Annotated in this window: 61 protein-coding genes (1 of these 61 only partly in view); 39 read left to right on the top strand and 22 right to left on the bottom strand. The window is 53.3% G+C overall.

Annotated features, from left to right (window positions below):
• Positions 1 to 243 carry the 3' portion of a helix-turn-helix domain-containing protein gene (locus BN3659_RS07245; protein ID WP_032135162.1) on the top strand. 75 nt of this gene lie to the left of the window's left edge, so the window shows 243 of its 318 coding nt (coding positions 76-318); its start codon lies beyond the left edge, outside the window; the stop codon is at positions 241 to 243.
• Between the two features lie 98 nt (positions 244 to 341).
• On the opposite strand, the gene mobB is transcribed toward BN3659_RS07245, so the two are convergent.
• Positions 342 to 1,466 carry a conjugal transfer protein MobB gene (mobB, locus tag BN3659_RS07240; RefSeq protein ID WP_091535727.1) on the bottom strand — a complete coding sequence of 375 codons (1,125 nt, stop codon included), beginning with the start codon at positions 1,464 to 1,466 and terminating at the stop codon, positions 342 to 344.
• Positions 1,460 to 1,882 carry a conjugal transfer protein MobA gene (gene mobA, locus BN3659_RS07235; protein WP_032135164.1) on the bottom strand — a complete coding sequence of 141 codons (423 nt, stop codon included), beginning with the start codon at positions 1,880 to 1,882 and terminating at the stop codon, positions 1,460 to 1,462. The genes mobB and mobA overlap by 7 nt, the downstream gene beginning before the upstream one ends.
• Before the next feature lie 782 nt (positions 1,883 to 2,664).
• On the opposite strand from mobA, the gene BN3659_RS07230 reads away from it, so the two are divergent.
• The 28 genes from BN3659_RS07230 (at position 2,665) to BN3659_RS07090 (ending at position 29,222) form a co-directional block, all read left to right on the top strand.
• Positions 2,665 to 3,432 (top strand): ParA family protein, encoded by a 768-nt coding sequence (locus BN3659_RS07230; protein WP_091535708.1) that lies wholly within the window; start codon positions 2,665 to 2,667, stop codon positions 3,430 to 3,432.
• Positions 3,425 to 3,880: a DUF3408 domain-containing protein gene (locus tag BN3659_RS07225; protein WP_091535707.1), complete on the top strand. Its 456-nt coding sequence runs from the start codon at positions 3,425 to 3,427 to the stop codon at positions 3,878 to 3,880. Before BN3659_RS07230 ends, BN3659_RS07225 begins: the two co-directional genes overlap by 8 nt.
• A gap of 13 nt (positions 3,881 to 3,893) precedes the next feature.
• Complete coding sequence (locus BN3659_RS07220) at positions 3,894 to 4,292, top strand: DUF3408 domain-containing protein (RefSeq protein ID WP_091535705.1); 399 nt, start codon at positions 3,894 to 3,896, stop codon at positions 4,290 to 4,292.
• Positions 4,280 to 5,038 carry a hypothetical protein gene (locus BN3659_RS07215; RefSeq protein WP_091535703.1) on the top strand — a complete coding sequence of 253 codons (759 nt, stop codon included), beginning with the start codon at positions 4,280 to 4,282 and terminating at the stop codon, positions 5,036 to 5,038. Before BN3659_RS07220 ends, BN3659_RS07215 begins: the two co-directional genes overlap by 13 nt.
• A gap of 142 nt (positions 5,039 to 5,180) precedes the next feature.
• Positions 5,181 to 5,483 (top strand): DUF4134 domain-containing protein, encoded by a 303-nt coding sequence (locus BN3659_RS07210; protein ID WP_032135169.1) that lies wholly within the window; start codon positions 5,181 to 5,183, stop codon positions 5,481 to 5,483.
• A gap of 11 nt (positions 5,484 to 5,494) precedes the next feature.
• Positions 5,495 to 5,824: a DUF4133 domain-containing protein gene (locus BN3659_RS07205; RefSeq protein ID WP_091535701.1), complete on the top strand. Its 330-nt coding sequence runs from the start codon at positions 5,495 to 5,497 to the stop codon at positions 5,822 to 5,824.
• Positions 5,817 to 8,372, top strand: coding sequence for a TraG family conjugative transposon ATPase (locus tag BN3659_RS07200; protein WP_091535700.1), 2,556 nt, complete (start codon positions 5,817 to 5,819; stop codon positions 8,370 to 8,372). The genes BN3659_RS07205 and BN3659_RS07200 overlap by 8 nt, the downstream gene beginning before the upstream one ends.
• 41 nt (positions 8,373 to 8,413) lie before the next feature.
• Positions 8,414 to 8,887, top strand: coding sequence for a DUF3876 domain-containing protein (locus tag BN3659_RS07195; protein ID WP_091535698.1), 474 nt, complete (start codon positions 8,414 to 8,416; stop codon positions 8,885 to 8,887).
• A gap of 10 nt (positions 8,888 to 8,897) precedes the next feature.
• A complete protein-coding gene (locus BN3659_RS07190) occupies positions 8,898 to 9,209 on the top strand; it encodes a DUF3876 domain-containing protein (RefSeq protein WP_032135173.1) in 312 nt (103 codons plus the stop codon).
• Positions 9,210 to 9,248: 39 nt separating this feature from the next.
• Positions 9,249 to 9,869, top strand: a complete 621-nt coding sequence (locus BN3659_RS07185) for a DUF4141 domain-containing protein (protein WP_091535697.1) — start codon at positions 9,249 to 9,251, stop codon at positions 9,867 to 9,869.
• A 2-nt stretch (positions 9,870 to 9,871) separates the two neighbouring features.
• On the top strand, positions 9,872 to 10,951 hold the full coding sequence (gene traJ / locus BN3659_RS07180; RefSeq protein ID WP_032135175.1) for a conjugative transposon protein TraJ: 1,080 nt from the start codon (positions 9,872 to 9,874) through the stop codon (positions 10,949 to 10,951).
• Between the two features lie 103 nt (positions 10,952 to 11,054).
• Positions 11,055 to 11,678, top strand: coding sequence for a conjugative transposon protein TraK (gene traK / locus BN3659_RS07175; protein ID WP_091535695.1), 624 nt, complete (start codon positions 11,055 to 11,057; stop codon positions 11,676 to 11,678).
• Positions 11,679 to 11,681: 3 nt separating this feature from the next.
• The gene (locus BN3659_RS07170; protein ID WP_091535693.1) at positions 11,682 to 12,065 is read left to right on the top strand and encodes a TraL conjugative transposon family protein; all 384 of its coding nucleotides are present in this window, start codon (positions 11,682 to 11,684) and stop codon (positions 12,063 to 12,065) included.
• Positions 12,037 to 13,392, top strand: a complete 1,356-nt coding sequence (gene traM / locus BN3659_RS07165; protein WP_091535692.1) for a conjugative transposon protein TraM — start codon at positions 12,037 to 12,039, stop codon at positions 13,390 to 13,392. The genes BN3659_RS07170 and traM overlap by 29 nt, the downstream gene beginning before the upstream one ends.
• 52 nt (positions 13,393 to 13,444) lie before the next feature.
• Entirely contained in the window at positions 13,445 to 14,485 is a 1,041-nt protein-coding gene (traN, locus tag BN3659_RS07160; protein WP_091535690.1) for a conjugative transposon protein TraN, read from the top strand.
• Between the two features lies 1 nt (position 14,486).
• Complete coding sequence (locus BN3659_RS07155; RefSeq protein ID WP_091535688.1) at positions 14,487 to 15,071, top strand: conjugal transfer protein TraO; 585 nt, start codon at positions 14,487 to 14,489, stop codon at positions 15,069 to 15,071.
• 59 nt (positions 15,072 to 15,130) lie between these two features.
• On the top strand, positions 15,131 to 16,198 hold the full coding sequence (locus BN3659_RS07150; RefSeq protein WP_091535687.1) for a fimbrial protein: 1,068 nt from the start codon (positions 15,131 to 15,133) through the stop codon (positions 16,196 to 16,198).
• A gap of 62 nt (positions 16,199 to 16,260) precedes the next feature.
• On the top strand, positions 16,261 to 18,051 hold the full coding sequence (locus BN3659_RS07145; protein ID WP_091535686.1) for a DUF4906 domain-containing protein: 1,791 nt from the start codon (positions 16,261 to 16,263) through the stop codon (positions 18,049 to 18,051).
• 71 nt (positions 18,052 to 18,122) lie between these two features.
• Positions 18,123 to 18,659, top strand: a complete 537-nt coding sequence (locus BN3659_RS13160) for a DUF3575 domain-containing protein (RefSeq protein WP_171847729.1) — start codon at positions 18,123 to 18,125, stop codon at positions 18,657 to 18,659.
• A gap of 11 nt (positions 18,660 to 18,670) precedes the next feature.
• Complete coding sequence (locus BN3659_RS07135; RefSeq protein WP_091535685.1) at positions 18,671 to 20,506, top strand: DUF4906 domain-containing protein; 1,836 nt, start codon at positions 18,671 to 18,673, stop codon at positions 20,504 to 20,506.
• 46 nt (positions 20,507 to 20,552) lie between these two features.
• The gene (locus tag BN3659_RS07130) at positions 20,553 to 22,205 is read left to right on the top strand and encodes a tetratricopeptide repeat protein (protein WP_317041650.1); all 1,653 of its coding nucleotides are present in this window, start codon (positions 20,553 to 20,555) and stop codon (positions 22,203 to 22,205) included.
• A 2-nt stretch (positions 22,206 to 22,207) separates the two neighbouring features.
• Positions 22,208 to 22,390, top strand: coding sequence for a hypothetical protein (locus BN3659_RS07125; protein WP_091535683.1), 183 nt, complete (start codon positions 22,208 to 22,210; stop codon positions 22,388 to 22,390).
• Between the two features lie 12 nt (positions 22,391 to 22,402).
• Positions 22,403 to 23,377, top strand: coding sequence for a DNA-methyltransferase (locus BN3659_RS07120; protein WP_091535681.1), 975 nt, complete (start codon positions 22,403 to 22,405; stop codon positions 23,375 to 23,377).
• Between the two features lie 7 nt (positions 23,378 to 23,384).
• Complete coding sequence (locus tag BN3659_RS07115) at positions 23,385 to 24,269, top strand: radical SAM protein (RefSeq protein WP_091535680.1); 885 nt, start codon at positions 23,385 to 23,387, stop codon at positions 24,267 to 24,269.
• An 11-nt stretch (positions 24,270 to 24,280) separates the two neighbouring features.
• Positions 24,281 to 24,706 (top strand): DUF3872 domain-containing protein, encoded by a 426-nt coding sequence (locus tag BN3659_RS07110; RefSeq protein WP_171847728.1) that lies wholly within the window; start codon positions 24,281 to 24,283, stop codon positions 24,704 to 24,706.
• Positions 24,707 to 24,762: 56 nt separating this feature from the next.
• Positions 24,763 to 26,769 (top strand): DUF4116 domain-containing protein, encoded by a 2,007-nt coding sequence (locus tag BN3659_RS07100; RefSeq protein ID WP_141682529.1) that lies wholly within the window; start codon positions 24,763 to 24,765, stop codon positions 26,767 to 26,769.
• A 23-nt stretch (positions 26,770 to 26,792) separates the two neighbouring features.
• Positions 26,793 to 27,992 (top strand): DUF6047 family protein, encoded by a 1,200-nt coding sequence (locus BN3659_RS07095; RefSeq protein WP_091535674.1) that lies wholly within the window; start codon positions 26,793 to 26,795, stop codon positions 27,990 to 27,992.
• Positions 27,993 to 28,091: 99 nt separating this feature from the next.
• Complete coding sequence (locus BN3659_RS07090) at positions 28,092 to 29,222, top strand: AAA family ATPase (protein WP_032135189.1); 1,131 nt, start codon at positions 28,092 to 28,094, stop codon at positions 29,220 to 29,222.
• A gap of 95 nt (positions 29,223 to 29,317) precedes the next feature.
• Here the strand turns inward: BN3659_RS07090 and BN3659_RS07085 are convergent, their stop codons facing one another.
• The 13 genes from BN3659_RS07085 to BN3659_RS07025 all read right to left on the bottom strand — a co-directional run bounded on the left by BN3659_RS07085 (position 29,318) and on the right by BN3659_RS07025 (position 37,376).
• A complete protein-coding gene (locus tag BN3659_RS07085; protein ID WP_032135190.1) occupies positions 29,318 to 29,998 on the bottom strand; it encodes a hypothetical protein in 681 nt (226 codons plus the stop codon).
• A 2-nt stretch (positions 29,999 to 30,000) separates the two neighbouring features.
• Complete coding sequence (locus BN3659_RS07080) at positions 30,001 to 30,489, bottom strand: DUF7258 domain-containing protein (RefSeq protein ID WP_091535672.1); 489 nt, start codon at positions 30,487 to 30,489, stop codon at positions 30,001 to 30,003.
• 12 nt (positions 30,490 to 30,501) lie between these two features.
• Positions 30,502 to 30,810, bottom strand: coding sequence for a hypothetical protein (locus BN3659_RS07075; RefSeq protein ID WP_032135192.1), 309 nt, complete (start codon positions 30,808 to 30,810; stop codon positions 30,502 to 30,504).
• 40 nt (positions 30,811 to 30,850) lie between these two features.
• Positions 30,851 to 31,078, bottom strand: a complete 228-nt coding sequence (locus BN3659_RS07070) for a hypothetical protein (RefSeq protein WP_091535670.1) — start codon at positions 31,076 to 31,078, stop codon at positions 30,851 to 30,853.
• Positions 31,075 to 31,461 carry a hypothetical protein gene (locus BN3659_RS07065; RefSeq protein WP_091535668.1) on the bottom strand — a complete coding sequence of 129 codons (387 nt, stop codon included), beginning with the start codon at positions 31,459 to 31,461 and terminating at the stop codon, positions 31,075 to 31,077. The genes BN3659_RS07070 and BN3659_RS07065 overlap by 4 nt, the downstream gene beginning before the upstream one ends.
• Positions 31,462 to 31,519: 58 nt before the next feature.
• Positions 31,520 to 31,774, bottom strand: a complete 255-nt coding sequence (locus BN3659_RS07060; RefSeq protein ID WP_091535667.1) for a DUF7688 family protein — start codon at positions 31,772 to 31,774, stop codon at positions 31,520 to 31,522.
• Between the two features lie 59 nt (positions 31,775 to 31,833).
• Entirely contained in the window at positions 31,834 to 33,102 is a 1,269-nt protein-coding gene (locus tag BN3659_RS07055; protein ID WP_091535665.1) for a PcfJ domain-containing protein, read from the bottom strand.
• A 25-nt stretch (positions 33,103 to 33,127) separates the two neighbouring features.
• Positions 33,128 to 34,402 (bottom strand): PcfJ domain-containing protein, encoded by a 1,275-nt coding sequence (locus tag BN3659_RS07050; protein WP_091535664.1) that lies wholly within the window; start codon positions 34,400 to 34,402, stop codon positions 33,128 to 33,130.
• An 11-nt stretch (positions 34,403 to 34,413) separates the two neighbouring features.
• Complete coding sequence (locus BN3659_RS07045) at positions 34,414 to 34,833, bottom strand: PcfK-like family protein (protein WP_091535662.1); 420 nt, start codon at positions 34,831 to 34,833, stop codon at positions 34,414 to 34,416.
• 48 nt (positions 34,834 to 34,881) lie between these two features.
• Positions 34,882 to 35,346, bottom strand: a complete 465-nt coding sequence (locus tag BN3659_RS07040) for a hypothetical protein (RefSeq protein WP_091535660.1) — start codon at positions 35,344 to 35,346, stop codon at positions 34,882 to 34,884.
• Positions 35,347 to 35,412: 66 nt separating this feature from the next.
• On the bottom strand, positions 35,413 to 36,042 hold the full coding sequence (locus BN3659_RS07035; protein ID WP_091535658.1) for a hypothetical protein: 630 nt from the start codon (positions 36,040 to 36,042) through the stop codon (positions 35,413 to 35,415).
• A gap of 70 nt (positions 36,043 to 36,112) precedes the next feature.
• Positions 36,113 to 37,111 carry a hypothetical protein gene (locus BN3659_RS07030; protein WP_091535656.1) on the bottom strand — a complete coding sequence of 333 codons (999 nt, stop codon included), beginning with the start codon at positions 37,109 to 37,111 and terminating at the stop codon, positions 36,113 to 36,115.
• A gap of 13 nt (positions 37,112 to 37,124) precedes the next feature.
• The gene (locus BN3659_RS07025) at positions 37,125 to 37,376 is read right to left on the bottom strand and encodes a hypothetical protein (protein WP_091535654.1); all 252 of its coding nucleotides are present in this window, start codon (positions 37,374 to 37,376) and stop codon (positions 37,125 to 37,127) included.
• Positions 37,377 to 37,886: 510 nt separating this feature from the next.
• Here BN3659_RS07025 and BN3659_RS07020 point away from each other — a divergent pair.
• The 5 genes from BN3659_RS07020 to BN3659_RS07000 all read left to right on the top strand — a co-directional run bounded on the left by BN3659_RS07020 (position 37,887) and on the right by BN3659_RS07000 (position 45,655).
• Complete coding sequence (locus BN3659_RS07020; RefSeq protein ID WP_091535653.1) at positions 37,887 to 39,884, top strand: AAA family ATPase; 1,998 nt, start codon at positions 37,887 to 37,889, stop codon at positions 39,882 to 39,884.
• Positions 39,881 to 40,870: an HNH endonuclease gene (locus BN3659_RS07015; RefSeq protein ID WP_091535651.1), complete on the top strand. Its 990-nt coding sequence runs from the start codon at positions 39,881 to 39,883 to the stop codon at positions 40,868 to 40,870. The genes BN3659_RS07020 and BN3659_RS07015 overlap by 4 nt, the downstream gene beginning before the upstream one ends.
• 490 nt (positions 40,871 to 41,360) lie before the next feature.
• Positions 41,361 to 42,725 (top strand): ATP-binding protein, encoded by a 1,365-nt coding sequence (locus BN3659_RS07010; protein WP_091535649.1) that lies wholly within the window; start codon positions 41,361 to 41,363, stop codon positions 42,723 to 42,725.
• 46 nt (positions 42,726 to 42,771) lie between these two features.
• Positions 42,772 to 44,151 carry a toll/interleukin-1 receptor domain-containing protein gene (locus tag BN3659_RS07005; RefSeq protein WP_091535647.1) on the top strand — a complete coding sequence of 460 codons (1,380 nt, stop codon included), beginning with the start codon at positions 42,772 to 42,774 and terminating at the stop codon, positions 44,149 to 44,151.
• Positions 44,144 to 45,655 carry an argonaute/piwi family protein gene (locus BN3659_RS07000; protein WP_091535645.1) on the top strand — a complete coding sequence of 504 codons (1,512 nt, stop codon included), beginning with the start codon at positions 44,144 to 44,146 and terminating at the stop codon, positions 45,653 to 45,655. Before BN3659_RS07005 ends, BN3659_RS07000 begins: the two co-directional genes overlap by 8 nt.
• A gap of 50 nt (positions 45,656 to 45,705) precedes the next feature.
• Here the strand turns inward: BN3659_RS07000 and BN3659_RS06995 are convergent, their stop codons facing one another.
• From BN3659_RS06995 to BN3659_RS13320, 4 genes are all read right to left on the bottom strand, one after another.
• The gene (locus BN3659_RS06995) at positions 45,706 to 46,383 is read right to left on the bottom strand and encodes a hypothetical protein (protein ID WP_091535644.1); all 678 of its coding nucleotides are present in this window, start codon (positions 46,381 to 46,383) and stop codon (positions 45,706 to 45,708) included.
• A gap of 78 nt (positions 46,384 to 46,461) precedes the next feature.
• Positions 46,462 to 46,920: a ComF family protein gene (locus tag BN3659_RS13495; RefSeq protein WP_230319411.1), complete on the bottom strand. Its 459-nt coding sequence runs from the start codon at positions 46,918 to 46,920 to the stop codon at positions 46,462 to 46,464.
• Complete coding sequence (locus BN3659_RS13490; RefSeq protein WP_253181069.1) at positions 46,917 to 47,387, bottom strand: hypothetical protein; 471 nt, start codon at positions 47,385 to 47,387, stop codon at positions 46,917 to 46,919. Before BN3659_RS13490 ends, BN3659_RS13495 begins: the two co-directional genes overlap by 4 nt.
• A 106-nt stretch (positions 47,388 to 47,493) precedes the next feature.
• Positions 47,494 to 48,234 carry a hypothetical protein gene (locus tag BN3659_RS13320; RefSeq protein WP_216092797.1) on the bottom strand — a complete coding sequence of 247 codons (741 nt, stop codon included), beginning with the start codon at positions 48,232 to 48,234 and terminating at the stop codon, positions 47,494 to 47,496.
• Between the two features lie 212 nt (positions 48,235 to 48,446).
• Here BN3659_RS13320 and BN3659_RS06980 point away from each other — a divergent pair, with 212 nt between their 5' ends.
• Together BN3659_RS06980 and BN3659_RS06975 are read left to right on the top strand one after the other, a co-directional pair.
• Positions 48,447 to 48,719, top strand: a complete 273-nt coding sequence (locus BN3659_RS06980; protein ID WP_032135252.1) for a helix-turn-helix domain-containing protein — start codon at positions 48,447 to 48,449, stop codon at positions 48,717 to 48,719.
• 15 nt (positions 48,720 to 48,734) lie between these two features.
• Positions 48,735 to 49,043 carry a helix-turn-helix domain-containing protein gene (locus BN3659_RS06975; RefSeq protein WP_032135206.1) on the top strand — a complete coding sequence of 103 codons (309 nt, stop codon included), beginning with the start codon at positions 48,735 to 48,737 and terminating at the stop codon, positions 49,041 to 49,043.
• A gap of 128 nt (positions 49,044 to 49,171) precedes the next feature.
• On the opposite strand, the gene BN3659_RS06970 is transcribed toward BN3659_RS06975, so the two are convergent.
• Genes BN3659_RS06970 through BN3659_RS06960 form a run of 3 tightly spaced genes read right to left on the bottom strand, consistent with a single transcriptional unit; the run spans position 49,172 to position 52,148 of the window.
• Positions 49,172 to 49,540: a hypothetical protein gene (locus BN3659_RS06970; RefSeq protein ID WP_091535642.1), complete on the bottom strand. Its 369-nt coding sequence runs from the start codon at positions 49,538 to 49,540 to the stop codon at positions 49,172 to 49,174.
• Positions 49,541 to 49,588: 48 nt separating this feature from the next.
• Positions 49,589 to 50,899: a site-specific integrase gene (locus BN3659_RS06965; protein WP_091535640.1), complete on the bottom strand. Its 1,311-nt coding sequence runs from the start codon at positions 50,897 to 50,899 to the stop codon at positions 49,589 to 49,591.
• A gap of 25 nt (positions 50,900 to 50,924) precedes the next feature.
• Positions 50,925 to 52,148 (bottom strand): site-specific integrase, encoded by a 1,224-nt coding sequence (locus BN3659_RS06960; RefSeq protein WP_091535638.1) that lies wholly within the window; start codon positions 52,146 to 52,148, stop codon positions 50,925 to 50,927.
• Between the two features lie 400 nt (positions 52,149 to 52,548).
• On the opposite strand from BN3659_RS06960, the gene BN3659_RS06955 reads away from it, so the two are divergent.
• From BN3659_RS06955 to BN3659_RS06945, 3 genes are read left to right on the top strand one after another with little or no spacing between them, the layout of a single operon-like run.
• Complete coding sequence (locus tag BN3659_RS06955; protein ID WP_091535636.1) at positions 52,549 to 53,190, top strand: 3'-5' exonuclease; 642 nt, start codon at positions 52,549 to 52,551, stop codon at positions 53,188 to 53,190.
• Positions 53,159 to 54,358 carry a class I SAM-dependent rRNA methyltransferase gene (locus BN3659_RS06950; protein ID WP_091535635.1) on the top strand — a complete coding sequence of 400 codons (1,200 nt, stop codon included), beginning with the start codon at positions 53,159 to 53,161 and terminating at the stop codon, positions 54,356 to 54,358. Before BN3659_RS06955 ends, BN3659_RS06950 begins: the two co-directional genes overlap by 32 nt.
• A gap of 18 nt (positions 54,359 to 54,376) precedes the next feature.
• Entirely contained in the window at positions 54,377 to 55,315 is a 939-nt protein-coding gene (locus tag BN3659_RS06945; RefSeq protein WP_091535634.1) for a restriction endonuclease, read from the top strand.
• Positions 55,316 to 56,049 lie beyond the last annotated feature (734 nt).

The following is a 56,049-nucleotide window of genomic DNA, read 5'->3' as shown; positions in this document are numbered from 1 at the left end:
CAGAAGCCGCCCAAAGCGCAGGAGTATCCGACGCTGGAGAATGGCGAGAAACTCTTCGACAACTATGACCTGTGCCGGATGTTGCACGTAAGCAAGCGCACGCTGCAACGCTACCGCTCGAAGTGCGGCCTAAAGTACCGGATGCTGAACCAGAAGGCTTTCTACAAGGAATCGGACGTGCAGGAGTTCATCCGCGACAATTTCGCTATGTTCGCCCGGCGCCGTGAAGACCAGCGTCCGTAGCGACTGAAAACCCCCACGCCGGATGAGCCGCGCTCATCCGGAAACAAAAACCTCCTGAGGGGTCGCTGGACTTCCGGCGGCCCCTTTTCGATGCGAGGCTATTTCCGGCGCGAGGGATGTGTCTTCCGAATTTGCGGCCTGCGCCGCGACTGCCGCAGCCGTTCGGGTTCCGCGTTCCGGCCGGTGGCGAACCGTTCATGCAGCGCATTGGCCGAGAACTCCTTGCCCAGCCGCGAGCCGTTGAGTACGCAGCGGGTTTCGTGGTCGATGAAGGTGACGCCCGTGATCCGTCCCGTGTCGTTGCGCCGCAGGTAGAGGTCAATATGCCGCTCCCGAAGCCGTTCGCGCAGCTCCGTTTCGTCCGTCGCATCCAGCAGGGCTTCCCCGACGCGGTGCCGTGTCAGAGCGAGCAGTTCCTTTCCTGCGATCTGTTCCCCGGAAGAGGCCATGACACGTTCGATCTTCGCCAGCGAGGCGTCGTCACCCAGTCGGGAGGCTTTCAGCGGCGCAGCCTGCGTCCTCTCACCATTCTCGTCCAGCACCGTATAGAGCACTCCCCGGTACGACCGTCCGCCCCGCGTACCCCCGACCTCCTCCACGCCGATACGATACAGCGCGAGCAGAGCCCGCAGTTCGCCGAGGGTCTGAAAGCGGTACATCGAGAGGGCGGGCTTCACCACCGAGGCGATCTGCCGCTTCAGGTCGCCTTTTTCAGGTTCCACGGGCGCGAGCCGCCACAGTTCGCCCCGCTTCCGCCCTTTGGCGCGATGCAGGCCGTATTTACGCTCGATCCTCTCCGTTTCGGCCACGCTCCGCTCGTTGCGCCGGCTGTCGTTTATTTTGCGCCCCGTACTGTCCACCTGTACCGTGACGATATGGATGTGGGGGCGGTCGATGTCGGTATGTTTATAGACGACGTAGGGCTGGCCACCCCAGCCCATACCCTCCATATATTCGGCGGCGATGTCGGTCAGTTCATCGTCCGAAAGCCGGTCTTCGGGGTCGGGGTTGAGCGAGATATGGACGACCGGTTTCTCGGTGCGAACGTGCGAGGGCATCCAGCGGAGCAGCTCGTCGGCGAGGGCCGCGACGCCGAAGCGTCCGTCGGCAGGTTCGCGGATATTACTCGTCGCAAGCACCGCCCCTTTGCCCCGATCGACCTTACACTGATTGTAGGCGAGCGCCCCGTAGATGTCCTTTCCGGTGGTGATATTGGCTACCATCGCTGTCGAAATTCGTCGGCCAGAGCCGCTATTTTCGCTCCCACAGCGACCAGTTCGCGCGTTTCGCTCTCCAATTTATAGAGCAGAGCGAGCGCCTTTTTAGGCGAAAAATGCGCGTGCAATTCCTTTACGATCTGGTTGTAATTCACGCCTATTTTTCTGAATTGGGCGTTGAAAGCGGTCAGCCGCGCGGCGAATTCCATCGTTCCCCGGTCGGATCGTATGACCCGAAATTCGTCGCCGAAGACCCGTGCTTTGACGAAAGCGGCCTTCGAGAGCGTGCCCGACTGCTCGAACAACGCGAGGAACCGGGCATATTCCCCGTCCGTGAAGCGCACCATCACGCAATTTTTCGCCGTGTCCGTTTTGGGCGGCCTGCCGCCCCTGCCCCGGACGGGGGCTTCGGTTTTTTCCATGCCTTTCGATTTTTACCGAAGGCCGCAAGGCCCCCGGTGCGGTAAAAATTCCGTTCCGGCGCACGGCGGCGCCCCGTAAAAAGCGACGACTTCGGAGGAGCTTTCTCCCCCTTGCGGGCAAGCTGTTTTCCGTTACCGAAATCGTTTCGGGTAACGGAAAACACAGCTTGCTGTGTCCCGAACATGAAATGTTCTCCGGACACAAGGGACTGCCCTTTGCGGAGGCAGTCCCGCCACAGTCGCCGGCCAGCACGAAGAGGCGTAACCGTAAAGACCGGAATCGGTTCACGGGACAAAGATACCGGCCTATGCAATCCGTTGTATGCCAGCAGGCAGCGCAGACCTATGCCAAACCTGCGCCAAACGGTGCCACGAATGTTCGCGGCCGCACGCTCCGGGTGCCGGAGGGTGTTTCTTTGCCGTTGCGGACAATCGGCAATGATACGCTGCGACGATTCATTACCGACGTACGGAAAGCGTATCGGCGCGTATGTGCAGACACACGACACCTATGGCCGATCCATATATCCATATCGAAAGATATACGGACAATCCATAGCGGTTCATGCACGGACGTATGGACGGACGATACCGATGCAGGCATTGCCGTACGGAGATGCAGGAATGCAGACATGCAGACATGGAGGCATGAAGGTATGGTGGCATACGGCCGCATTTCCGCAAAGCGCCGTTCCCGTACAGAAACGGGGCGTCGCAGCCATAAAGGAACGAACCCGCAAGGGTTTACATACACGGTCAAACACTTTAATATTTCAATGCTTATGGAAAAAGAACCTGTTTATCTGGCCTTTTCCACCCAGAAGGGCGGAGCGGGCAAAACCACGCTCACGGTGCTGTTCGCCTCGTACCTGCACTACGTGAAGGGCTACGACGTGGCGGTCGTGGACTGCGACTACCCGCAGCACTCCATCGCAGGGATGCGGCAGCGCGACCTGAAGCTGGCTTTGGAAGACAACCATTACAAGGCGCTGGCCTACGAACAGTTCACGCGCCTCGGCAAGAAAGCCTATCCGGTCGTGGAGAGCAGCACGGAACGGGCCATAGACGATGCCGAGCGCATCACGGGGCAGGCCGCGTTCGACCTCGTATTCTTCGACCTGCCCGGCACGGTCAACAATCCGTCGGTGATCCGCGCCCTCTCCAACATGGATTACATCATCGCCCCGATCAGTGCCGACCGCGTGGTGCTGGAGAGCACGCTGCGCTACATGACGGTCGTGAACGACGTGATCCGCAAAACGGGGGTTTCGAACATCAAGGGAACCTATCTGGTGTGGAACATGGTGGACGGGCGCGAGAAGTCGGAGCTGTACGAAGTGTACGAGCAGGTGATCGCCGAGCTGGGCCTGCATGTGCTGAAGACCTTCATTCCCGACAGCAAGCGTTTCCGGCGCGAGTTGTCCGCAGGCCACCGCCCGCTGTTCCGCTCGACGCTGTTCCCGGCCGACCGTTCGCTGCTCAGAGGAAGCAACATCGAGGCGCTGACGGACGAGGTACTGACCCTGCTCAACCTCCGCGACAATGGCTAAGCGCATGAAAGCCGGGCCGCTGGACGAATCGCTCATCATCCAGTCCTTCAAGGATGCCGACCTGCTGGCCGATCCCGCAAATGCCGTGTTGCAGGAGGCCGGAGAGCGTCCGGCGGCATTCCGCAGGGACGGAGAGGAGCCTGTGGCGGACGAGGCCGCCGTACCGGCCGACGGCACCGCGAAGGGCAAGTCCCGCCGCCGCAAGGGAAGCTACGACGAGGTATATCTCAAACGCCGGGAACTCAAGACGCGGCAGCCCGTTTACATCAGTCAGGAGATACACCGCTCCGTCATCAAGCTGGTACACCTGCTGGCGCTCGCGGGCAAGGAGATCAGCGTAGGGGGATATATCGACAACGTACTGGCCGAGCATCTGCGCCAGCACAAGGACGAGATCGCCGAGCTGTACCGCAGCGGAATAGACGATATACTGCAAACCGATCATTAAAACCTTTTCAGTTATGACACACTACACGACGACGGCCTGCATCCTGCTGGCCGCAGCGGCCGCAGCCGCGGCCCTCTTTATCCGCCGTGCGGCGATTCACCGCCGGCGTTCGCACCGGGCGGGAACTGCTCCGCAGCCGCAGCCCCGCCCCGATACGGCGCAGGACGACGGCTACCGGAGACGTTATGTCCTGAACCGATGGGACGGCGCTTTCCGTTCCGGCAAGACGGTACGCATCCGTCCGGAGCATTACGAACGACTGCGGCAGATCACCTCCCGGAGCGGAGCGGTGTCGATGATAGCCTATGTGGACAACGTGCTGCATGCCCACTTCGAAGACTACGCAGAGAGCATCGACCGCTACTGCCGCAGTCGCAAACCCTCACGAGGCCGAAAGCAATGGACGCGCTGAGAACCGCCGTGCTGGTCGCCCTCGCGCTCTTCGCCGCAGGCTACGCGCTATGGGTCGCCCGCTGGTTCCTGCGCGGGCAGCGGACAGCGGGCACGAAGCAGGCGTCGCCCCCGAAAGCGGAGGCGCGGCCCGCGATCATCGGCAAAAGCCGCTTTACGATGCCACATCGAAGCCAAGCGACGCCAACCGCTGCCACAGGTTCGGGAAACGTAAAAGAGGCCGAAAAAGCCGGTATATTTGCCGGAGCAAGTGTGCATGAACACCCCCGGCAGATCCCGCCGGAGAAATTGGACGAAGTGTTCGGCGTCCCGCCCGCAGGCGAGAACAACGATCCGGAACCCTACGAGGCCCCGCTCTACGAAGAAGAACCTTTCCCGGACTTCGAAGCGGAGATAGAGAGGGAGATGGACGAGGACGAACACGACGATACGCAGCCCCCTGCGGGCCGTTCGTTAGCCAAGGGTGTACGTTTCGAGCAGATCAGCGAAGCCTACCGCACCGTAGCACACGACAATCCCCTTACAGACGAGCAGCAGCAGGAGACAGGACGAACCCTGCTGGGGCTGAAACAGACCGATATGTTCGAGGCCATCGTTTCGGCCGCTCCCGACGGGAACGACAAAGTGAGTCGTCTGATCGACGCCTACCTCACGGCATTCCAACGGAGGATCGCCGCGGAGGATGCGGGAGGCCCATCCCCGCAGGCGCCGGTTCCCGAAGGGTTCGATGTCCGCGATTTCGCATGAACCGACACCAAGACAATATGAAAGAGAGAGATTACGGATAGGTACGCCCTGTCCTCCGAGCCACTGAAACATCCATGTCGAACCCCGGCGCAGGGGCTTATCCGCCCCCTGCGCCACAAAACAAAAAAGCTATCCGAAGTCTATGAGAAACAAGAAAGTTCTGCTGTCGGCAGCCCTCGTCGTGTCTGCCGTTTCCTCGGCTCTGGCCCAAGGCAACGGCCTTGCCGGCATCAACGACGCGACCAACATGGTCACCTCCTATTTCGACCCGGGCACGAAGCTCATCTACGCCATCGGAGCCGTAGTCGGACTGATCGGTGGAATCAAGGTCTATAACAAATTTTCGTCGGGCGACCCGGACACCAGCAAGACCGCCGCGAGCTGGTTCGGGGCGTGCATCTTCCTGATCGTAAGCGCCACGGTGCTGCGTTCATTCTTCCTGTAAGCGTATCCGCCATGAAGTACACGATCAATAAGGGCATCGGGCGCAGCGTGGAGTTCAAAGGGCTCAAGGCGCAGTACCTCTTCCTCTTCGCAGGAGGACTGCTGGCCGTATTCGTGCTGCTGGTCATCTTCTACACGGCGGGCGCCGATCAGTGGGCGTGCATCGGCTTCGGCGCGGGGGCCGCCTCGGCGCTGGTGTTCTACACCTTCCGTATGAACGCCAAGTACGGCGAGCACGGACTGATGAAACTCGCCGCCGCACGCCGCCGTCCCCGCTACCTGATAAACCGTAAAGGCGCATGCCGCTTCCTAAACCGCAGGAAGGAGGTGCGTCATGCGTAACGTAATGAAAGCCTCCACCATAGAGAGTAAGTTCCCGCTGCTGGCGGTCGATGGCGGCTGTATTATCAGCAAGGACGCCGACATCACGGCAGCCTTCCGCGTCGAGCTGCCCGAACTCTTTACCGTGACGGGTGCCGAGTACGAGGCGATGCACGCGGCCTGGTGCAAGGCCGTGAAGGTGCTGCCCGAATACAGCGTAGTGCTGAAGCAGGATTGGTTCATCCGCGAGCGATACTGTCCGGAGGTGACGAACGAAGCAGAAGCAGGCGCATCCGGCTCCGTCCGGCAAGAAGGAAGAAGGAGCAGCCAAATCGGCGGCGAGCAGGCGAGCTTCCTTTCGCGCAGCTACGAGCGCCACTTCAACGAGCGCCCTTTTCTGAACCACGCATGTTTCCTCTACCTGACCAAGACGACCAAGGAGCGGGCCCGCATGCAGTCCGACTTCTCGACCCTCTGCCGGGGCAACATCATTCCCAAAGAGGTAAATCCGGACACGGCCCGCGCGTTCCTCGAATCGGTGGATCAGTTCGAGCGCATTATCAACGATTCGGGACTGGTGACCCTCACACGCCTGACGGACGAGGAGATCACCGGCACACCCGACAGTCCGGGGCTGATCGAGAAATACTTCTCCCTCTCGCTCGACGATACGACCGTGTTGCAGGATATGGAACTGAAAGCCGAAGGGTTCCGCGTGGGCAACAAGCACGTCTGCCTGCACACGCTCTCCGACACGGACGACCTGCCGGGGCGCGTGAGTACGGAGAGCCGCTACGAGCGTCTCTCGACAGACCGTTCGGACTGCCTGCTCTCGTTCGCGGCACCGGTGGGCCTGCTGCTCTCCTGCGACCACATCTACAACCAGTGGCTCTTTCTGGACGACAGCGCCGAGAACCTGCGCCGCTTCGAGAAGAGCGCCCGCAACATGCACTCGCTCGCACGCTACTCGCGCTCGAACCAGATCAACAAGGAGTGGATCGACCGATATTTGAACGAGGCGCACTCGTTCGGGCTGACCTCGATCCGGGCGCACTTCGACGTCATGGCGTGGAGCGACGACGCGGAGGAGCTGCGCCGCATCCGCAACGACGCGGGCAGCCAGCTCGCCAAGATGGAGTGCCGCCCCCGCCACAACACGGTGGACGCCGCGACGCTCTACTGGGCGGCCATGCCGGGTAACGCAGGGGATTTCCCCGCCGAGGAGTCGTTCTACACCTTTATCGAGCCGGCCCTGTGCTTCTTTACGGGCGAGACGAACTACCGCTCGTCGAGTAGCCCCTTCGGGATCAAGATGTGCGACCGCATAAGCGGCAAGCCGCTGCATCTGGACATCTCGGACGAGCCGATGCGCCGGGGCTGGATCACCAACCGCAACAAATTCGTACTGGGGCCTTCGGGGTCGGGCAAATCGTTCTTTATGAACCACCTCGTGCGCCAATACTACGAACAGGGAACGCATATCGTACTCGTGGATACGGGCAATTCGTACCAAGGTTTGTGCGAGCTGATACACAACAAGACCAAGGGCGGCGACGGGATTTACTTCACCTACACCGAGGAACATCCGATCAGCTTCAACCCTTTCTACACGGACGACTACGTGTTCGAGACGGAAAAGCTGGACAGCATCGCCACGCTGCTGCTGACACTATGGAAAAGCGCCGACGAGAAAGTGTCGAAAACCGAGCTGACGGAGATCGGCAACGCCGTGGCCGGCTACATCGGCCGCATCAGGGCCGACCGTTCGATACGCCCCTCGTTCGACACCTTCTACCAGTACCTCAAGGGGGAGTTCCGCGAAGAGCTCGAAAGCCGCGAGATCGAGGTGCGGCGCGAGGAGTTCGACATCCGCAACCTGCTGACCACGCTGCGGCCCTACTACCGGGGCGGGCGCTACGACTTCCTGCTGAACTCGCCCAGCGAGATCGACCTGCTCTCCAAACGTTTCATCGTCTTCGAGATCGACGCCATCAAGGACAACAAGGAGCTGTTCCCGATCGTGACGATCGTTCTGATGGAGGTCTTCATCAACAAGATGCGGCGACTCAAAGGCATCCGCAAGATGCTGATTATCGAGGAGGCATGGAAGGCGCTGGCATCCAACAATATGGCTTCATACGTCCAATATTTGTACAAGACCGTCCGCAAGCACTTCGGCGAGGTGGTGACGGTCACGCAGGAGGTGCAGGACATCATCTCGTCGCCCATCGTGAAGGAGGCGATCATCAACAACAGCGATTGCAAAATCCTGCTCGACCAGCGCAAATTCATGAACCGCTTCGACGCCATCCAAACCCTGTTGGGTCTTACGGACAAGGAGAAGGCGCAGATACTTTCGATCAATATGTCGAATCATCCGGGCCGCAAGTACAAGGAGGTCTGGATCGGGCTGGGCGGCGTGCAGAGCGCCGTCTATGCCACCGAGGTCAGTAAACAGGAATATCTCGCCTACACGACCGAGGAGAGCGAGAAGATCGAGGTGCAGCGCCGGGCCGAATCTCTGGGCGGCGATATAGAGCTGGCGATCAAACAGCTCGCCGAAAAATAGTCATCAACCGGGGCCGACGCCCCGCAAACACCGAAAACATCATGTCGAAAATCATAAGTTGCGAACAACTCCGCCGTCTGGCCCGTCACCACGCGGGTATCGGCGAGATACGCGAACTCTGCGACCCTCCGGCCTGCGGACTTTCCGCCTACGGACACGAGGCATCCGACCCCGCACCGGCTCCTTTCGGGGAACCCATCGTAACGTCCGGCTGGCGCGAAGAGGAACTCCGGCGCAGGGAACGGGAGATGGGCCGCCTGTGCGGCAGGTGGATGTCCACGCCGAACCGCTGCGGCATCGAGATCGTCCGCGCGGGGGAGCACTTCGTCCTCAGATACCTTAAACGCAACGGCCGTCCGACCGGCGAGCGTTATGTGCTGGTCTGGCTCGACGGGGATATTCTCTATTACGGCTCCGACGACCGGATTACGATTTTGGCGCTCGACACGCAGACCGATACGCTGATGGTATCGCCGGGAGAGGATTACACCCGCCAGCGGGAAAACGAAAGATAGGGAGGCGGCCATGTGCAGGAGAAATAACGAATACCCCATACCGGCCTCGCACCTCTACTTCAGGATGTCGGAGATCGCGGGCCGCTGGTGCAGCCGCGAAGGGTCGCCGGAGGTACGGATATACCACAACGAAGCACGCCGGGCCGGCGGCTACCACGTGGCCTTCGCCTACGATGCGAAGACCGTGCTGCGGCGTCCGCTGCGGCAGATGTGGGGCCTCTGTTACTTCGACCTGTGGGGCCGCATCGGTCTTTCCTACGACCACGAACGCGACGTACTGACCCTCGCGGGCTACGGCGACTACTACCGCGCGGAGGAATAAAATCCCGCGAATGTAAAACCCATAAAACAACGAAAGAAAATGAAACGATGGATATGGCTCATGTGCCTCGTTCTGGCCTGCTTCACCCAGCGGGCCGCGGCGCAGTGGACGGTCATCGACCCGTCCAACCTCGTACAGAACATCAAGAGTGCCGTGCAGAGTTCCACGACGGCATCCAACATGATTAAGTCTCTGCAAGAGAGCGTAAAGATTTATAACCAAAGCAAGGCGTATTACGACGCCCTGAAATCGGTGCACAACATCATCAAGGACGCCCGCAAGGTGAAGCTCACGATCGAGATGGTCAGCGAGATCACGGATATTTACATGTCGGGATTCAACCGTATGGTCACAGACCGCAACTTCACCCCCGGCGAGCTGGCGGCAATCTCGGCCGGTTACGCCCGGCTGCTGGAGGAAGGCGGGGCGCTGGTCACGGAGCTGAAGAACATCGTGACCTCCGGCAACGGCCTCTCGCTCTCGGACAAGGAGCGCATGGACGTAGTGGATCAGATCTATACCCGGATGCTGCGCTACCGTAACCTCACGCGCTATTATACCGACAAGGCGATCTCCGTTTCGTTCCTGCGCAGCCAGTCCAAAGGCGATGCCGCCCGCGTGCAGGCGCTCTACGGCAAACCCTCCGAAAGATATTGGTAGCCATGACACCGCTCGCAACAAATTTCGACAACCTGCACCAAGTGCTGCGCAATCTCTATCAGGAGATGCTGCCCCTGTGCGGGGATATGGTCGGCATCGCCAAAGGCGTGGCCGGTCTGGGAGCGCTTTTTTACGTGGCCTATCGGGTATGGAAGGCGCTGGCCTCGGCCGAGCCTATCGACGTATTTCCGCTGCTGCGCCCCTTCGCCATCGGGCTGTGTATCATTATGTTTCCGACCGTCGTGCTGGGGACGGTGAACGCCGTGCTTTCGCCCGTGGTGCAGGGCACGCACGCCATCCTCGAAGGGCAGACGACGGACATCGCCGCCTACCAGAAGCAGCGGGACGATCTCGAATACGAGGCCCGCGTGCGCGAAGGCAAGGCGTGGCTGGTGGACGACGAGGTGTACGACCAACAGCTCGCCGAACTGGGCATTACGGATCTGGGCGAAATAATCAGTATGTGGTGGGAGCGGACGTGGCACGGAATCAAGATGTGGTTCCGAGAGCTGGTGCGCGACTTCTTCGAGCTGCTGTTCAACGCCGCAGGACTCACGGTGGACACGCTGCGGACGTTCTTTCTGGTCGTGCTCTCCATTCTCGGCCCGCTGTCGTTCGCTCTTTCCGTTTACGACGGTTTTCAGGGAACGCTCACGCACTGGCTCTCCAAATACATCTGCGTCTATCTGTGGCTGCCCGTAGCCGATCTCTTCTCGGCCGTGCTGGCCAAGATACAGGTGTTGATGCTTCAGGCCGACATTGCGGCGCTGCAAGACCCAAGCTACATCCCGGACGGTTCGAACGGCGTCTATATCATCTTCCTGATTATCGGGATCATCGGCTATTTCACAGTGCCGACCGTAGCCGAGTGGATCGTGCAGGCGGGCGGCGGTTCGGGGCTGGGCGGCGTCAACCGCGCTTCGTCGTTCGCTGCCGGTGTCGCGGGCGGCGTGACCGGAGCTTTGATCGGCAAAGCCTTTGGGCGCGGCGGCAAATCGAAATACGGCGAGAGCGACGACAGCGGCCCCCAAGGCGATAACCTCGCCACGAAGGATGGCGGAGGGTCGTCCGGCGGCCATTGATGGAATGCAGCCGATCGCTTTTGTAGCGGTTAAGCTGCATGTCAGCCGCACCTTTTCCTGTGCGGCTCAATAGAAGAGACAAACCCGATAAAACGACAAAAAAATGGAATTCAAATCGTTGAAAAACATCGAAACGAGCTTCCGGCAGATACGGCTCTTCACGCTCGTCTTCCTCGGACTGTGCGCCGTGGTGGCCGTGTTCAGCGTCGTGAAGAGCTACCAGTTCGCCCAGCGCCAACGCGAGAAGATCTATGTGCTCGATCAGGGCAAGTCGCTGATGCTGGCCCTCTCGCAAGACCTCAGCCAGAACCGGCCCGTCGAGGCGCGGGAGCACGTCCGCCGCTTCCACGAGCTCTTCTTCACGCTGGCGCCCGACCGGGCGGCCATCGAGAGCAACATCAACCGCGCCCTGTTCCTATGCGACAAGAGCGCCTACCACTACTCGCAGGATCTTCAGGAGAAGGGTTACTACAACCGCGTGGTGGCGGGCAACATCAATCAGCAGGTGCAGGTCGATTCGGTGGTCTGCGACTTCGACACCTATCCGTACCGCGTGACGACCTACGCCCGGCAGATGATCATACGCGAGAGCAACGTCACCGAACGCTCGCTCATCACGCGCTGCAACCTCATCAACTCGGTGCGCTCGGACAACAACCCGCAGGGCTTCACGATGGAGCGCTTCGAGATCGTCGAAAACCGCGATCTGCGGGTCATAGCACGATAAATTATGATACGGAAATGGATAAAACGCGCCGGAGAGCGGATCGAGGATCGGCTGCGGCACCTGTGCGGGGCCCTCAGCCCCGACATGCGAGTCTATGCGATCGTCACGCTCTTCGTGCTTTTCGCCGCACTGTCGCTGTATAGCACCGTTTCGGCGATCTACTCTCTGGGGCGCAACGACGGGGAGAGGATACGGATCGAACACCTGCGACGGCTTGCACCGCAGCCGGAGCAAAGGCACAAGCCGGAATCCTTCGGAAATTCAGATGCAAAGCTGCAGCAGGAAGCAGCCTTTCCCGCTGAAACAGAACGAACACAGTCCGGGGCGGACAGCTCCGAACGATTAAACACGACCGATTATGAAAGAGAACGAGAAACACGGCAGTAACGAACAGCCTGCGCCGGAGAAGCCCGCGAAGGAGCTTACCGAGCAGCAAATACAGCAGCGGCGCAAGATGATCGTCTTCCCGCTGATGCTGCTGGTCTTCGCCGCGATCATGTGGCTCATTTTCGCCCCTTCGGGCGGTGAGGAAGCCACCGAACAGGCGGGGCTCAATACCAGTCTGCCCACGCCGGAGCAGAGCGGCATTGTCGCCGACAAACGCGACGCCTATGTGCAGCAGGAGATGAAGGCCAAACAGGAGGCCAAGATGCGCTCGCTGGAAGATTTCGCCTTCTCGCTGGGCGAGGAACCCGAGAGCGAGGAGGAACGGGCCGCACGCGAGGAAAGGGAGCTGCGCATGGCCCCCAAACCCGTAGAATATTACGAGGCACCCTCGCGCTTCGAGAGCGGAACCCTGCACTCATCGGTGGGTGCGTACCACGACCTGAACCGTCAGATAGGCAGCTTCTATGAAGAGACGCAGAACGAGGCCGAAAGCGACAGAGAGAAGGAGTTGCAGGAACGCATCGACCGGCTCGAAGCGCAGTTGGAGGACGAACAGGCCCGGCAGAGCGCCGAGGAGCAACAACTGGCACTGATCGAAAAGTCCTACCAACTGGCCTCGAAATACATGAACGGAGGGCAAAATGCGGGCGGTGCGGCGGAAGCCGTCCAGACCACCCCGACGGGCGGTGCATCCCGCAGCGGCAGGAGCACCGTGCAACCCGTCGCCCAAGTGCGCCGAGAGGTCGTTTCGTACCTCGCGGCCCCGATGCCCGACTCGGTATTCGTCGCGGAGTTCACGAAGCCCCGCAACTGGGGATTCAATACTGCGGCGGGTAACGAGAACCCCGTACAGAAAAACAGCATCGGAGCCTGCATTTATCGCACGACGACCGTGACGGACGGCAAGGAGGTGCCCCTGCGCCTTACCGAACCGATGAGAGCCGGCGGCGTGCTGATCCCCGCGAACACCGTACTTACGGGCACGGCCCGCATCGACGGGGAACGCATGATGATCACGGTCAATGCCGTGCAATACCGGGGCAGCGTGATACCGGTCGAGTTGCTGGTTTATGACATGGACGGAGGCGAGGGCATCAGCGTCCCCTCATCCGACGAGATCAGCGCCGTGAAGGAGATCGCCGCCAATGCGGGTTCAGGATTGGGAAGCAGCATCACCATTACGGACGATGCGGGAACGCAACTGCTCTCCGATCTGGGGCGCAGCGTCATACAAGGCACGGCGCAGTACGTCGGGCAGAAGATGCGGCAGGTCAAGGTGACGCTCAAAGCAGGGTACCGTGTCTTGCTGCTGCCCCCGCTGGAATAACACGCAAGCCACTGAATATCCATAAACCGAACACATTAAAGAAAGACGAGTTATGAACCGAAAGAAAATCGAGAGTACAGTCCGCTCGCAAAACCTTTGCTCGCCGGCAGCGAAGGAAAACAAGCCGGGCGCAGTTAAAAAAATCCTTTTATCGTTCGCACTTTTAGGATGCGTAACGGGCGCCTCGGCGCAGGAGATAGCCGAAACCGCAGCGCCGGACATACCGGCTGCCGCGACACCCTCGACGGGCGACTACTTCGGCGGACTGACCCGTCCGCTGACCTTCGACCGCATGATCCCGCCTTACGCGCTGGAGGTGACCTTCAACAAGACCACGCACGTTATTTTCCCCGCGGCCATCCGCTACGTCGATCTGGGGTCGGCAGACCTTTTGGCCGCCAAAGCCGACGGCACGGAGAACGTTTTGCGTGTCAAGGCGGCCCTGCGCGACTTCTCACGCGAGAGCAACCTCTCGGTGATAACGGAAGACGGCGCCTATTACACCTTCAACGTCAAGTATGCCGACGAACCGGTGAAGCTGTCGGTCGAGATGACCGACTTCCTGCACGACGGCGAGGCGGTGAACCGTCCCAACAACGCGCTGGAGATCTACATGGAGGAGCTGGGGAGCGAATCGCCGCTGCTGGTGAAGCTCATTATGAAGTCGATCTACAAGAACGACCGCCGCGAGGTAAAGCATATCGGCTGCAAGCGTTTCGGTATCCAGTACCTACTGAAAGGCATCTATTCGCACAACGGGCTGCTCTATTTCCACCTGCAACTGAAGAACTCCTCGAACGTGCCTTTCGAGGTCGATCACCTCACCTTCAAGATCGCGGATAAGAAGGTCGCCAAGCGCACGGCCATTCAGGAGCAGGTCATCCGGCCCCTGCGTGCCCACAACAACGTGCAGGTGATTCGGGGCAAGAGCAGCGAGCGCATGGTCTTCACGCTTCCGAAGTTCACCATTCCCGACGACAAGCACCTCGTGGTGGAACTCTACGAGAAAGAAGGCGGACGCCACCAGACCTTTACGGTCGAAAACGCCGATCTGGTGCGTGCCGAGGTCATCAACGAATTAAAGGTCAAATAGCATGAAACGGTTGGCATTGCTGCTATCGCTGGCCCTCGGTCTGGCTTTGGCTCCGGAGGCCCATGCCCAGCGTACCCTGCCCGGAATGCGGGGGCTGGAGGTACGCGCGGGCATGGCGGACGGCTGGTACTCCGCCTCCGGGCGCAGCACCACGGGATACTATTTCGGAGCGGCCATGAGCCGTTATGCGGGCCGTGCGAACAAATGGGTCTTCGGGGCGGAGTACCTCTGCCGCAATTACCCCTACAAAGCAGGGAGTATCCCCGTGGCGCAGTTCACGGGCGAAGGGGGCTACTACTATAAGTTTCTCGCGGACGGCTCCAAGACCTTCTTCCTCTACATCGGCGGATCGGCCCTGTTGGGGTACGAGACGGTGAACTGGGGAGATAAAATGCTGTACGACGGGTCCACGATCCGAAGCCGCGAGGGATTCCTCTACGGAGGCGCGGTGACGCTGGAGGCCGAAGCCTATATCTCCGACCGCATCGTGCTCTGCATATCGGGCCGCGAGCGTGTGCTTTGGGGCACGACGACAGGACATTTCCACACGCAGTTCGGAATAGGCGTAAAATTCATCATCGACTGACATTCATCCACCACTTTTTATTAACCGCCGCACGAAACGGCATAAAATCAATTAAATCTATGAAAAAGATGATTTTGGCAGCCACGGCTGCCCTGGCCATGCTGGCCTCCTGCAACAAGCACACCGACGAGATCGCAGACTCGGCGACGGGCAGCGTAGTGAAAATCACCCTGACGGACAAGACGCCCGAAACCCGCGCCTTCTTCGACCAGACGGCCGCGGCCGAGAGCTGGGAGAAGAAGATAGGCACGCTCACGCTGTTCGTATTCGACGGCAACGGGGACGCCGTACTGCAACGCAACTTCACCGCTGCGGAGATTTCGGGACAGACGGCGACCATTCCCGTACCGGACGCCGCACCGGGGCAAACGTACAGTTTCTATGCCATCGCCAACGGCAGCGCCCTTTCCGGGATCGGCACACTGGACGACCTGCGAAGCCAGGCCGAGAGCGAGATCGCGGACTATAACGGTACGTTCGACGAGGTGACGACGAAGGCCAAACGCTCCGCAGGGTTCACTATGACCGGCTCGGCCACGAAGGCCATCGCTGCGGCCGGGCAGACGACCACCGTGCAGATCGCGCTCGAAAGGCTCGTGTCGAAAGTAGCCGTACAGGCCACGACCGACAGTAAGTTCGCCGCGACTTATCCGGGTCGCGTGCGGATCGCTTCGGCGACCGTTTCCCGTGCGGCATCCTCGGTCTCCTATTTCGACGTCGGCACGTCGCATTCCGGAGGAACCCAGAACCGCGAACATTCCGGGGGAACCATGCCTCTGTTCGCAGCACAGACTTTCAGCCATACGCAGGCAGCGAAAGAGCAGAGCGGGAAATATGCCAATTTGTTCTATATCTACGGCAATGAGGACAACATGGCTGCCGAGAGCGTACTGCTGACCCTCGAAGGCATTTACGATCATGACGGGGATTTCGGAACGACGGACGATCAGATGCCCGTAAGTTACGAGATCGAACTTGCCGGGGATTCGGGTAAGGCTATCAACCGCAATACCTACCGCCGCGTAACGGTGAACATCAGCGGCCTGACGGGAGCCGACGTGGCCGTGACGATCACCCCCGCAGACTGGGAAGGGCCGTTCAATCAGGATGTTAATATCGGTATGTAGCATCAGAAGGGAAGGGACAGGGTGCAATTGTCCCTGTCTTTCCCCTTTTTCCATTTTTCATTATGAGAAACCTACTGATTTTAATTATGCCGCTGCTCGCTTTGGCGGTCGGTTGTTCCAAAGAAGACATTGTTCCGGCTGCGGAGTCTGTGACCCGCTTTACGCTGCGGGTGTGTCCGGAAGAAACGCAGGCGGTTACCCGGGCCGCGGACGAACGGGCCGTCAAGGACATGAACGTTTTCCTCTTCGATCCGCAGGGCATACGCCCGTCGCAGCACTTTTACGTGCAGGGCGGCGTATTGGAGCGTTCCATTCCCGCCGGCCGGTACGATGTGTATGCCGTAGCCAATCTGCACGAAGACATGGGCCCGATGAGCCGGGAGGCGTTGTCGGACTATGAGTTCCGCGTACCCCGAAGTTACACGTCGCTGCCCATGTCCGGATATGCGGAATGTACGGTCGGGAAAGGGACGCCGGAGGCTACGGTCACCGTCCGGCGCAACGTGGCCAAAATCGTCTGCAACATCTCCTTCTACGGGGTGGACTACGACCTGAAGCTCCAATCCGTGCAGGTGGTGGATATGGCAAGTGTCACCACGCTGTTTGCGGAGGATCAGCAGGCCCGTGAGCTCACCTCTTCCGAGCTTTCGGCGATCGCATCGTATGAGAACCGCAAGGCATCGCGCACGTTCTTCTTGGCGGAGAACTGTCGGGGCGAAGTGCCGGGAATAACCTCTCAGGAGCAGAAATGTGCCGGCAACGCACCCGAAGGAGCGACTTTCCTGCGGATCAAAGCGCAGCGTGAAGGCAAACTGCTGACGTACGACGTATATCTGGGAGAGAACAATACGACCAACTTCGACGTGCGCCGCAATACGGTATATACGCTCAATATCGTCATCAAGGACGAAAACGCGGTCGATACCCGTGTAGATGCGTTCGAGGTCGGGATTTCGGACAACTTCCCTTACGAGGGCTATCGGTTCGAGGGCTATTGTCTGTACGACCCCGGCCGGCAGCTTACGATCACCGTGGACGATCCGCAAAAGGCCGGCGACCTTTCGGCGACGGTTCGCTTCGTCGCAGGAAAGAACGGGGCCTTCTTCTTCAACGGGCAGCCGCTCACCTCGTCCGTCACCTTCCCGCTCGACGACCCTTCGGGCGTTTACAATTTCTCCGTGGACTACTTCCCCGGCGATTGCTATACCGCCGACAATCATTGCCTCGTCTATGAGGTGGCTGTAAGCAACACGGACGGGTACAGCTATACGAAAACGTTTACGCACGACTTTTATAATCTCCTGACGATATATACCTACTGGAAGCGTGGGACTACCCACCGCGGTCGGGGAAGCGTCGACAAAGAGAATATGACGGTCGTAAAATGGAGTTCCTCCTATACGTCCGAAGACAATCGCATGATGATATTGTCGTTGGACGACGGGCCGCTCGTGCCTCTCAAACCGGTGGACGGATCGAAAGTCGGAGGTTGGTATGCGGATCGCGGCCTCACGCAGTTCGTCTCAGCGGAAAACCCTTACCGCCATCCCATGAAAATTTTTCGGGATACGCTCTACGTGGACTTCGTGCAGGAAGCCGTCTATATCTATACCCATGTCGATCTGGTCGAGATAAGTTGCGACGGCGCGTACCGGATCGATCAGGAAAAACAGGCGTTCGTAGTTCCGATAGGAAGCCGCTGCACGTTCAAGGGGATCGGAGGGAAAACGGTCGCCGTCTGGTGGAGCAACTTCATCGGCCACTATCCCCGCAAGGAGCTGTCGCGGAAGCCGGAGTATTCCTTTACCGCATGGGAAAACTGCAATGTCGTTCCCGAATTTCAGACCTATTAACCTCTCTCAACGCTCCGCCGATACCTTTTGCCGGATGCGGCGGTTACTCATTCCAACAAAATAAAAACGCAATGAAAAGATTATTTGTACTGCTGCTGTTCGTCCTCGCGGCGAACGCGGCTTCGGCTCAATATACGGCCGTGCGCGTCAATGCGCTGGGACTGGCAACGGGAACCGTCCATGCCGGCGTAGATGTGGCCGTATCGGAAAAATGGTCTGTCGAAGCGTCGGCATACTGGAACCCGATCTCGACCGAAAGTCTGCGAACCAAAGTGCTGGGAGCCGTCGTGGGTGTGCGCCGCTGGCGCTTCGAGCCGCACGTCGGCTTCTTTTGGGGCGTGCACTCCGCCCTCGCACAGTATCGCGTCGGGAACCGGAACAAACGCTACAACGGCTGGACTGTCGGCGTAGGTGCCAGCGCGGGCTACTCGTGGATGCTGCATAGGCGGTGGAATTTCTCGCTCGAAGGCGGCATCGGCCTGTATTACATGAACGATACGCGCTGGAATCCCGCGCCGCCGCCCGGCGAAGATGTCTTTCTGCGGCATTACCGCCGTATCGCACTGGCTCCGGCGAAGCTGGAAGCCTCTTTCTCTTATATGTTTTAGAATACCGAGATATGAAAAAGCTCTTGTTTTTAGGATTATTGCCGCTTCTGTTCGCATCCTGCACGAAGGATAGCGGCAGCTATCCGCCCGATGGGCCGCAGTCCCCCGAAGCTGTCGCTTCGCAGGTGGAAATATCTTTTACGGCTGCGGACAACGGATTTTCGACACGAAGTTCGGAGGATGAAAATGCCATTGCAGACGTGAACCTTTACCTGCATAACGTGCAGACGGGTTCGCTGGAACATCACTATCTGACCGCGGGGAACGCTTCGCGGACGATAACGATAGCCCACGGCCGTTACGAAGCGTATGCCATCGCCAATACGAGGGAAGATATGGGGCCGATGACGCTCCTGCGATTGCAGGAAGCGATGTACGTTCTCGATGTATCGGGAGATACCGATGAAAGGTTTGCGATGAGCGGCCGGCAGTCTTTCACCGTATCGGGGGCTACCGATGTAACGATACTCCTCCGGCGATGTGTGGCAAAACTGACTCTGAACATCACGACGGCCGGCGCCTTTACGGATTTCGAACTCCGATCCTGTCAGGTAACGGGCGTACCGTCCTGCGTGCCGTTCTTCGCTGGAAGCAAACCCACAACGGACAGCGAAGTGACATCCTTTCCGAAGAGCGTCCTTTCCGGACGCAGCTACTCCGTTGTTCTTTACCTTCCCGAAAACGCTCAGGGCGAAGTGCCGGGTATCACCGACCCGCGGCAGCGCAGCCGCGAAAACGCCCCGCAATACGCCACCTGTATCCATCTTGAAGGCGAGGCATCAGGCCGTAAGGTCGATTATTACATCTATCCCGGCAGCAACGTCACGACCTCTTTCGACATCCTGCGTAACTGTCATTATAACCTCGATGTGATGATTTCGGGGGCCAATGCGACGGATATGCGTCTTTCGACGCTCGGAGCGACCTTCACGGAACTACCTCGGACGTGCTGCGTGGGCGACGATATTTTTACCGAGATGAGGGTCGAGAGCACCGATCCCGACGGTCGCTACACGCTGACCGTCGAACAGGAGAAGGGCGAAGGTACGATAACATTCGACGGTGCAGCCATGACGACCGGAATTCCCGTCGCATTACCCGGCGGAGCCGGAATTAAAACAGCACGGATCGGATACTGCCCGACAGTTGCAGGCGAAGCCGTACTGACATTCGTCCTGCGGGATGCCTATGACTATGAAATTCGCCGTACGCTGACGACAGAGGCGGTCGAAAAACCCTCTCTCGATGTTACGCTGACACCGCCTTCGGCAATCGTCGTCGGCAATCCCGCCACTTTTACGTTGGAAATCAGTGGAAGCGATGACGCCGCAATCTCTACCTTCACTTGTTCCGATCCGCAGGCCGTTTTCGTATTTCCCGCAGGGACAGGGCTCGGCGGCAACGAAGCCATGTTAGGCAATGGAACCCACAGTTTCTTGCTCGACACCCGTGTCACCGGCGACCTGACGGTTACGGTGCGGGTAAGCGACGGCAGCGGCCATAGCGTACAGCGGCAATGCACGGTAACGTCCCGTTATCCGAAATTCTCCGCAATGGTACAAACTATGTCCTCGGCGGCTCTCTATTCGGACAGTCCGATGACGCTGATCATCCGTTCGACCGAATACGCGGGCGACTATACCGTAAGTTATACGACGACCTCGACGAATTGCAGGGTTTCGTATGGCGGTTCCATGTTACGCCCCGACAGCCCTGTAACCCTCGAAGCCGGACAACATATTTTTACCGCCAACTCTTCCTATGCCGAGCGAACGGAATTCGTCTTTACGATTACGGACATCTACGGGCAAAGTCAACAAGCACAAGCGTCGATTACATGGAGGTAGTCGGGCCCGTCTTCTCGGCTTATGATAAGAAAAAAGTTATAAAACAATGAAGAAGATGTTATTGCACAGCCTCGTCGTGTGCCTGCTGCTGGGCGGTTGTACCGTTACGGGCAGGCTTCAGCGCCGGGGCTTGGGCGCACGGGCGAACTATGCGCCCAAAGAACAAAAGCAGGAGCCGAAAAAGGAGTCCGCACCGCAATATGTCGAATACAAGCACCGCGACAGCCTGAGACCCATCTATTTCCTGCCTACGACTACGCTCGAAAACGGCGAGCGCGTCATGTCGTTCGAACTCGACGAGGTGGTCGTGGTGGCCAAATCGCGCACCGTCGCCGAGCGTATGGGCAAGGTCCGCATCGACTTCGTGATCGAGCTGCCGCGCCAGTTGCAGGGCAACTGCCGGAGCGTGGCCGTAACACCCATGCTCCATAAGACGGACAGTCTCGTGCCACTTCAGCAGATCAGTATCCGGGGCGGGCTGTTCAGCCGCGTGCAGGATCGCAACTATTGGCAGTTCGACCAATACGTGCGGATCTTCAAGCCCGATGCGGCTGCCGAACAGCGTGCTTTCGAGCGCTTCGTCAAGCACCCCTATCCGGAGGGCGTGCGGCTGGATTCCATCGTCGAAGGCCGTGAGAAGATCAGCTATTACTACACGCAGGAAGTACCGACCAAAGGCGAAGGCAAGACGATGCACGTCACACTTGAGGGAGCGGTCGTAGGGCTGGACGGCAGCCGTTACGATATGCCGCCGCTCGATACGCTGGAATACAACATATCCTCGATGCTGACCTTCGCGGACACCACGAAGCGCTACCTGATCAAAGTGATCGAGAAGTATGCCGTGGTCAAAGACCGCAACTACCTTGCCTTCAAAGTCGGCAAATCGGACATTATCGACACGCTGGAAACCAACGCCGTCCAGCTCGCCCGCATCGAATCCCTGATGGACGGACTGATAAACCAGCGGGAGTTTTATGTGGACAGCATCGTGCTGACCGCTTCGGCATCACCGGAAGGAGCGCTCGCGCTCAACGAGCGTCTGGCGCGCGAGCGTGCCCTGTCGCTCAAACGGCGTCTGGGCGAGCGTTTCGGGCGGCAGGTCGATACGCTGATCGCCGTGCGCTCCGTAGGCGAGAACTGGACGGAGCTGGGGCGCTTGATCGCCGCCTCGGACAGTCTGCCGCACCGCGAGGCGATCCTTGCGCTGCTCGGTGCGGAGAAGAATCCCGACCGGCGCGAAGCGACCCTGCGAGGCAGGTATCCGCAGGAGTATAAATATATCCGGGAGCGGCTCTATCCGCTGCTGCGCTCGGTCGATTTCAAATACGACCTGCGGCGCGTGGGCATGGTGAAGGATACGATCCATACGACCGTACTCGATACGCTCTACGCGCGGGGCGTGAAGCTGCTCGACGAAAGGCGCTACGACGAAGCCCTCACGATATTGGCTCCTTACCATGACCGAAATACGGCTATCGCGCTGCTCTCGCTCGGCCATGACGACCGCGCTTACGAAGTGCTCTCCGCGCTGCCCGAATCGGCCGAGGCGTGCTACCTGAAAGCCATCGCCTGCTCGCGGCTGGGCCGCAGGGAGGAAGGGCGCAAATGGTTCGAGCGGGCGTGCGAGCTGAAAGAGACATTCGAATACCGGGGCAGGCTTGACCCGGAAATATCCAACCTTTTAACCGATGACTGACGATGAGAAAAAGAGCGATCGCGGCCACGATGCTGCTGACAGCGGCTATGGCCTTTACCTCGTGCGCCAAACTGTATGAGGAAGAAACAACGGAAACCCTGAAACGCCCACAGACGGACATCGAGATTCCGGAGGACAACCCTTGGGACGAAGTGCCGGACAGCAATACGGGAACTGGACATTAAAGAGCGAATGCAATGCGAACGGATGTAATTTTTAATACGGATGCGGCCTCCGGCCTCGGCCGGCTGCCCGACAACTCCATCGACTGTATCGTAACCTCGCCCCCGTACTGGCAGCTCAGGGATTACGGACTCTCTCCGATACTGTTCGGCGGGCAGCAGGATTGTGAACACGATTTCGACGATTACGCCATCTGCCGCAGTTGCGGCGGATGGCTGGGGCAGTTGGGGCAAGAACCCTCCCGCGAGATGTTCTTGGAGCATCTCGTGGGCATCTTCGACGAGTGCCGCCGCGTATTGAAAAACACGGGAACGCTTTGGGTGAACCTCGGCGATTCGTACAGCAAACTCAATAAATACAACCGCCCAGACGATTGGCCGCCGGGTAAAAACGCCCATTGTCTGAAAACACTGCGCGTCGATCTGTCGATGCACCGGGTTCCGCACAAATCGCTGTGCAATATTCCGGGGCTGTTCGCCGAGATGATGATCCTGCGGGGGTGGATACTGCGCAACGAGATAATATGGTACAAGCCCTCGGCTGTGCCTACCCCTGTCAAAGACCGTTTTACGGTGGATTTCGAGAAGGTGTTTTTCTTCGCCAAATCCCCGAAATACGACTTCCGGCAACAGTTCGAACCTTATGCCGGGAATGAGACGAACAGAATATCCAGACAGCCGGAACAACCGACAGGTTCGAAATCCAGAAATGACCTTCAAGGCAGGAACAAACGGACGGTTTGGCGGATTACGACCGAAATCAGCCACGAGAAGCACTACGCCCCCTATCCGCAGAAATTGATCGAGACACCCATCGAGGCGGGGTGTTCGCCGGGCGGCGTAGTTCTCGATCCGTTTCTGGGAAGCGGAACGACGGCCCTCGTCGCCCGCAGGCTGGGACGCCACTACATCGGCATCGAGCCGAATCCGGAATACGTCGCCATAGCCCGTTCTCGGCTGGAACGGGAATCCGAACCCTCAAAACAGTAAGGAGGCCATGCGAATCGGATTGGTGGATGTGGACGGGCACAACTTCCCGAACCTCGCGCTGATGAAACTTTCGGCGTGGCATAAGCTCCAGGGCGATACGGTGGAATTTGCCGATCCCATGGCGGGGCGTTACGACAAAGTGTATTTATCGAAGGTCTTTACCCATACGCCCGATTGCCGGGATGAATACCGCTGCGAGGTGATACGCGGCGGAACGGGCTACCGCGATTATACGACGACACTGCCGGAGGCGGTCGAACATACATGTCCGGATTACTCGCTCTACGGCGTGGGCGAAGCCTACGGCTTTCTCACGCGCGGATGCCCGAACCGCTGCCCGTGGTGCGTGGTGCCGCACAAAGAGGGCGCTATCCGGCCCCATGCCGACATCGAAGAGTTCCTTGCAGGACGCAAACGGGCCGTGCTGCTCGACAACAACGTGCTGGCCTCCGCATGGGGCCTCGCGCAGATCGAAAAGATCGTCCGCTTGGGCGTGCGGGTGGACTTCAATCAGGGGCTCGACGTGCGGCGTATCGCCCGCAACCCGGAACTCGCAGAGCTGCTCGCACGGGTCAGGTGGCTGCGCTTCCTGCGGATGGCCTACGACAGCTGTGCCGTGCAGGAGGATGTACATAACGTCGTAAAACTGCTCGTCAAATGTGGCTTGTCGCCCCGCAAACTGTTCTTCTACGTGCTGGTGCGCGACGACATCGGCGATGCGCTGGAACGTATTCGGGAGCTGAAGGCGTTGGGCTGCGTGCCCTTCGCACAGCCGTACCGGGATTTTTCGGGCGACGCCAAACCCTCGCGGGAGGCGTGGCGGCTGGCCTACTGGTGCAACAACAAACGATTGTTCAACGCGATGGACTTCGCGGATTACAAATGCAAATAAACCGAAAAGTGATGAAAAAGTTATTTTTTGCGGTGATGGCCGCACTCGGACTGCTCGCATCCTGCGACAAAGATCTGGACATTCAGCAGGCGTACAGTTTCTCGTTGGAAACGATGCCCGTACCCAAGCGTATCGGCGTAGGCGAAACCGCCGAGATACGCTGTACGCTGGTTCGTGAGGGGGAGTATGCCGACGCCCGCTACACGATCCGCTATTTCCAACCCGACGGCAAGGGAGAACTGCGGATGGACGACGGGACGGTGTTCCTGCCCAACGACCGCTATCCGCTGGAACGCTTCTCGTTCCGTCTTTATTACACCTCCCGCAGCGACGACCAGCAGACCATCGACGTCTATATCGAGGACAATATGGGACAGGTGGTGCAAAAGAGCTTCACGTTCCAGAACGACAGCGATACGGGCGGCGAAGAGCAATAGTCTCAAACGAACATCATTGCCCGGCCAAAGTCGGGCATTTTTAATTTGAAAACCTTATGACAGAACAGGAAAAACGGGATATTGCCCTGATCGAACGAGGCGGCCGGAAACATAATATGTTGATGACCCTTCCTTTGGAGCGGCGTACCGAGGCGGTATGCCGCCGCGCCGTCGAGATCGACGGAGAGAATATCCGATACGTTCCCCGCGATATGCGCACCGAAAAGCTGTGTTATACGGCCGTGCAAAGCTGGGATTTTGCGCTCGACTATGTGCCGGAGGAACTGAAAACGCCCTCGATGTGCAAGGCCGCCGTAGAACGTTACGGGCCGGCGCTGCTGTTCGTGCCGCAGGAGCGCCGAACAGAGGCCCTGTGCGAAGCGGCGGTGCAAAACAATGTATGGGCCCTGCCTTATGTGCCCGACCGGATCAAGACCCGGAAGATGTGCATGGATGCAGTAGCGAAAGATGGTTGGGTGTTGGAGTTCGTGCCCCAAGCGATAAAAACCCCGCAGATGTGCCGGCTGGCCCTTAACGCCCCGCTGGCCAAACTCCGCGAAAACCGGAGCGTCCTTCAATTCATTTTCTATGCCGACGTGTGTCTGGAAGGCATAAAAAAATACCGGCAGGAAGGCGCCGATATGGTAGGTTTGTTGGCAGACATCGAACCGGAGGTGATGGATGAACACATTGCCCTGTACGGGGTTCGTACCGACCCGTCGTGTCTGACGGCCCTGCCGGGGAGGTGGAAAACAAGGATGGTATGCACGGCGGCGGTACAGAGCGACGGGATCATGCTGCACGACGTACCGGAACATTTGCGCACGAAGCGTATGTGCGAGGCGGCCGTATCGTCCAGCATCCATGCACTTCCTTATGTGCCGGAGGCATTACATACCCCCGACCTGTACCGGAAAGCGATGGTGAACGACCCTGCCGCCATTCAGTATTTCAAGCCGGAACTGCTGACACGGGAGATGTGCCATGAGGCATTGTATTCGAGCTATGACCTGCGGGTACTTCGGTACATTCCCTACAAAGAGATCCACGAGCAGTTGTTGGAGCGTTGCGAGGGATACTCTCGAACCAAATATTTTCTGGACAGTATGAATCCGGACTATATGACCCCGAAGCTGGCGGAGATGATCTTCACCAAAGAACCCGAACTGTTCTACAATATTCCCGAAAAATTCAAGGATAAGGAGCTGTGCGAAACGGCGGTACGGTACGACGGAAGCTATCTCAAAATGGTTCCGGAAGCCCTTAAAACACCGGAGTTGTGCATGGAAGCCATACGTCGCAGTCCGTATGCCATAGAGTTTATCCCGGAAACGATGAAAAGCCCGGAGTTCTATACGGATTTGGTCAGGAAGAATCCGTTGAACCTGCGGGGAATACCCGAAGATGACCGGACTTATGAGATGTGCAAAGAGGCTTTCGACAATACTTACGGAAAGGATAAGACCGATTACAGCATCGCCGGTGCGTTGACAGAGCCGTCGATAGCTCTGCAAATGGTTCGGGAGCAGGATAATCCTAAAACAATCGACTTTTTGATGACCGTAATGCGTCCCAAAGCCATTTCGGAAGAAGTAGCGTTGGAAGCCGCACGTAAAAACGGGCATATCTTGCGCTTCGTACCGAAAGAGGTCATCACGCAGCAGGTTGGCGAAGCCGCCGTCAAAAATCATCCGCAGGCGATTCAATGGGTTCCCCACGACATACGCACGGCGGATATGTGCCTGTATGCCTTTAAGAGCGATTCCGAACTGGATATTTACACTCCGGATCGGATCAGGTGCGAAGACAATGTTTATATATTCGCCCGAAAGATGGACGAGCTACTCCGCCAACCGATTTCCTATGACGACAGCAAACGGCTCTACGGGGGCGAAACGATCCGTTTACGGAACGTGGAAACGGATACCAAAATCTTCGAGAATTGCGAAGTTCGCTACGACCGTAAGAAAGAATCGCTGACCCTGCGGAACGTTACGCCCCAACAGAAGCGGGTGCAGCCCATAAAACTGCAGCGCAAATCCTCCATGAAACCGAAATTCTAAAACTACAATTGAAACCAATAGCGATGAAAACGACAGAAGAAAACAGAACGATGAACTCCGGCGACCGTCGGGAGCCGGGCGACGTTTATATGATGCTTTCACCGGAAGGAAAAACACAGGCTGTATCGGCAAACGGGAGATATTATAAAAACTTCGGTCATTTTATCAATCATTGCACGGAAATAATACTCAAAGATTGGCTGACGCCTTACCCGAACAGTTTTTTCGTACATTACCGCTTTGCCGACCCCGACCGGGTATGGAAACCTTACGAGAATATCCCGATGTTTCCGCGCAAACTGTCGGATGCCATCAAGGAGCAGGGCTTGAAACCGCTGAACACCTGCCGGCTCTATCCGGCCATATACTGCTATCAGAACGGCCTCGATCCGTTGCTGCCGGAAAATTCCGAGCAGGAATTGAAAAAAAATTCGGACTATCGGCGGGCCGTATCCCGGTATTCCGATCGAGAGCAGCTTCTCGGAATCAATACCTATACGGGCATCGAGACCGACCGGGGCGTACTGCTGTTCGATAATACGCCGGAAGGACGGAAATTGCAAAAGAGGTATAAGGATTTCCTTGCAGACAAATTTTTCGATCCCCGGCTTGACATCACGTTTTTCAGAACGATAGACGTAATACCCGATGAAGTGCAACGGGCAAGGATCAACCCCGTTATTGATCTCGACAGGCTATACAGCAGCGAGCCGGAGCCGTTCGGAGTGCTTTCGGCCGACTGTTATACGGATATGACGGAAATCGGTATCCATACCGAACGCGAACGTTACGATATGTCGGCGACAAGAGAAAATTTCGTTCGCTTCGCCAGGATGGATAAAGGATCGGATATTTTTTTGTCCGAACATACCTATAACATTGCCTGCCTGTTGCACCTTGCTTCGCCAGAGTGCACAGACCCTATGATACGGGATAAGTTCCCCAATTTCTTCTCCTATCGGGACTGGTTCGACAACTTGGCCGAACGCTTTACCAAAGCCACGACAGAGACGGAAAAACAACAGGCTATGGCTCTGATCCGGCAACGGGCCGACCATATTCTGCGGCATGACTATCCCAACCTTCGCCGACCGCCGGTTCCGGCCCCGAAAGAACAGACCGAAACCGTCGTAACATCCGTTGAAAAGCCGGCAAGGCAGTTGCCCGACGTGGCGAAAAAGCTGGCCGCACATTCTAAAAAGAAAACCGGGCTGAAACCGTAGATTATCATGCGGTTCGGCAGATATGCAACATGGTGAAGGTAGATTTAGATTTGATTATTATTTAATAATAATTATCTTTGCGTAATAATAAACGATTGTATGAAACCACTGAAAAATCCCTTTATAACCAGCGGCTACGAATCCGCCGAGTATTTCTGCGACCGCGAACAAGAGAGCGAAAACCTTATTCGGGAGGTGATCAACGGCAATAATCTGGCGCTGATCTCCACGCGCCGTATGGGTAAGACAGGGCTTATACAGCACTGTTTTAACAGTCCGGAGATCAAAGATAACTATTATACGTTTTTCGTCGATATTTATGCGACCAAATCGTTGCGCGACCTGGTATTTTCCTTGAGCCGGGTCATCGTCGATGGTCTGAAGCCTTTCGGCAAAAAAGCCATCGAAAGTTTCTGGAACAGCGTCAAATCCCTGCAAGGCGGCATTACGTTCGACCCGGCGGGTAATCCCAGCTTCAACCTGCAACTGGGCGACATCCGCTCTACGGAAGCGACGCTCGACGAGATATTCCGCTATCTGGAGAAAGCCTCCCGTCCGATAATCGTCGCCATCGACGAATTTCAGCAGGTGGCCTATTACACGGAAAAGAATGTGGAAGCGTTGCTGCGCACCCACATACAACATTGTCGCAACGCCCGTTTTATCTTCGCGGGCAGCCAGCGGCACGTCATGGGCAATATGTTCGCCAACGCCTCGCGCCCCTTTTACCAAAGCGTGTCGATGATGTATCTGGAGTGTATCGGGTTGTCGGAGTACGAAAACTTCGCCCGCAGGCATTTTGAAAATAGCGGCCGAAAAATCGGGCAAGGTGTCGTCGCCGACATTTACGACCGTTTCGACGGGGTGACATGGTATGTGCAGAAGATGCTCAACATGCTGTACGGTATCACACCGGAAAGAGGAGAATGCAGGGCGGAGATGCTCCCCGAAGCGTTGGGCAATATTCTCGATTCTTACAAATACACCTATCAGGAGATATTGTTCCGCCTGCCCGAAAGACAGAAAGAGCTGCTTATCGCCATAAGCAAGGAAGGCGCTGCCCGTGCCGTTACCTCCGGGGAGTTCGTTCAGAAATACAGTCTGCCTTCTCCGAGTTCGGTGCAGGCGGCGCTCAAAGGATTGCTCGAAAAGGATTTCGTTACGCACGAGCAGGGCGTTTACCGCATTTACGACAAGTTTTTCGGGATATGGCTCAATAAGAATTACTGACCGATATGCCGATACTCCTGCCGGGGCGGCGTTCCGCAAACGAAAAATCGACGGTTTCAAACCGTCGATTTTTCGTTTGCGCCGAATTTCAAGATTTAATTTCCGGCTTCTCCGATACGTTTCGACTGGTACCAACTATCCCGAAAACAGTCGCCGATAAGGTTGAAAGTCCCTGTTTCGCCGCTTTCTTCGGCGAATTTGCGGGCTTGCGGGATGTCCGTAAATTCACCCAGCTTGCGAAAACCGATGAACAGTTTGTAGATACCGGGATTGGCCCGGTGTTTGGCGACCTCGCTTTGGAGCAGGGCGCACAGTTCGGCAAACTTGGCCCTTTTCTGCGCCAATTTCTTTTTGGCGCAGCGCAATTTTTCGTCTGTCGTCGGGTCGAAAAACAGATCGTTACCGCTCATGTAACTAACGTATTCCTCCATTTTACGCCCGATTTTCGTAATCTGCGCTTTCGCCGCTGCCACGCACGAGAGCAGGGAGCCGAACCCGGTTTGCAGTCCCGTCCGCTTGTCGTAGTAACAATAATAAACCTGCACGCCCTTACGAGGGTATTGGCAGACGTATTTTGCCCTGCGCCACTCGACGAGCCACCGCCAGCGGTCGAGCATCCTGCGGGGCATGTCTATTTTATGCAGGACGACCCGCGAACGGTCGTCCTCGCGGTACTCGAACGTGATATATACCCAATGTTCTATTTGCAGTTCCCGTTCGGCACGGGCGAGGTCTTTGGCCATCTGCATCCAGTCGTCGATTCTCTCCCGTGCCATCGTTACGCCGTTTTGCAGGTTTCGATTTCGGTATGCCGGGCGAGCCATTCGCGCACGCTCATCATGTTGTATTCGGAGGTTACGACCGCCGTGCGGTCGCTGATTTGCGTAAAGCGGGTGCTTTCGTAGCCGTCGATCCACTCCTTCAGGGTCGATACGCCCCACGCCTGCGGATCGTCGAAGATACGGCGCTCCAGCGTGCGGATAGGCTCGGCAAAAGTTACGATAAGTGTTTCATAGTCCGGTCGGACAGGTTCGGGGAGCAGGTGCAGGTACTTCAAAGAGCCGGATTCGTCGTCCTTGTCCCCATGCGCCCAACCGCTGTGCAAAATTTCGTTACCCCAGCGCTGGGGCTCGTCGTAACGCACTTTTACCTCCGCCGTATATTTCGTAACGGTTATGTCCTCGATTGCTCCCGTAACCATTGTGCCGAAGCTGATGCACTCGCACCTTCTGCCTATCAATTCCTTGTTTACCTCTGTCGTTTTCAGTGTTGTTCTCCATTAAATAAGTTCTACTTCCGCGTTGTCGTTATTTCCCCGAAATGCTCCGGCCGCATAGTAAGCGTATCGGTTGTGCCAATTACTCCGGCGTTTGATATAAGCCATAGCCGGGGGACGTATCTCGACGGATGTTGTGTAGATATTATATCCGATGGTTATGACTAATTCACAGTTGCGCCATATCTCGAAAGGCGTTCTGAATCCGTGCTTGCCCTCGACGAGTTCCAATGCTGTGGCGACTGCGCTACGGACTTCTCCGGTAGATTCTGCGAGGGTCTTGCGGGTTCCCTCTTTGTAGATGATTTTCATAGTGGTCGGTGTTATGGGGCGGCTGTCGCCGCCCCGATTGTTATTTATATTCTCCGAAATTGGTGATGATCCCGAACCGTCCCGTGTTGTTATACATTCCAGAACAATGCAACCTCCGGCATAGGGCGGAGAGTTGTTTTTCGGTAATGCCCGATACGACTATCGCCGTGTGGTCGTGCTCGCAAATTCTTACCCGGTATTGGGTTTCGAGTTGGGCAAGGACGGCATACGCTCTTACCGTTTTTTCGTCGTGTTTTTGATTTTTCATAGTTTTGTCGATTTATTTTTCTTACTTGCAAGGGCGATCAGGTTATCGAAACTCTCGTTCAATAAGACAGCCCTTTCTCTCCGGTAATCCTCTGCCGGATCGCACTCGCCGACGGTAAACTCCCAAACCTCCATGTATTTGGCTTTCCATTTCCGAACCACCTCTGCATCCGGTAATGATGTGTGCAGGTCGTGTCGGCTGCAAATGGCGTTCAACAGGTCGATGTAGCACATGAACAGGTCGCTTTGGGGCATCCCTGCGTGCAACAGCGTATAATCCCACTTTACAATGTCCCGGACGGCGTTCGATATGTTGTCGATGATCCCGTCTATATAATCCCGCGTAGAATCGTTTTCGTAGATTCCTGATCCCCATGTTCCCATAGTTTTGTCTGTTTTTGGTTGATAAAAGGTTTGAACGGCGGCTTTTGCCGCCCCGATTTTATTTCTTCGTGATATATCCTTTGGCCACGACCTCTCCGTTTTTGACAAGTTCTATTTCCCCGTAGGTAAAGCCCATTTCTTTGATAGCGATAAATCGGATATAATCGTGATATTCCGATTTCTTTGCAAAATTTCGCCCCGTAAGGTTGTTGAAAATCATCGGAAGCGAAAACTCGCAATCCGACCGGAGTACGGCTTTTCCGTTCTGCCGGATTTCGTAGGTCGGGTTCTGGTTATTCGTGTCTGTTTTCATGGTTTGGGTGTTATGGGCGGCTTTCGCCGCCCCGATTCTAATTATTGAAAGATTTAGGATTATGCTGTCAGTCGATTTTCTATAAGGTGCATATTGTGCTGAACGAGTTTTATAATCTGCTTGTGGTACGGACTGTCCTTGTTGCATACGCCCCGGCTCTGCGCCACCTCCAATCGGGATAGCGAAACCTCGACCGTTTCGAGCCGTTGGCCGTCTATCGAGGCCGAGAGGATCAGCGAATCGTCCCGGCGGTAATATTCGTTGGTAAAGACGCAATGGTGCATGGCTTCGCCTTCCTGCCGGAACTGCTCGATGCTCTCCAAGACCCGGACGTGGATTTTGCCGTCCGTGAGGTCGAGGCCGAAAAAATGTCCTTTTGCGTTCCGGTATTCCTGCTCATGGCGCATCGCTTCCCGTATGCGTTCCTGCTCTTTCTGCTTGCGTAAGTATTCCATTTTCCGCCTTACATATTGGTCGTGCTCCGCTTTGAGGTCTGCGGGGCACACATATTTGGCGTTTCGTAAATCCTTATTAAAAAAACGCAATAAGTCTATATAGTCGCACCACATTCCCGCATCGGTAATTGCGTACCCGCTGCGGGTAACGATACGGATACTCGGCCAGTAGTCGTCCAATGTGCAGGGATTCTCGGCAAAGTGTTTCAAGAGTGTAACCTGTCCGGCTTTGAGCAGGGTTTCGGCGCGGCTGTCGCGCAGCAGGGCGCAGAACATCTCCGGCGGGGATATGTGGTAAAACTGTCCGTTGTAACCGCTTCTTCGCAGTTCGGGCAGGAGTTGCGGCTGGGGATGAACACAACGGGGATGGATATTATACAGCGGCTTATGGGGGCGCAGTTCCAACGAGGTGGTATAATTCCACGTTTTGTAGAAAGGCCGGTTCGTTATGAGTCTTGCACGGGTGGCGCATCGCCCGTCCGGGGCGATCCACCGCTGCACGACTTCGGAATGAACGTATTTCGCCCTTTCTCCGATACGGACATAGTAGGTCAGATGTACGAAGCGTAATACCTGCATCCCGCCCCGGACGGTCATAAACAGGGCGTAGTCCGCCGTGTCGTAAATCCGGCGCAGGTGGTTGTCGTCTATGGTCAGCCGGGTATGGCACGCGGGGCAGATACAATGCGTCCGCGCCGTCTTGTCCGTCCATGCGTGTCCGCACTCGGTGCAAGTTATCACGCCTTTTGTCGTCCTGCGTCCGTAGCGGACGAAGCATCGGTCGAACGCCCACCGTATCTGCCGGGCGGAGATGGGACGGAGTGTGCGCCCTGCCTCTTCTATTTGCTGTTCAAAACTATTTCTCGGTTGCATAATCTTGATAGTTCGGGTGGATGAATTAGGCGGCAATGCGCTTTTGGATAAGGGGCATATTGTCGTTTACGAGCCGCACGATTTTGTCGTGGTACTCCGTTTGTTTGTTACATACGCCCCGGCTTTGAATAACTTTGAGTTGGGAGAGGGACACCTCTACGGTTTCGATGCGTTTGCCGTCTATGGTGGCCGAAAGGATGAGCGAATCGGCTTTTTTATAGTATCCGTTCGTGCCGACGCAATGGTGCATGGCCTTACCCTCCATGATGATTTCTTTCACACTCTCCAACACCCGGACAGCGATTTGCCCGTCAGTGAACATAAGGCTGAAGAATTTGGATTTGGCTCTATGGTAGGCGCACTCTTTCTGAAGATATGCGGAGAGGTTTTCGGCTATTTCCCGTTCGGCTTCCCTGCGGGCGATTTTGGCTATACAGCGGTCATGTTCCCGTTTAAGATCGGCGGGACATACGTATTTGGGGCTGTGCAGGTCTTTACCTAATGTCCGCAAAGCGTCTATATAGTCGCACCATGTCGTTGCATCCGTGATTTTATAGTCGTTGCGGACGGCGATACGGATACTCGGCCAATACTTGTCGAATCTGCGACCTCTATCTTCCAAATACAGTTGTAATAGGCTGTCCTGTCCCATTTTGAGCAGGGATTCCGCCCGGTTATCCGAGAGCAGGACACAAAGTAAGGTCGTAGGGGTCTGACCGTACAATCCGCCCTTATATCCCGTTCGTTTCAGTTCGGGGATAAGTTTCATACGGGGGTAAATGTCATTCGTACCGATCTGATTATATACCCACGATTCTCCATGTAGTTCCAAATCAGAAAAATAAATCCATTGGTCGTAATACATCGTTCCCCATACCCGGCGCCGGGCGAGGGTGCAGTATTTGCCGTCGGGGGCTATCCAACGTTGCATGACTTCGTGGCAAAAGCGGTTCAGCGGTCGTCCGACTTTGGCATAGTAGTTTACCATAAACACCCGGATAACCTGCATCCCGTCGCAGGCGGTTATATAGGTGGCGTATTCCCTTTGCTGGAATTTCTGCTTGCGGGTGTCCTCTATCCGCAGTCGTGTGCGGCAGGCGGGGCAGGTGCAATATTTCCGTTTGGTGTCGTTGTGGAACACCTCGCCACAGTCGAGGCAGGTAACGACACCTTTTCTCGTGCGCCGACCTACCGATTCGATAACTTTGGTGTAGGCCCAGCGTTCCTGTGCCGGGGTCAGCGGTGGCAGTTTCTTGCTTGCTTCGACTGCTTTCTGCTGGAATTTATTTCTCGGTTTCATGGTGTATCGAATTAAAATAGTGATGATTGGGTGGCTGTTTCGGGTTTCTTGGTCTTGTTCTTACCCTGCGTAATTTTCCGGTAGGCTTCATCGGTGGCCCGCTGCATGGCTTTTGCATGGGCTTCGGCCTTTTCTTCCTCGGTCAGTACAATCGTATGATTTACCACGACTTTGCAGTTGGTAAGGGGCTTGCCGATGTCGATGTCGTCCTCGTCGTAGTAGTGCATGGCGAGCGAGTAGATTTCATCGTCCGCGAAGCCGTTGCACCCGCTTTGCTTCACATAATTGAGGATGAATGTTATACAGTCGTCGATGTTTTTCTTGGGGTTGGCGTACCGGAGTGCGAACAATTCGTCCTCCTGCGCCCGGCGCTGTAAATAGCTTTGGATCGTCTGTTTGAAATAATCGGTCGCTTTATTCTCTTGTGCCATGATGGTTTGTTTTTATGGGGGACGGGGTTACCGTCCCCGGGTGAATGTTCAAAAGAGCCAAAAATCAATGTCTTCGTCCGTGAGGGCATAAGTGTTCCTTATGCTGTTGAGATATTCGGCGTATGCTGTTCTAAACCGGGCATTACATTCCTGTAAATCGCCCCGGACGGGATGCGCTTCGCACCATTGTTTGAGAAAAACTTCGTTTGCCTTTAAGAACCGGAGAAATTGGGTGAGTTCGGGCGGCTCCGGGGCATCGTCGGGCAGGAAAAACATGCTTCCGCGCAGTTCGCCCGTTTGGGGATGTCGTGTAAACAACTGCCGGGCGGTTCCGATTCGGATATAATTGTCTTTAATGCCGTAGTGTTTGGCAATAGCCGGAATATCGACGGCCGTATGAACCGAAAAGGGGGCTACTTTGATTGCATCACGCTGGATATATTCGCCCTCTTGGAGTATGACTTTTGCATTAGCCTGCGGTTCGCTTTGGGTGATATATTCGTTGAGTGTCATATCTGTTGTTTTTTTGCAGGGGATCGGGGCCACCGCCCCCCCGGATTGGATTACTGTCTTTGCGGATTACTTGATAAGCGTGTCGGTTAGATAGAATTTGCGGTGGCAATCCTTTTTCTTGAGTGCTTCCCCGATGAGCCACGCGAACCGTTCGCGTCTGAACTCCTCGGATTTATCCTTGTGGCACGTCCAACTCTGCTCCTTTTCGTATTGCTTGGCCTGTTCTTCCAATATGGGCAGGTATTCCGCCGTTGCGCCGTCCATTCGGAGGTAGTCTTTCGTACCCTTGTGCCGGAAAGAGACGAGGCAGTAATTTTCGGGGTACAGGCGTATCGTTTCAGTGGATTTCTCATAGAAACAGACCGCCAAATATTTGTCTGCCAATCCTTTGTAGGAGGGACTGTTATGGCAGTATTTTTCTATCGTGTCGGAAATGGTCGCATCTTCGGATAATTCCTCCCGCAGTTCTTTTTCCACCCGTCTGAAGGCGTCGGACAATGAGGGATAAACGGCGGTTATTTCTATCCGTTTGTTTTTGGTATCGTCGTCCTGCTTACGGGTCGATACGATGATAATGTTGTAGCGGTTGTCGCTCCACGCTTTGACCTCGATGTAATACCCTAAATCCGTGTTGATTGCATTGAGGGTGTTAAACGTGTCGGTCGAGCCTTGTCTTTGCAGATAAATGGTTTTCATATTTTCGGATTTTTATGATTCGTTGGTTTATGTGGGGACGGGGCTACCGCCCCCGGATTGGACTTCGGGATTATTCGGCCATGCCGATTAACTCGCGCACCTGCATTTCTTTCGCTTTGGGAAAGATCCACCCGGCGCATTTCTCTCCGCGGTAGGTCAGTCGCCCGTTGAACCGTCCGCCGAGGTCGGATAATGCGTCCTTTATGGGCTTCGTATCTCCGAACAGGGCTATCGCTTTCTCGGAGTAGTTCACGAGGATAAAATCGCCTTGAACAGTGGTTTGCCCTTGTTCTTGTTCCGGTGTGCGCTCCGGCTTGGGGCTACTGAGCCGGATATTATTCTCATCTCCGGCGATATAGGCCAGAGCGTCGATAAATCCCTCGCGGGTGTAGTGGGTCATTTTGTGGATGCTCCAACCATAAGAGGGGCTCTTGCCGAGCGTGAAACCGGAGTAACGGAGTTCATAATCTTTGTTATATTCGGCCAAATACGCCGTTTCGGGCAGGTTGGCGGCGGCTTTCCGCAGTTCCCCGAAGCCGTTGCGGGAGGTGGTCGAGAAGCCGAGTATTACGGTGCGGACGCTCCGGGTTTCCCGGCACTCGTAGGAGGGGTCTGTGTATTCCGTTTCGTTGAGTTCGGCCACGATGACCCCCTGCACGTTATCGGGCATAATCCGGCGCAGTCGTTCCGCACCGATTGCCGCGATCCGGTCGTGTTCGGCCTTTGCACGGGCTTTCGCGTCGGCTTCGTCCTTTGCTTTTTGCTCCGCTTCGGCAACAAGGGCGGCAACCTCGAAAGCGTCCATAAATTCCGCGGGCGCGTCGGTGTAGTACATGCCGATACCGAATTTCCGCGAGTATGGCCGGAGGATGTCGGTACGCCGGATCGCTTTCGTTTCGAGGTTTACCAAATGATACATATATCCGTTGGCATCGTGTTCGACCTTGTAAATTACAAGTCGGTCGCGCATTGCGCCGGGGCCTTCAGAAATGACGATTTGGTTTTCCTTTGCGACTTGAATTTCGGTGTCGGTGGTCGTACCGCCGAATAATGAATAATATTTTGCCATGACTTTCAATGATTTAGAAGATTTGGGAAAAGAGAAAGGAGAAAAAGCCGATTAGAACGACGAGAGATAAAAGACAGGAAAGGATACCCCGCAGGAGGTCATAGCAGAACAGAAAGGCCAAAACGACCCAAACAAAGCCGCTCCCGAAGAGATAAAAACCCAGCGCGACAGCCCCGATTTTCAGCCCTGCCCGCAAACCCGCACCCATGCAGAGTGGAAGGTTGGAGGTTTTCGGTTTCCTGTTCTTATTTTCTGTGCTTTTCATAACCTTTCGACTTTTTTTTTTATGCCGTAGCGGAGCCGGTGTGGATGGTATCTGGTTTCAGGAGCATGAAAAAGAAGGGCTTAGCCCATGTCAAGATTTTTGCGGGAAATACGCTCGCCCGAAGGGAAAGAGGAAGATTTTTCGCAAAACCGCCCCGGCGGCTTGATCTTGCAGGGGCGTGCAGCCCGTAAATACCTTCGCTTCTGAAACCGGATACCATCCGCACCGGGTTCGTGAAGGCGGCTTATAAATGAGGAGAAAGGTTATGAAAAGTGCAGAAAATAACTGTGGCGAAGGGCGTAACGAATCAGCCCTTCGCCCGCACACCAGACACAAAAAAGTCTCGATATGAAAAAGTTATTTGAATTTTAACCTTCAATGTGGTGATATATTATTAAATTCAAGTCGGTTAGGACTGGAAGATTTCCACATAAGGTCTGCCAAATCTTTGTTTCAAATTTATGATTCTTGTCAAGAATTTATTATCTTTATAAGATAAAACTCCCCGTTATGGAATCGTTTTCTATTGTTGCACTTCAACTTTTACCGGATTGTTCCAAGCATATCCGAAAGGTTCTTCAAGAAGATTGGTATTTCTTTACTCAGAAATACCATTTAGATCCCGACACAAAGTATCCGATTCGCAACCCGGATTATAAACTTCCCGATGATTTTTTCGATCCCAAGATCAGCATTAGCGCCATTGTCGGTAAAAATGGCTGCGGTAAGAGCACCATCGTAGAGATTATGCTGCGCGTAATAAATAATTTTGCCGTCAATATTACTGCCAAGGCACATAAAGACTGCCAGTTATACCCCGTTTCAGACGTAAACGCGGCTCTTTATTTTGAGATTGATGGCAAACTGAATTTTATCGAAACATCGAAAGCAGGTATTCTTTGGGGGATAATTGGCACCTTCGGGAAACGAGTTCATCCAAATAAGATTGAGAAGACAACACCGTTGGAGAAGGCTTTACAGCAGTTACGCCAATTTTTCTTTACCATTGTCAATAATTATTCATTCCACTCCTACAATGTGGATGATTATGGGGAGGAAAGTGTTGGAAAGGATAAGATTTGGATCAACTCACTGTTCCATAAAAACGATGGGTATCTTACTCCTGTCGTACTCAATCCTTTTCGTCGGGAAGGCCGTCTGGATATTCGAAAAGAGACTTTGTTGACCAACAGCCGTCTGGCTTATCTGTTCTATTATTTCAACACGAAACAGTTCGGTGATTTTATCGACGATTATCAGTATCGTTCTTTATCGTTTAGTTATAATCAATCCCGTGTTGAAGAAAAGTATACATACAACCTTGTTCGGAACAAGAAGACATATGATACGAAGTTGGTCAAGCGAGTTTCCGTTAAAAAGAAGGGGCGTGATTACTTCAATATTACTCTCAAAGCCTATCTCGGTGAAAATATCCGGTCCGGAATACCATCTCTGAATGGGGCATACAAATATCTGGTTGCAAAAACATATCATATCGTAGCGACATATCCCAATTATACCGGGCAGAAATATGTTGCTGTTAAGGATCTTTCGGAATATTGCTCCCAAGAGGAGGAATCTCGGATCAAAGATCTCGTTCGTAAGCTTTTAAACGATTTTTCTCATGTGACATTTAAGATAAGACAGACTCTCAAATATATAGATTATGTCACGCATAATGTAAACGCAACTGACGGGCGGGATTTTCAGAACCTCACTGAAGATTATATTAGGTACGAGCCCAAAAACTTGCAGATATTGGAAGGATTGAATACTATACACAAGGAGCAAGTTTCCATGCCTCCGTCGTTTTTCGATATTCGGATCGAGTTGTCCAAAAGCGACGGAGCAGTAATCTATTTCGATAAAATGAGTTCCGGGGAACGGCAATTCCTATTTTACATGAGCACGATTCTCTATCATGTCCGTAATCTGGACTCAGTTGTCGATGACGTGGAGAGTGTCCATTATAACTATGTCAATATCGTTTTGGAAGAGGTCGAATTGTATTTTCACCCCGAATACCAAAGACAATTCATCGACAAACTAATCAACTATTTGAAAAAAAGTCAATTTAACAGAATCAAGCATTTTAATATCATAGTTGTAACACATTCCCCATTTATTCTTTCGGATATCCCCCAGGATAATGTCTTGTTTCTTAAAGATGGTAAGAATGATAATGAAGTATGCGATTTCAAGACTTTCGGTGCCAATATCCATGATTTGTTACGCACCAGTTTCTTTTTGGAAAATGGATTAGTCGGTGAATTTGCAAATAATAAAATAGAAGAGCTTCTCACCTTATTGCAAGGGGATAACAATAGCAAGAAGCAATGGTCTACCGCTGACGTTCAATATATTATCAATACAATTGGAGAAGATTTGATCCGTGAAGCATTACAAGAATTATACGATATCCGATACCAAGACCGGGTTACACGACGCAATGAACTTGAGCGTCAGATGAAAGAAATTGAGAGACAATTAAGTTTACTGGATCTATGAAACGAATCTACATCGACGATAAATTATATCACATAGCAAAAGATTATGCAAAAGATCCTTTTGCCCGACGGCGAAAAGATTTTAAGCGCCCACCTGTATTACTTCAGGAACTATATGCCGCTTTACCGGAAGAAGACGCCAGCTATCGAGAGTATGTTCAGAAAATAATCGACGAATATGAAGATTTGAACTGCCTAAAACCTTCTGAGGTAGCACGTACAAAACGGAAGTTCGATCGTATTTTACCAGAAGCGGATCTCGGTAAAATGTTTACTATAGAAGGTGAGTCGGCGAAGTTTTACGACCTTATTATTAAGGCGCTAAGGTATGATGATTTGCGCAAATCCGATTATATACATAATAGCGGATATTTGGGATTATCAATTAAAACCTGCGTCTATTGCAATGCGCAACTTGCTGTTGTTTTGGAGAAAACAGCAGGAGGAACACAAGCAAAATTTCAACTGGATCATATCCGTCCCAAGTCCAAATATCCATTTCTTGCAATTTCGTTTTTCAATCTGTGCCCGTCATGCAGAAACTGTAATTCTGTAAAGAACGATAATTCTGTAAAATTCGATCTTTATACCGAGGATTCTAAGGATGACCTGAATCCGTTTCTCTTTTACGTAACCAAAGATTCGATCGTCAAATACATGAAATCTTATGATGAAGAATGCCTGAAAGTTGGTTTTCTTTCAACGGATGGATACCAGGCGTTGTCTAAAGACCATGACAAAAACTTTAGCATCACGGGAATTTATAATACGCAGAAAGATATTGTGGCAGAACTAATTCAGAAAAAAGAGATTTATACTGAAAGCTATAAGCAACATTTAGCAAAACAGTTCAAGGATCTTTTCAAAGATGAATCTATAATCAATCGGCTAATCATCGGCAATTACGATACTGTTGAAGATATCCATAAGCGACCAATGGCTAAATTTACACAGGATATAGCGCGACAATTGAATTTGATTAAATAGACCTCTTATTTTTTATAAGTATATATTCATGATGTAATCGCTTCTCGATAAACAATAAGTAAAGTACAGAATAAGGTCTATCCGGCTAAGGCTTTCGAGCAGCCTCTCCAAGGTGGTCGTCGAACGACCGCACGAGAAGCAGTGCGCCATAAAAGGTTTCTTGCGGACGTCTTTTTGCCGATATAGACTCCGAACTTCCCATCCTTACTGCAGAACGGACACCGCGCGATGAGGTTCTTCCCGCCGCCGTTTGTTCGTGCCCCGAGTTCCGTCCGACGCTCGGCCACAAGCAAGTCATACATATAAAGAAATAGCCGCAGTAGCGGCAATGGGATGGTAAAAACCATTTTTATTTCTCTTTTGGATGGAATTTTTCATTTTTCGACAAATTATTGCTGAAACATTTTATGTTTTCCGGCAAAATAGAACGAAAACATTTCCTTATTTTCGTCAAAACATTTATCTTTGCAGTAAATGAAAAATTTCAGTCATGCTCGAAAAAATATTCAAGCGTAAGATCTACGAAAGAATGCTCCGATGGAAGCAAGAAAGCGATGGACATACGGCACTTTTGATAAAAGGTGCGCGTCGAATCGGAAAATCGACCATTGCCGAGGAATTTGCTCGTAAAGAGTATGCATCCTATATCATCATCGATTTTTCGATAGCAGACGATGCGGTCAAAGAGTTGTTTTCACATATTTCGGATCTGAATTACTTCTTTTTACGGATTCAGTCGCTATTCAATGTGTCATTGCATAAACGGAAATCGGTTATCGTTTTCGATGAAGTACAACTATGTCCTCCGGCACGACAAGCAATCAAGCATCTTGTAAAGGATCACCGATATGACTATATTGAAACGGGGGCACTCCTTTCCATCAAAAAAAATGTGAAAGGAATCGTGATACCGAGCGAAGAAACACGTATCGCAATGTATCCGCTGGACTACGAAGAGTTCCTATGGGCTATCGATAAACTCCAGACTTATGAGTTGCTCAGATACTCGTATCAAAATTTTAAGTCTTTGGGTGATGCCGTCAATCGTGATCTTATGCGCAATTTCCGTCTGTACATGCTCATCGGCGGTATGCCGCAGGCTGTAAATGCATATCTTGAATCGAATGATTTTTCAGCCATAGATGCGGTAAAACGAAATATCCTCGAACTGTATATCGATGATTTCCGTAAAATCGATCCGACAGGACGTGCTTCGCGTTTGTTTACCTCAATTCCGGCAGAACTCTCCCGCAATACGACACGTTATAAGGTAGGAAGCGTGATTGAGAATGCGACAGCCGCCCGGCTCAGTGAGTTGTTGATGGATATGGCAGATTCCATGACGGTAAACTTTGCCTATCATGCGAATGATCCCAGTGTAGGATTCTCTCTTCATGCTGATTACGACTATTTCAAGATGTTTCTTGCTGATACGGGATTGTTCGTTACGCTCGCTTTTATGGATCGCGACTATACGGAAAATGTGATATACCGGAAGCTCCTTTCCGATAAACTCAGTACAGATTTGGGGTATGTATACGAGAATGCAATCGCCCAAATGTTGAAGAGTGCAGGCAATGAACTTTTCTACTATACATTTAAGGAGGAGACAGTGAAAGACGAAGAAGAGAATAAAACTGTCCGCAGTTATGAAATAGATTTCCTGCTTTCGCGTAAAGACAAGATATGCCCTATCGAAGTTAAATCTTCCGGATATAACTCACACAAATCCCTCGATAAATTCCAGCAAAAGTTTTCGGCGAGAATCCTTCACAGGTATCTTCTCTATACCAAAGATCTAAAGAAAGACAAGGATATTTTTTGCTTGCCCGTATATATGACGGAATTATTATAAAGAATTATCAAAGCAAGGCAGTAAAGAAACAGGAGAAAGATAGGTTATGAGAGATACGATATTTATAAGTCATGCAACCCCGGCAGATAACGATTTTTCCATCTGGATTGCTTCCCGATTGGAGATGTTAGGATATAAGGTTTGGATAGATAAAGAAGGGTTACTGGGTGGAGAGCGTTTTTGGGCGACCATTCAAAAAGCCCTGGATCGTTCGATAAAAGTTTTGTTCGTTTATTCAAAAAATATTGTAACGACAGAAGGTATACTTCGGCAAGGAATTGAAAATGAGTTGGAATACGCAAAGAGTATTGCTGCACAAGATGGATTGCAGGATTTTATCATACCATTACATATCGACAATTCCAGCTATCATTTAGTAATAGGACAACCTAATATTAACCATATTCCATTTAATAATAATTGGGCTGATGGATTAAAGCAACTGCTAAAAAAACTGGAGAAAGACAATGTCCCTTCTAATTTCGGCAATCAGAAGTCTTCATTTTCAGAATGGTATGAAAATGAGTATATTTCTAACTGCTCAATTATACCCCACGAAGAGCGATATTATACTTCATGGTGGTCGATAGCTGAAATGCCGAATAGGTTCTATATGTATCAATTTGCCAATACCGCTCAAGCTAAAGCCATCAGAGACCTGAATAAAGAAATTCCGATTAGTTTATTATCCAATTGTATTTCTTCGTTTGATGGAAATTTGAATTTTTCCGTTCAAAGAGATAATGAAATGATTGAAGTTAGGCCAGAACACACGTTTGCATTTTCTCTAACAGATATTTTAGATGGGTTCATGTCTGAGAAGTTTCCTCAACATAGAGATGTCGAGAATCATTTCAAGAGGCTGATGTATTGTGTAATTGCCAATCTATTCAGACGTGCTGGCTTATGGAAGCATGAAATGTCGAATAAGAGATTAGCTTATTTTCTCCCGAAATATGATAAAATTACGAAAGTAAAATTTATCTATCCTGAAAGTACAAGGAAAAAGGCAAAAGCTCTATTAGGAGAAATGCGAGGAGTGGGATTTTGGCATTATGGAGTCTCTATTCAACCGACACTATTCCCGTTTATTGGGTTTTCTCTTAAATCACATATTCTGTTTACATCGGACGGCGCTCAATTGATAGATGATGAAAAAAAGCAGCACTCTTTCAGAAGGAAAAAAGGAAAGTACCTTTTTAATAAAGAATGGAGAGATTTATTGCTCGCATTTATTCAGCGTCTAAAAAATAAAGAGGGAGAAATAAGCATTCAGGTAACGACGCCGGGAAAGCAAGTCAAGCTGAAAGAATGGCCGGAAATGCTTATAAGTGAAATAGGATACATAGATCCAGACACCGAAATGAGCATTGATAAAATAGAAGATTATTACGAAGATTTAACGGCAGAGGAAACAAATGATTGAACCTACTCTCAAATACATCAGTGAGCCATCATTGACATTCGGTAGTGGCCAAACAGCAATTGACCCCCGGGATGGTTTAATGCTTTTTGGTCCCTTTGATCATAAAAGGATTAAAGGTGTTAGAAATATCGGTATCATCGGTTCGGCTAACTTAAGGAGAAAAATGATTGATTATCTGAAAAGGATACATGGTCCTATTGTTAATGGGGATTTATCCATTGCCCGACCAAATTTCCCGGGATTAGAATCTACCTTCGGCATATCGATCAATTTTGATAACATTATTCAACTTGATATTAAGCAAAAGGACATTGATGAATACCTAAAATACACGGATTCTCATCAACGAGTTCATAATTTAGTGAATCTATATGTCCAGCCGTTAATACGGTATACCGAGCATGAAGAGATGCCTGTGGATGTTTGGTTTGTCGTAATACCAGAGGATATTTATAAATTCGGCAGACCAAATTCGAAAATTCCGAAATCGGAAGATAATATTAACATTGGGCTTAAGAAAAATGAACGGAATTCGACCCAATTGGATATGTTTTTCCAAGAGGAAAAAGATACCCTTCGAGAAGCGTATGAGTTTGAAGTCAATTTTCACAATCAGCTAAAAGCCAAAATATTATCTGCAAAAATCGTCACTCAGATAATTCGGGAAAGTAAAATAGCCTATGAGAATCTGTTAACCGATAAGCAAATTGAGGAAGAAAAAAAATTTGATACAGCTAAAGCATGGAACATATCTAATACCCTCTATTATAAATTAGGAGGTCTTCCGTGGAAACTTGGAGAGATTAGAGATGGAGTTTGTTATTTGGGATTAGTATATAAGAAAACAGAAAGCGATACAAAGAACAAAAATGCTTGTTGTGCAGCTCAGATGTTTCTTGATTCAGGCGATGGGATGGTTTTCAGGGGAAATGTTGGTCCTTGGTGGAATCCTACTACCGGCGAATTTCATCTTTCACAGCAAGATGCTTTTGAGGTCGTGTCTCAATCTTTAGAAGCATACTATAATCGCTTTGAATGTTATCCCAATGAAATTTTTATCCATGCAAAAACATTTTTCGATGATCCGGAGTGGGCTGGATTTGAAGACGCAGTTGCGGGCAAGTCAAAAATTATCGGAGTAAGAATAAAGGAAAATAGTACATTTAAGTTATATCGGCAATATTCGTATTGCGTTCCCAGAGGAATGATGTTACAGTATGATGATAGAAAAGCGTTCCTTTGGACAAAAGGATTTATCCCCAGATTCAAAACTCAGATTGGTTTAGAGACGCCGAATCCAATTGACATAGCCGTAACCAGAGGAGAAGCAGATATTGAAGTGGTTTGTAAGGATATATTGGGTTTGACGAAGTTAAATTACAATGCTTGTATATATGGTGACGGTATTCCCGTCACATTGAAATTCGCTGATTCCATCGGGGAAATCCTCACTGCGGGGAAAGATATCAAAACAGGTGTACTGCCTTTCAAACATTATATTTAGTATTACTTTTTTGCTCAAACCGGATGATGAACAACAAAAAACGCATAATATTATATAGCATTCCTAATGCCATTTTCTTTTACATATCTCACAACCATATGATTGAGAAGCGTTCGGTGTACTTCGCTGATAAGATGATTAAAGCGATTGAATAAATCCGTTAATTGTACAGTTTCCATGGCGATTTTACTCTCATTTATCTCTTCGTGACGCAGTTTATAAAGTTTAGTTGCATTGATGTGCACTTCGGCATCTCTTTCGTCTTTCCACCAAGAATTTTTTGAAATCTGCTCCAAGTCCGACAATAATTCATCAAACTCGCTTTTGAATCCGGGAAACATCGTTATGATGGTTTCCAACTGCGCGCAATGGGAATCTTTATATCCCTTCTTGCTAAACCCATATAGCTTTTTGAAACTTTCATTAAGTTGGACTTTCAGTTTGCCCCGAAGAAAGCTTTTTTCATACGGATTCGTCGCCCTGACAAATAATTTTGTCAATACGATGCAATCACAAAAGGAGTAACCTGTAAAAGTACTGGTAAGGATTAGCGTATTGGTAATTTTATCATAATCGGAATTTTCAGACTCCTGAATCTTGGTTGCGAGTTGGCATATTTCCTCAATGCACTCGGAAAACATGTTTATATATTCATCCGATTTTTCACAGAACTCTACCCGTTCTTGCTCAGACAGTATTCTGTTATTATAGGTTAGCTCACGAATCATACAAACTCTATGTTAATTTACCCGTTTTCCGTTTTACATCTTAATGGCTTGGTCAGAATTGCTCTCGAACGAACAAACTCATTTCGTGCCGACGGTTTTAACTAGGAATATGCCGGTTACGGAATTGGCACCCGATTTTTCAAGTTCACGTTTTATGAGCGTAAAACTCATGCCGGTAGTCAGAATATCGTCGATTAGCAAAACGTCGCGCCCCTCGATATAATCCGGGTCGAAGACTATGCCGGACATATCCCTTTGTTGCGTACCTTTTTGTTGTTCCCTGTCGTACTCGATCCGGACGGTAGGAAAACCGTCGTCTATTATCAGCCGGCGGGAAAGTTCCCCGCAAAAGGACTCGAAACGCTGCCGGTGCCTCTCTTTCGTGGAAGCCGGAAGAGGTATCAGGATAGGCTCTTCCAGATTGTCGAAATATCTCATGCGTGATATAGCCAAAGAGAAGAGTTTGGCGGCCAGCAACGCACTGGCACCCTCTTTGAAGCGAAATACGAGGTTAGTGACTTTTTTCTGTTCGCTCATGAGTTTAATTTATGCGACACGGGATAATAGTCGTGGATATAGAAACATAACGCCCCGTCCACGCGTTTACCCCGGAACCGGTTGGTCATGGGATAATAGCTGCGGATGAAATCGCCCTTAAAGGTGAATTTCAGAATGTCGTGCCACAGCCGAAGGGTCTGCTCGTCCTCGATCCGGAACATCTCGCTGCCGTAAGCATCCTCTCCGGCCAGCCCCATGCCGATCCGCAAACGGTCGTTGAAACGGCCGGACGATACGATATACCAATCATAAGCACGGCATAATAGTTCGATGTCGCAGTCGTCGGTGCAGAGAAAATAAAAGTTGCTGTCCTCGTCTCTCACCAACAAGAACTCGCCGCCGACCTGCGTCATATCCTTTTCGATGTCGAAATAGTTCCCGAGCGGCATCGGGTAATCGGCATCTGCTATCTCGCCGGGTACTCCGAAGCTGAAATTGGTAATCATAGAGCGCTGTTTATGTTGTCATTGTTAAAGTTTTCAACGGTTTGCATCATCAAATTAACAAGCTAAGATTTGGCACTGAATTGTTAGTATTCCTAAATAAAAGCAGTTAAGGTTCAATTCGCAGGGTGATAGTCCCGTTTTTAGCTTCACTCAGGAATGTATCGTATAATTGCCGCCATTGCATACAATGTTCTTGAAAGATAGCATTACGCTGGCTTTCAGTCATACCGGATTCGTTCATAAACGTAGTGTAGCACACATATACGGTATCTACTTTATCCTTATGCCTGTCACCGTCCTCACTTATCATACCCTCTGCTTTCATGTAGGTAAAACAGATCCCGTCCCTGATACGAAAGGCATACTTTCCATATTCTCCGTATTTTTCATGGTTGCGGTTGATGCCCTCATTTTGCTGGAGGGGCATGACGGTAGTATTCCGGGAAAAATATCTTGCAGCTACATCATTAGCACTCAGCGATTCGTCTTTTAAGAAACGCTCCCTGTATCGTTGAAAAAAATGGGATGTATAGGCACTGATTTGCCTGACGCCTACCATTTTGCTATCCGGGGTGTGCTTATACCCGCTTGCACCCCATTGAACGACAAACCGATGTTTGTCTGCATAAACAATACAGAAAGAGCCGACTTCGGGATATTCTGCACGGGTCCTGGTTTCTGCATAAAAATAAATGATATACTGATTGTTGGTTGCCGGAATCTTATATTCATAAAGTTCCCACGCAGGAAAACGGCTTGTTTTACGAAATGCTTTAATCGCTTTGGGCCGTAGGTATTCTTGCTTGATGTCTACTTTGTATTTGTCAGCGGCGAGATGGTCGTACATCTCCCTATATGTCATCGAAGTCAGAAGCATAATCAAATATAACTGTTTCAGCCATTCAAATTTCGCATATTTTCCTCGCTTTTACAAATTCAAAGCGGCGACGCCAACCGTGGCATATAGCGACGTCAACCCTTACATCTGCGTCGGCAAAAGGCTCGGACGTGTATTCCATAAAGTATTTTTGGGTTCCGGGAAAGCTAAACATTGTAATTATGGAGATGATAATGATCGAAAAACGGGTCTATGACTCTATGGTGGCCAAACTCGAAACGCTGGCCGGAAGGATCGAGGCCCTGAATGCAAAACAGCAAAAACGCCTGGGACGTTGGCTCGACAATGAGGAGGTCTGCGAGATGCTGTGCATCGCCAAAAGGACGCTTCAGGCATATCGTGAAAAACGGCTCATTCCCTACACGCAAGTCGGACATAAAATCTACTATAAGCCGCAAGACGTAGAGGCATTGTTGAAACAATCGAAAAAGTAAACGGAGGAACAAGCTATGAGAAATAATATTGTGCAGGGCTCGGACAGTAGCGAGACCGAAGTATTCGACCTGATAAAGCGTATCGAAAAGGGCCTGGAAAAATTCGGTACGAACCATCGCCTGATTCTGGGCGGCGAGTCGTACCTGACGGACAAGGAAATTTCGGAGCGGCTGAAAGTCCACCGCCGGACGTTGCAGGAATACCGCAGCTCGGGGAAACTCCCTTATTACATGATATGCGGGAAAGTGCTGTACAGGGAATCGGAGATCGAAAAGTTACTCCGGGATTCGTATAACGGAACGGATGATAAGGCGTTGCTGTAACACCGGAACGAGGAGACGGTCTGTCTGACAAATTCCCGAGATTGAAAATCGCCCCTGTCAGGATGAATTCCGACAGGGGCGAAAACATTAGAATCAAGGTGGTTAGACGGATTTTTTTCTTTCCGAGGTCAGTTCACTACCGTCCGTTCCTCCTGCGAGACCTTCAGCACGACCATCCGGGAATGGGGGCGGCGGATCAGCCACCGCCGGAACGCTGCGCTCTGGGGCGTGTCCACCCGAAAGGCCAACGCCGAGATCATTTCCAGATTATACAGTTCAGCATGTGCCGTCGGAAGATTCGAGGTTTCCGACATACGCAGTGCACCGTGTTTGTAAATCGCCCGTATATTGCTCGTAATCGTCGGGACGAACACCTCGAACATCCGGGCAATCTCGGACGGGGTCAGCCACACATCGCCGTCGGCACCGGGGGTTACGGTTACGGTATTGTACTCGATCGTTATCGTTCCTGTCGCTCTTTCTCCTGTCGTTGCCATATTGTTTGGATATTAGTTTCTTAATTATACGAATATTTTTGCTTTCCGTCAAGCGAACGCCGCTTTTCCTTTGTCGGACCGAGCCCGTTTCTTTTTCATAACGCTCACATTCTCTTCGCATAAGACTATTTTCCGGCCTTTCGTTCTCGTTTTAAGTCCTTTCATATCTTCACCCACCTTTTTATCGGTCACTTTGGCGTAAATCTGAGTCGTGGTGATGCTCTTGTGTCCCATCATACGGCTCACGGTTTCGATAGGCACGCCCATCGAGAGGGTAATATGCGTCCCGAAATTATGCCGGGCCTTATGGAAAGTCATATCGAAACCATATGCTTGTCCCAGTTTTCGCGTAAGTATGATAAGATGCTTCCGGCTGTAAAGGTTGAAAATCTTGTCGCTCCGACGTTCAGACCGGTATTTCTCGATGATCCGCAACGGAACCTCCAGCAACCGGACTGCCGAGGGCGTATCTGTTTTTTTGCGCCGTATATGAAGCCACCACGTTCCGTCAGCGGCCTGCGTGATGTCCTTATCCGAGAGCCGTTTCAGGTCGGAGTAGGACAGACCCGTGAAGGTGGAGAAGAGGAACCAGTCCCGAACCCGCTGAAGATTGGGTTTGTCGATGGGCGTTTCCATCAGCTTTTTGAGGTCTTCGAGTTTGAGGTGGCGGCTCTTGCGTTCGGGCAGCTCCGGGTGCAGCCTGCCGTAAGGATCGCGGCGGAGCGTACCCTGGCTGACAGCCCGTTTGGTCATTTTCTTCAGACGGTACAGGTGTTCGTGCACCGTTTTTTGCATCATATCGCACTCCGTTCGCAGAAAGAGGTCGAAGTCGTCGTAGAACGTTTTGTCGAGACTTCGGAGCGTGACGTCTTCCTGCCCGCATTTCTGTTGTACGAACGCAGCCAAGTGGTTGTAGGAGTTCTCGTAGCTGGCATAGGTCTCTTTCGTCCGATCTACGCCGACCCGTTTGTAAAACTCTGCATTGTGTTCCCGGAACAGGGCCAGCAGCGTGAGCGGCTTCTGTCCGACGCCTTTTACGGCGTTCTTCACCAGTTCCGCCGTGACGAAGCCGAGGTCGTTGCGAATCCTCCGATAGTGGGCCTCGATCTGTTCGGTCAGCAGGTCGATGGCCCGGTTTACCTTGCGGGCATTGGCACTCCGGCCGTCCGCGCGTCCTGTTTCCGGATTCCACAGCGACGGTTCGATGGCGGTTTTGATACCTATATGAGCCGATTCGGCGTCGATGCTGACTTTGCACAAGAGCTGGCAGGTGCCGTCCTTGCGGACTTTAGTTCGATTGATATAGAACAGTACGGCAAACGTACTGCGGCGTTTTATCTCCTTATTGTTCGTTTCCATGATGATTCGGATTTGAAAAAGGTGATTACAGAGCTATCGAAAACCGCTCGGCGAGCTTCTTGTCGAGGTTTTGCGTATCCGCGCCGATTTTGTCATCGGTTACTTTGGCATAAATCTGTGTCGTGTCGATACGTGTGTGGCCCAGCATCTTACTGACCGTTTCCAGCGGAACGCCCTGCGAAAGCGTGATTTCGGTGGCGTAGGTATGCCGTCCGCAGTGGAAAACGAGCCGCTTTTCGATACCGCAGATCGAGGCGATACGTTTCAGAGCCCGGTTGAGTGTAGTGTTGCCGTACATAGGAAGTAATTTCCCTTCCGGCGCGATACCCCTGTATTTGTCGAGAATACGGAGGGGAATATCGAGCAGCGGCAGTTCGTAGTCGATCTTCGTCTTCTTGCGCGTGGTTTTGATCCACACCTCGCCGTCCTCGGCAATTTCCAGATCGTCTTCGCTCAGGCGGCACATATCCCCGTAAGGAATGCCCGTATAACACGAGAATAGGAACAGGTCGCGGGTTTGGTAGAGCGTCGGGTGATGGAGCGGCGTGGTCATCAGCCGGTGCAATTCGTCGGCAGTGAGGTATTTCTGCACCCTTTCGGGGCGCTTCGGTTCGTACCCGGCGAACGGGTCGGCCGTGATGATACCCTCCGCCACCGCTTCGCCGACGATCGTGTTCAGCCTTGTGGTCAGCAAGACGATAGTTCCCGGCGCGATGCGGCGTTCCGTCCGCAGGTAAAGGTCGTACCTGTCGATGAACGACCGGTCGAGGGCGGTAAAGGGAATATCCGAGAGTTTATACTGTGTTTGCAGGAAAGCGGAGACGCAATTACGGGCATAGCGATAGGATCTGAGCGTGTCTTTCTCGCGGTTTACACCCACGCGCTTCTCGAAATGTTCGATAAACGTTTGAAAATAACCAAGCAGGGTTGTTTGTCCGGAAGCCTTGCCCAGCAACAGATCCCGTACCTCTTCGGCGGTCACGACCTCCCGTATCGCAGACTGTTCCTTGTAGATGGCCAGTGCCGAGGCACGCAGTTCGTCCAATTTCCGGTTGATCTCCCGCGTAGCGGCGCTCTTTCCCGTGGCGCGGCCCGATGCCCACGACGATACGGGAACCGACATCTTGGCACTGAAAGCCGCCTCGGAATGGTTGCCGACGGTCAACCGTGCCATGACAGGACAACAACCATCGGCATTCGTTTCGCTCTTTTTAAGGTAGAACGCGACCCTTACATCCATTTGTTCCATAACTCTATTTATCTAATTGCAAAATTAGCTGATATAGAGCTATTTGAAGCCATGAAAAATATAGCAGAACAGCGAAACAGAACCCCGGATCGAATAAACGCGGCTGTATTTTCCCGATAATCGAAAAAAACGGTTATCTTTACAGTGCGAATACCGAAAATACAAGCGTTCTTTGCGGTAGCAAACGGTTCGACAGGGTGTTTTTCTGCGAATTTTTCCGGGCCGAAAAAAGGCAACGGATAAGTAGCAATCGCCCTTCTTAACCTCTCATAATCCTACTTTTTGATGAGTCGGACAGACAGAGAGATAGACCGCTTGACTTTCTTTAGTGTCAGTCACTTATCTTAATCTATCCGATTCTTTCGTTTTTACGCGAGTTCTTCGTATCTTTGTCCCTCGCATGAACCACAGAAAAAACAAATTCGCCGCAAAGATCGGCAACGACGAGACGGCCGCCCTGCCCGCCATCGAGTTCGGGGGCGAGATCCGCGTCGTCGAAGAGGAACGCGACGTCGCCGCCGCGTGCAGCTACCTCATGCGACAACCGCTGCTGGGCTTCGACACCGAGACGCGCCCCTCGTTCCGTCCGGGCGTGATGTTCCGCGTATCGCTCCTGCAACTCTCCACGCCGGAGGTATGCTACCTGTTCAGGCTCAACAAAATACGCTTCGACAAAGCCATCGTGCGGCTGCTCGAATCGAAAGACATACTCAAAATCGGCGCCGACGTGGGCGGCGACCTGCGCTCCCTGCGTCAGATCAAACCTTTCCGCGACGGCGGCTTCGTCGACCTGCAAACCTTGGCGCCCGAGTGGGGCATCGAGGAGAAGAGCCTCAAGAAACTCTCGGCCATCGTGCTGGGCCAGCGGGTTTCGAAAGCGCAGCGCCTGAGCAACTGGGAAGCCGCGACGCTCACGGAAAAACAACAGAGATACGCCGCTACGGACGCTTGGGTCTGCACCCGCATCTACGACGTCCTGCAACACACCGCCAAATCCAAACGCACACGCCATGACACCGCAAATACATCTGCGCAAAGGTAAGGAAGAGTCGCTCCTGCGCCGCCATCCGTGGATCTTCTCGGGGGCCGTCGACTACATCGCCGCCGAGGACGAATCGGAGATCCGCGAAGGTGCCGTGGTCGACGTCTACACCCACTCGGGCGACTTCATCGCCCGCGGGCACTATCAGATCGGCTCGATCGCCGTGCGTGTGCTGACCTTCCGCGACGAGCCCATAGAGGCGGCTTGGTGGGAGCGCCGCATCGCCGCCGCATGGGACGTGCGGCGCACGCTCGGCCTCTCGGACGACGGCGACACCACCTGCTTCCGGCTCGTGCACGGCGAGGGCGACTCGCTGCCGGGGCTCGTCATCGACCTCTACGGCCGCACGGCCGTGGTGCAGTGCCACTCGGCGGGCATGTACCGCGCCCGTCTCGACGTCGCCGCCGCCCTGCACGCGGTACTGGGCGACCGGCTCGAAGCGGTCTACGACAAGAGTTCGCAGACCGTGCCGTTCAACGCCCGGCTGGGGGCCGTCGACGGCTATCTGAGGGGTGCCTCGGAGCACAAAACCCACACCGTACGCGAACACGGCCTGCAATTCCTCGTCAACTGGGAAGAGGGTCAGAAAACGGGCTTCTTCCTCGACCAGCGCGAAAACCGCGAGCTGGTGCGCCGCTATGCCGCGGGCCGCACCGTGCTCAACACCTTTTGCTACACGGGCGGATTCTCGGTCTACGCACTTGCGGGCGGCGCCCGCGAAGTCTGTTCGGTCGATTCGTCGGAACGCGCCGTGCGGCTGGCCGGGGAGAACGTGCGGCTCAACTTCGGCGACGCAGCGCCCCACACGGCGCTCGCGGCCGATGCCGTGGAATACCTGAAGGACATAGGCGACCGCTACGACCTCATCATCCTCGATCCGCCGGCCTTCGCCAAGCACCACAAAGTGCTGGGCAACGCCGTGCAGGGCTACAAGCGCCTCAACGCCCGCGCACTGTCGCAGATCAAGAGCGGCGGCATCCTCTTCACGTTCTCCTGCTCGCAGGCCGTCTCGAAGGAGCTCTTCCGCACGACGGTCTTCTCGGCCGCGGCCATCGCGGGCCGCAAAGTGCGCATTCTGCATCAGCTCACCCAGCCGGCCGATCATCCGATCGACATCTACCATCCCGAGGGCGAATACCTCAAGGGACTGGTGCTCTACGTCGAATAACCCGAAACACGCATCGTCATGATACCTCGCTTCGACACGATCCGCATTCAGGCACTCCTCCTGCTCCAAGACAGCGCGCCGCTGCGCACCCGAGATTTCAGGGCGCCGCTGGCCCGGCATTTCGAACTCACGGACGAGGAAATAAACGCCGAATACCCCTCCGGCAACGGAAATATCTTTTCGGACCGAATCTCGTGGGCCTTGAGCTATCTGTTCATCGCGGGGCTGGTCGAGAAACCCCAAAGGGGCGTCTACCGCATCACGCAGAAAGGCCGGGAAATGTTGAAAAGCTCCACTGCCGAACAGATCAATCAATACATTTCGGACATCGTGCAGGCGCGTTCGGTCGACCGCCCCGCGACGACCGCAGGCAAAAAGAAGTCCGCCGACGAGGAAACCACCGTCCCGCCCGCACAGACCCCGCAGGAGCTTCTGGAAAACTCCTACGAGAAGATCAAACGCTCGGTGTACGCCGAAATTCTGACCACCATCCTCGGCAAAAAACCGGCCGAGTTCGAAAAGCTGGTCGTCAAACTGCTGCAAGCCAAGGGTTACGGCGGCGAAGTGAAGGACTCGGGAACCGTAACCCGACAGACGAACGACGGGGGCATCGACGGAATGATCCGCGAAGACGTGCTGGGGTTCAACCGCATCTCCATTCAAGCCAAACGTTATGCACCGCAACACAACGTCGGACGCGAAGAGGTGCAGCGATTCGTCGGAGCCGTCGCGGCCACACCCTCGAAAAAAGGCGTATTCATCACGACCTCGGGCTATTCGCGCGGAGCGGCCGATTATGTGCGCAATCTGAACGGAAATCCGACCATCATTCTGATAGACGGTGCGCAGATGGCTCAATACATCTACGATTACGGGCTGGGCATGCAGACGGAAAAACTACTGGAAATAAAGAAGATGGACATGGATTTCTGGGACCAGATGGAGGACGGCGACTAAGTGGCTCGCGATAGCCCGGGATTTCCGCGGGGCATTGCTACCGGAGCGCACCGGCAAAAAAAGCCCCCTACGGTATCGCAAGGGTTCCGTCGGCGGCAGCGGTTCCCCGCCGTTCGAATAAGCAACCGTTCCGAGTCTGGCAACCGTGAACAACGGCAAGGAGCTGCCGACGACATCCGGCTCCGGCCTTTCTCCCGGCCGGCCCCGCCGCGCACAACGACCGATCGTATATTTCGCGCCGCACCGTCCCGGTATCAAGCCGCCCCGCCGCCTGCGGTTCCGGGCCTCCGCACCTCCGGGTCTACGCGCTCCACGGTAAATCCGGCCTCCGCGTATCGACCGGAATCGGCTGCATCCTCCCCCCCCCGCCTCCCCGAAAAGAGCCCGCGGCGGCGCCCCGATTTTATCGACCGGAATAGGGCCGTACCCGAGCAACCTGCCAACCTCCGCGACAGGAGCGGATCGAACGTCCGCACCTCGTCGGACCATTTCGTCAAACCGCGCCGCAGAACCGAACGAAATCCGCGCTCCGCCGAAGCGGGGGAAACGACAGCCCGCAAGCGCACCATTTCAGCCGAGTGAGAGGCAAACACAGGTCCGGACACCGCCGAGGCGGGAAATGGAAGAAAGAGCTTCGACCGACGTCGTCATACCCGAGCCGAATCCGATAGCCCCGTCGCCGCAAACCGGGCATCCGCCCGGAAATACGATCCGGTTCCCTCCCCCCCCCGCAC

The sequence above is a fragment of the Alistipes sp. CHKCI003 genome (assembly GCF_900021155.1).
GTDB classification, from domain to species: Bacteria; Bacteroidota; Bacteroidia; order Bacteroidales; family Rikenellaceae; genus Alistipes; species Alistipes excrementavium.
Note: the sequence above shows the minus strand (reverse complement) of the source record. Positions and strands in the feature narration are given on the sequence as shown.

Excerpts from the sequence above, each read along its gene's own strand:
- BN3659_RS07210 (WP_032135169.1), top strand. The coding sequence starts at position 5,181 with ATGAGAAACAAGAAAGTTCTGCTGTCGGCAGCCCTCGTCGTGTCTGCC.
- BN3659_RS07135 (WP_091535685.1), top strand. The coding sequence starts at position 18,671 with ATGAAAAAGCTCTTGTTTTTAGGATTATTGCCGCTTCTGTTCGCATCC.
- BN3659_RS07060 (WP_091535667.1), bottom strand. The coding sequence starts at position 31,774 with ATGAAAACAGACACGAATAACCAGAACCCGACCTACGAAATCCGGCAG.
- traJ (WP_032135175.1), top strand. The coding sequence starts at position 9,872 with ATGACACCGCTCGCAACAAATTTCGACAACCTGCACCAAGTGCTGCGC.
- BN3659_RS07195 (WP_091535698.1), top strand. The coding sequence starts at position 8,414 with ATGTCGAAAATCATAAGTTGCGAACAACTCCGCCGTCTGGCCCGTCAC.
- BN3659_RS07000 (WP_091535645.1), top strand. The coding sequence starts at position 44,144 with ATGATTGAACCTACTCTCAAATACATCAGTGAGCCATCATTGACATTC.
- BN3659_RS06950 (WP_091535635.1), top strand. The coding sequence starts at position 53,159 with ATGACACCGCAAATACATCTGCGCAAAGGTAAGGAAGAGTCGCTCCTG.
- BN3659_RS07085 (WP_032135190.1), bottom strand. The coding sequence starts at position 29,998 with ATGGCACGGGAGAGAATCGACGACTGGATGCAGATGGCCAAAGACCTC.
- BN3659_RS13490 (WP_253181069.1), bottom strand. The coding sequence starts at position 47,387 with ATGATTACCAATTTCAGCTTCGGAGTACCCGGCGAGATAGCAGATGCC.
- BN3659_RS07120 (WP_091535681.1), top strand. The coding sequence starts at position 22,403 with ATGCGAACGGATGTAATTTTTAATACGGATGCGGCCTCCGGCCTCGGC.
- BN3659_RS06975 (WP_032135206.1), top strand. The coding sequence starts at position 48,735 with ATGAGAAATAATATTGTGCAGGGCTCGGACAGTAGCGAGACCGAAGTA.
- mobB (WP_091535727.1), bottom strand. The coding sequence starts at position 1,466 with ATGGTAGCCAATATCACCACCGGAAAGGACATCTACGGGGCGCTCGCC.
- BN3659_RS07145 (WP_091535686.1), top strand. The coding sequence starts at position 16,261 with ATGAGAAACCTACTGATTTTAATTATGCCGCTGCTCGCTTTGGCGGTC.
- traM (WP_091535692.1), top strand. The coding sequence starts at position 12,037 with ATGAAAGAGAACGAGAAACACGGCAGTAACGAACAGCCTGCGCCGGAG.
- BN3659_RS07215 (WP_091535703.1), top strand. The coding sequence starts at position 4,280 with ATGGACGCGCTGAGAACCGCCGTGCTGGTCGCCCTCGCGCTCTTCGCC.
- traK (WP_091535695.1), top strand. The coding sequence starts at position 11,055 with ATGGAATTCAAATCGTTGAAAAACATCGAAACGAGCTTCCGGCAGATA.
- BN3659_RS13320 (WP_216092797.1), bottom strand. The coding sequence starts at position 48,234 with ATGTACGACCATCTCGCCGCTGACAAATACAAAGTAGACATCAAGCAA.
- BN3659_RS07055 (WP_091535665.1), bottom strand. The coding sequence starts at position 33,102 with ATGCAACCGAGAAATAGTTTTGAACAGCAAATAGAAGAGGCAGGGCGC.
- BN3659_RS06945 (WP_091535634.1), top strand. The coding sequence starts at position 54,377 with ATGATACCTCGCTTCGACACGATCCGCATTCAGGCACTCCTCCTGCTC.
- BN3659_RS07005 (WP_091535647.1), top strand. The coding sequence starts at position 42,772 with ATGAGAGATACGATATTTATAAGTCATGCAACCCCGGCAGATAACGAT.
- BN3659_RS07090 (WP_032135189.1), top strand. The coding sequence starts at position 28,092 with ATGAAACCACTGAAAAATCCCTTTATAACCAGCGGCTACGAATCCGCC.
- BN3659_RS13495 (WP_230319411.1), bottom strand. The coding sequence starts at position 46,920 with ATGAGCGAACAGAAAAAAGTCACTAACCTCGTATTTCGCTTCAAAGAG.
- BN3659_RS13160 (WP_171847729.1), top strand. The coding sequence starts at position 18,123 with ATGAAAAGATTATTTGTACTGCTGCTGTTCGTCCTCGCGGCGAACGCG.
- BN3659_RS07030 (WP_091535656.1), bottom strand. The coding sequence starts at position 37,111 with ATGGCAAAATATTATTCATTATTCGGCGGTACGACCACCGACACCGAA.
- BN3659_RS07185 (WP_091535697.1), top strand. The coding sequence starts at position 9,249 with ATGAAACGATGGATATGGCTCATGTGCCTCGTTCTGGCCTGCTTCACC.
- BN3659_RS07010 (WP_091535649.1), top strand. The coding sequence starts at position 41,361 with ATGCTCGAAAAAATATTCAAGCGTAAGATCTACGAAAGAATGCTCCGA.
- BN3659_RS07155 (WP_091535688.1), top strand. The coding sequence starts at position 14,487 with ATGAAACGGTTGGCATTGCTGCTATCGCTGGCCCTCGGTCTGGCTTTG.
- BN3659_RS07220 (WP_091535705.1), top strand. The coding sequence starts at position 3,894 with ATGACACACTACACGACGACGGCCTGCATCCTGCTGGCCGCAGCGGCC.
- BN3659_RS07100 (WP_141682529.1), top strand. The coding sequence starts at position 24,763 with ATGACAGAACAGGAAAAACGGGATATTGCCCTGATCGAACGAGGCGGC.
- BN3659_RS07035 (WP_091535658.1), bottom strand. The coding sequence starts at position 36,042 with ATGAAAACCATTTATCTGCAAAGACAAGGCTCGACCGACACGTTTAAC.
- BN3659_RS07025 (WP_091535654.1), bottom strand. The coding sequence starts at position 37,376 with ATGAAAAGCACAGAAAATAAGAACAGGAAACCGAAAACCTCCAACCTT.
- BN3659_RS07130 (WP_317041650.1), top strand. The coding sequence starts at position 20,553 with ATGAAGAAGATGTTATTGCACAGCCTCGTCGTGTGCCTGCTGCTGGGC.
- BN3659_RS07020 (WP_091535653.1), top strand. The coding sequence starts at position 37,887 with ATGGAATCGTTTTCTATTGTTGCACTTCAACTTTTACCGGATTGTTCC.
- BN3659_RS07115 (WP_091535680.1), top strand. The coding sequence starts at position 23,385 with ATGCGAATCGGATTGGTGGATGTGGACGGGCACAACTTCCCGAACCTC.
- BN3659_RS07040 (WP_091535660.1), bottom strand. The coding sequence starts at position 35,346 with ATGACACTCAACGAATATATCACCCAAAGCGAACCGCAGGCTAATGCA.
- traN (WP_091535690.1), top strand. The coding sequence starts at position 13,445 with ATGAACCGAAAGAAAATCGAGAGTACAGTCCGCTCGCAAAACCTTTGC.
- BN3659_RS07095 (WP_091535674.1), top strand. The coding sequence starts at position 26,793 with ATGAAAACGACAGAAGAAAACAGAACGATGAACTCCGGCGACCGTCGG.
- BN3659_RS07015 (WP_091535651.1), top strand. The coding sequence starts at position 39,881 with ATGAAACGAATCTACATCGACGATAAATTATATCACATAGCAAAAGAT.
- BN3659_RS06960 (WP_091535638.1), bottom strand. The coding sequence starts at position 52,148 with ATGGAACAAATGGATGTAAGGGTCGCGTTCTACCTTAAAAAGAGCGAA.
- BN3659_RS07190 (WP_032135173.1), top strand. The coding sequence starts at position 8,898 with ATGTGCAGGAGAAATAACGAATACCCCATACCGGCCTCGCACCTCTAC.
- BN3659_RS07200 (WP_091535700.1), top strand. The coding sequence starts at position 5,817 with ATGCGTAACGTAATGAAAGCCTCCACCATAGAGAGTAAGTTCCCGCTG.
- BN3659_RS07125 (WP_091535683.1), top strand. The coding sequence starts at position 22,208 with ATGAGAAAAAGAGCGATCGCGGCCACGATGCTGCTGACAGCGGCTATG.
- BN3659_RS07225 (WP_091535707.1), top strand. The coding sequence starts at position 3,425 with ATGGCTAAGCGCATGAAAGCCGGGCCGCTGGACGAATCGCTCATCATC.
- BN3659_RS07065 (WP_091535668.1), bottom strand. The coding sequence starts at position 31,461 with ATGGGAACATGGGGATCAGGAATCTACGAAAACGATTCTACGCGGGAT.
- BN3659_RS07045 (WP_091535662.1), bottom strand. The coding sequence starts at position 34,833 with ATGGCACAAGAGAATAAAGCGACCGATTATTTCAAACAGACGATCCAA.
- BN3659_RS07070 (WP_091535670.1), bottom strand. The coding sequence starts at position 31,078 with ATGAAAAATCAAAAACACGACGAAAAAACGGTAAGAGCGTATGCCGTC.
- BN3659_RS07230 (WP_091535708.1), top strand. The coding sequence starts at position 2,665 with ATGGAAAAAGAACCTGTTTATCTGGCCTTTTCCACCCAGAAGGGCGGA.
- BN3659_RS07150 (WP_091535687.1), top strand. The coding sequence starts at position 15,131 with ATGAAAAAGATGATTTTGGCAGCCACGGCTGCCCTGGCCATGCTGGCC.
- mobA (WP_032135164.1), bottom strand. The coding sequence starts at position 1,882 with ATGGAAAAAACCGAAGCCCCCGTCCGGGGCAGGGGCGGCAGGCCGCCC.
- BN3659_RS06970 (WP_091535642.1), bottom strand. The coding sequence starts at position 49,540 with ATGGCAACGACAGGAGAAAGAGCGACAGGAACGATAACGATCGAGTAC.
- BN3659_RS07050 (WP_091535664.1), bottom strand. The coding sequence starts at position 34,402 with ATGAAACCGAGAAATAAATTCCAGCAGAAAGCAGTCGAAGCAAGCAAG.
- BN3659_RS06955 (WP_091535636.1), top strand. The coding sequence starts at position 52,549 with ATGAACCACAGAAAAAACAAATTCGCCGCAAAGATCGGCAACGACGAG.
- BN3659_RS07075 (WP_032135192.1), bottom strand. The coding sequence starts at position 30,810 with ATGAAAATCATCTACAAAGAGGGAACCCGCAAGACCCTCGCAGAATCT.
- BN3659_RS06980 (WP_032135252.1), top strand. The coding sequence starts at position 48,447 with ATGGAGATGATAATGATCGAAAAACGGGTCTATGACTCTATGGTGGCC.
- BN3659_RS07110 (WP_171847728.1), top strand. The coding sequence starts at position 24,281 with ATGAAAAAGTTATTTTTTGCGGTGATGGCCGCACTCGGACTGCTCGCA.
- BN3659_RS07170 (WP_091535693.1), top strand. The coding sequence starts at position 11,682 with ATGATACGGAAATGGATAAAACGCGCCGGAGAGCGGATCGAGGATCGG.
- BN3659_RS06995 (WP_091535644.1), bottom strand. The coding sequence starts at position 46,383 with ATGATTCGTGAGCTAACCTATAATAACAGAATACTGTCTGAGCAAGAA.
- BN3659_RS07205 (WP_091535701.1), top strand. The coding sequence starts at position 5,495 with ATGAAGTACACGATCAATAAGGGCATCGGGCGCAGCGTGGAGTTCAAA.
- BN3659_RS06965 (WP_091535640.1), bottom strand. The coding sequence starts at position 50,899 with ATGGAAACGAACAATAAGGAGATAAAACGCCGCAGTACGTTTGCCGTA.